Here is a 57,671-nt window from a genome sequence, read left to right as displayed (position 1 = left end):
CAGAAATTGGTCGTTATATTTCGGCCTTACACTATTGGGGCTTATCGCGTGGGTAATTCTTGTATTTCCCCACTAATCTTCAAATTTCCACTGCACAATCAAAACTCCGGTTGGTCCCCACCTGCCGGAGTTTTGTTTGCCGTGCCTGATTTCCCGCCCTGCGGCGCTACCGGACAAAGTCCGAGTAGCCGGCAACGATGGTCAGTACCGTAAGTACCACCAGCGCTATAACGCACACAATTTCCGCCCTGCGAATCCTGTGCTGCGTCTGCCGCCATTCAGCGTCGTCCTGGATATCAGCCATATTTAGAGGCTACGGGGAAGCCCCGGACGCCACTAGAGTAGTCACTACTTGTCTTTTTCCCCATTGCCGTGCGCTCTTCACATCAAGCTCACCATGCCATAAAGTAGCGGTAAGATCGGCGATCGGCTCAGCGACGTTTATCTCAGGATTCAAGTACGTCCTCAGGATTGAACTACGTCCCAGGAGAGCTGAGCACAGTGGCCGCTGAAGGTTTTTCCAATACCCGTTTCCTCACAGTTTCCGAGGTCGCAGAAGTCATGCGCCTTTCCCGGATGACCGTGTACCGGCTCGTCAAGGCGCATGATCTGCCGGCGGTCCGGTTCGGCCGGTCCTACCGGGTCCCCGAGCATGCCATCGAGGACTACGTCCAGCACCACTCCACGCTCGCGGATGACGAGCACCCGGAGGCCGGGAAGACCTAGCGGCTGGTGGATACGGCCTGCCGCAAGGCGTCCTCGGCAGCCACCCACGCCAGCATGGCGCACTTGACCCTGGCCGGATATTTCGCCACGCCCGCCAGGGCCGCCGCATCACCCAGGATTGCCTCGTCCGGCTCCAACCGGCCGCGTGAGCGCATGAGCTCCCTGAAATGACCGATCATTTCGTCCAGTTCCGCCGGCGACGCGCCTTCGGATAATTCGCTCAGTATTGAGGCCGAGGCCATTGAGATGGCACAGCCGTCTCCGTGCCAGTGGATGCCTTTCACCGTCGGCTGCGCTCCGGCCGCCTCCAGCTCAAGGCGCAGCGTTATTTCATCGCCGCAGACCGGATTGAGCTGATGGCATTGCCCCACCCCCGCCTGCTCAGGTATGGCCGCGGCTTCGTCAGCCGTCAGGTCTGACCCGCTGCGGGTCTTTGCGTGCTCCAGGATCAGTTGCTGGTACATCGCGTCCAATGCGCTCATTTGGACTCCCCCGCGCTTCCTGCACCGAAGTAGGGCCGGACCTGTGCCACGGCCTCGAGCAGGAGGTCCACTTCATCGGCGGTGTTGTACAGGTACGTGCTCGCCCGGGTGGTGGCGGTCAGGCCCAGCCGGCGGTGGAGCGGCTGCGCGCAGTGGTGCCCCACACGGACGGCGATGCCCATGCTGTCCAGGTACTGTCCGACGTCGTGCGCGTGCACGCCGGCAACGTCAAAGGCCGCCAGGCCGAGCCGTTCCACGCCTGGCCCCGGCCCCACGACGCGGACTCCGTCGATGGCGCTCAGCCCGCGGACCAGCCGCTGGCCCAGCGAGGCTTCCCAGCCCGCGATACGTTCCATGCCGGTTTCACGCAGGTAGTTCGCGGCGGCGGCGAGCGCCACAGCCTGCGAAATGGGCTGCGTGCCGGCCTCGAACCGCTGCGGCGCAGGGAGGTATTCTGCTTTTTCCATCGTCACAGTCGTGATCATGGAGCCTCCGGTGAGGAACGGAGGCATGGCGTTCAGCAGTTCCCGCCTGCCGTAGACACCGCCGATGCCCGTGGGGGCCAGCATCTTGTGGCCGGAGAAAACGGCGAAATCGACGTCCAGGGCCTTGAAGTCCAAGGGCAGGTGCGGCGCGGACTGGCAGGCGTCCAGCACCACCAGGGCGCCGACTTCCCGGGCCAGCCGTACCAGCTCGGATACCGGGTTGATGGTTCCGAGGACATTCGACGCATGCGTGAAGGCAAGGATCCTGGTGCGTCCGGTAACAAGCCGGGACGCCTCGTCAAGCCGCAACGCGCCGTCGTCGTCGATGGGGATGAACTTCAGCGTGGCTCCGGTGCGCCGGCAGAGCTCCTGCCACGGAATCAGGTTGGCGTGGTGTTCCATTTCCGTCACCACCACCTCGTCCCCCGGGCCGAGGGCGAAACGGCGGGCGTCGGCCCCAACGGTGCCGATGCTGGCATTGGAGAAGGCGTACGCGAGGAGATTGAGCCCGGCAGTGGCATTGGCAGTCCAGACAAGCTCGTCCTCCGCGGCCCCCACAAAGCCGGCCACTGTGGCCCGGGCGTCCTCGAACGCGTCGGTGGCTTGGACGGCCAGATGGTGGGCTCCGCGGTGCACCGCGGCATTCCTCAGTTCGTAGAACTCCTGCTCGGCTTCGAGCACGCTGCGGGGGTTCTGTGAGGTGGCGCCGGAATCCAGGTAAACGAGGGGCCTGCCGTTGACTTCCTGATCCAGGACCGGGAAGTCGTTGCGGATGCGCAGGACCTCGACTTCACTTAACGCGACGTGGGTGTCTGCGGTAGCGGGAGTGGAAACCATGACCAAACTGGAGCTCCTTGATAGGCAAGACCTGCCGACAGCTCACTGCAACGGCGAGGCACACCGCTTGGGTCCGCGGTGCTACTCCTCAATTGTCCCACTATTGACCGGCACGGATTCCGGGCCCGGCATCACCGCCCTGCCCCGTCCAGGCTCTTCCACAATTCAGCGAGCTCCTGGCGGCGGGAAACCCCAAGCTTGCCGTAGATCCTCTGCAGGTGCGCGTTTACCGTGTTCACGGCTATCCCGAGTTCCGCCGCGACCCGTGCGCTGCCCAAGCCCGAGACAACAAGTACAGCCACTTCACGCTCCCGCTGTGAAAGCTTGGCCGGATCGGCCACGGCCAGCCGGTTCTTCGCGGATCCGCCGGACCGCGTTGCGCCGGGCACGGATTGGCCGGACAGTGTTTCGCCGGAGACCGGCCCACTGTTCCCGTCACTCGACCACCGCCATTCGGCAGCCCCGTCGCCGGGTTGTTCACTTCCCTGCTTCTCAGGCCGTGCCGTTACGCCGAGATTCAGGAGTTCAAAAGCCCTGCGGCCCCTGCCACCGCCGCCCGGCGCCTTGGCCGGTTTCCGGAGCGTCCTCGGGGGCGGACCTGCGGCGCCGGTAACGGCCGGCCGTGCCACGGACGCGTAGGTTTCAGCGAGCTTGGCCGCGACGTCGCCGTCGGCGGACCGGCCGCCCACCGGCGAAGCCGCGGGGCCCGGCGCCTGCGCCAGATCCCAGGCCAGCCACTCGGCGGTGGCCTGCGCGCCAAGCGTGAGGGCCAGCAGGTCATCCGGGTCACCGGATATTCCGCCACCTGCCCCCTGCGCGCGTACGGCTGCACGGCTGGCGGTTGCATTCCGGCAAAACATCATGGCCCGGAAAAGTTGCAGCGGCCCTCCGGGGTAGCTCATCCATTTGGTGCCGGCACGTTCGTCCGCAGCCCCGGCGCCGGGAGCCTGCCCCAGACTCGTGAGATTGGAGGCGTGGATGGTGAGCACCGTCGAGTGGAAATCAACGCTGCACCGCGGCAGCCGCTCCACCGCGTTGAGCGCCCGGGTGGAAAGCGCGACGGCGTCAGCGGACTTTCCCCGCACGGACAGTCCCTGGGAGGCCAGCGCCAGCAGCAGGATACCGGCGTGGGTTCCCGGTGCATCGTCATGACCTGCGTGCCCGCTTTCGCAGAAACCGTCGGGACAGAGGCGGTGGAACAGCTCGCCGCCCGGACTTGGCCAGTTCCCCTCCCGTGACTCCAGGAACAGCTGCAGGACGTCCAGCTCATCCTGGACGGCGTTCTGGTAGGTATCGGCGGCCGAATCACCAACCGACGCGGCGGCCGCAAGGCTCAGGCGCCGCCTTGCCCCGTCCAGCACGGCGTTGAGCGCATCGCGGCCAGGATTCATCGGCATCAACGCCTGCAGGAGCAGTGACACCGCGCGGGCGAACTCTATGCTGAGCACGGCCGGCGTCGTTTCCACGAGGCTCCTCAGCAACTCCGCGCTCTTGCCGTACTGTCGGGAATGGAACAGGGCCCGGGCAGCCTCCGTCTGTGCCATCAGCTGGAGCTCGGGCGCTTTGACGGTTTCGGCCGCCCGCAGCGCCCGCTCACTGTCATAAAGGTTGTTCGCAGTGGTGGCCACGGCCAGGAGATCCAGGTCTGGAACAGCCCACCCGGCATCCAGTGCCGCCTCCACCCGGCGCAGGAGATCCCATAGCGGTTCCTCCCCCGGGCGACCGGAATGTGCGGAGGCTGTGTCCTGCATCTCCAACGGCTTCGTCTTACCGGGAAAATGCCGGGCCGCGCTGGCCTCAGCCTCGTGGTTGAGGGTGACGTCCGCTCCGCCGTTGCTCCTGATCTGAAGACGGATCACATGGCGCTGCTCCAAGGCGGCCAGGGCTTCCGCCGGCACCACCCGGGCAAGGACGGATAGAGGAGCCGGATCAGCAGCCGCCAGGAATTCGACCACCTGGCGCTGGACCGGCGGAAGGGCCTCAATCCGCCGTCGGGCCAGGTCAAATTGACGTGCTTCCCCGGGCCCCAGCGGACGGACCATGGCGCAGCTGCCGTCCTGCTCCACTATCTGGCCGCCCGCCAAGGCTTCCTCGACAAGCCAGCTGGCCGTTAACGCGTTGGCGCCGGAGGCGGCGTGGATGTCGCGCACCAGGCCGCGGTCGGGCCGGGCCGGCAAGCGGTGCTCAAGGAAGGTCCGGAGCTGCTCCAGCGTCAGTTCCTCCAGGGTCACGACGGACAACTGCCGGGCCACCACAGATTCCATCAGTTCCATCTGGAGTTGCCGGTCTGAACGGTGGCTTGCCAGCATCTTGATGTCCGGTTCCGAGAGAAGCTGGTTCAGGACCCACAGCGAGGAACCGTCCAGGTGGTCCACGTTGTCCAGGACCATCAGGATGCCGGTTGCTCCGGGATCCTGGCTCCGCAGTGCATCGCGGCAGGCCCCGGTAATGGTCAGCGGCGACACCTTGGCCCCTGCCGGCAGGCCCGGCACCAACACACTGCCGATGCCGAACTTCATCCGGCGGCAGGATTCGGGAATGTTGTGGGCAACAACGGTTAGCTGTCCGGAGAGCGCCTCGGCGGCGGCCGCAAGGAACCTGGTCCGGCCCGAGCCGGCAGCCCCTGTAACGATGACTCCTGAACTCACGGAGCCGGAGAGCGCGCCGATTGCCGCCCGCAGTTCGGCCTCCCGAATGACCCGGGGGAAAGATGAATTTCCTGCCCAAACGTCCATGGTGCGTCGATTCCTTTGCCGCGGAGCGTGAAGTTCCGGACCGCCCCCAACCCACCTGCCGGCATTAGCAAGTCCTACGCTACCTAGCTACTGTTTGCGCTGGCGTGAGTAGTGACTACTCGAATATCCCGGACCGCCTCGCGCAGGCCCGTTCAGGCTACTCACGGGCATCCGTGTAAAGTGGGGCGGGTGTTAACGGTCTCCACGGGTCTCCTGACGGTCCTGCTGGCTGCTTCTGGGGAGTAAGCGGCGCAGCTGGTTTTCACACCAGCAATGATTCTTAGGCGCGGCCACGGCTGCGCCAATCTGGCGGTCATGACCCGTACTTGGCGTGCCCTTTAGCGGCACCTGCCAGCCTTGTTAATGTCCCCAAACAGATATGTATCCCAATAAAAATGAAACACATGACCACCCCCATCATGGCTGTGTTGATCCTCCTTGTCGGAGTATTGACCTCCGGCTGCGCCGCCGAATCGGCGCCCAGCCCGTCGGCCTCCACCAGTCCTTCATCGGCCAGCGCAGAGGCAGCGCCGGCAACACCGAAGGCCTCACCGTCACCTAGTTCGGCCCCGGCTGCAGCCCAGGTCGAGGAACCTGCACCCGCTGCGGTTCCCGCCCCGGAAGCAGCTCCTGCCACCGTGGCAGTGGCAGCCGCCGAACCCGCGGCCGCACCGGCCGCCAGCAAATACCCGCTGCACACGAATATCGTGAGCACCACTTTCTGGGTGGGCGAAATCTTCAACGCGAACCTTGCCGACGGTTCCCAGGTCTGCTCGACGTACAACGGCCAGTGGGCCTTCCAGCACACCGGGATCAACGCCGGCACCACGCCCGGTTCGGCCTCCGGCTGCCCCGGCAGCATTTACGGCGGTTGCGACGGCGTGAGCTCCGGTTCCGGTAGCTCATTCGCCTGCGCCACGGAAGCCCGCGACGCCTCCAACGGGTACTTCCCCAAGAACCAGCCCACGCCGCTGGAGAACCCGTTCTACCTCGACCTGCCCTACGACGACATCAATGACAGCGTCGCGTTCCAGCAGCGCTGCCAGGTCATTCCGTGGGCTGCCGCGGACAATGCGGCCACCGGTGTTGACCACTGTGCGGACGGCAACTACTCCTACATGAAGAACCACTGGGTGCAGATGACCGGGCCCAACGGCAACGTCTGCTACGGACAGATCGAAGATGCCGGTCCTTCCAGCGGTTCCGAATACCATGATGCCAACTACGTCTTCGGCGCAGCCGAGGCCCGCCCGGCCAACACCGACTTCTCCGCCGACGGCACTCAAGGCGCGGGAATGGATGTTTCTCCCGCCCTGAACGGCTGCCTCGGCTTTGCCGAGCTGGACGGCAGCGGCGATCACGTCTCGTGGCGGTTTGTTGACCGCGCCGCTGTCCCGGCCGGTCCGTGGCTGAACGTGGAAACCACCTCCGGAGTGAGCTGATAACCGCAACATCGCGCTGGACCCTGAGGCGCCCCTCCCGCTGGACCACAGTGTCCTGCGGGAGGGGCGCTTTTCGTTTCCGCGCCCGGGGTCCGGTGACGGCGCTAGTGGGTGATTCCCGCGCCCGCCGTGGCTTCCTCCAGCTCGAGGGCCTCCCCCTGGACACGCCTCAACGGGCTGACCCACACGCCCGATGAGGCCCCCGAGAACGCCCGCGGCAGCACCATCAGGCAGATGACCGAGTCGAGGATCCGCATGAACGGAAAGAACGGCGCCATCAGCAGGATCCCCGGCCGGCGGAGTGCCAGTGCCGCGATGACAGTCAGCAGGAAATCCGGGAGGAAGACCCCCAGGATGACGTCCTGCGGACGCATGAGTCCGGACAGGTACAGGAAGGATTCGCCGTTCTCGCCGAATGCCTGTACCTGCATGGCCGCCACGAGCGACAGCAGGAAGACCGGAATCAGCAACACAAAGAACATGCAGCTAATGACGAGTTCGATGATGTAGAACACCAGCACGAACCAGAATTTTCCGGCCTGCAGCCGGTGCCGGCGCACCGTCTGCCAGAAGCCGAGGATCCAACGCCGGACCTGCCTGGTGTAGTCCTGCAGGTTGTCCGGATCCTGCGTATAGGCCACGGCAGCTGAGGGGTGGAAAGCGATCCGGCCCAGCTTCTTGGCATGGATCTCAAACGTCATGTTGAAGTCCTCGATGACCAGCCCGGGTGCCAGCACCTTGATTTTCGCGAGTGCATTTGTCCGGTACATGCTGGCGAAGCCGGGCACGATCGAAACGACGTTTGCTCCCCTGGCCGCCTGGCCGTATTTGAGCAGCAGCTGCACCACAATGTAGAGCCGTTCCCGATAGGCCACCAGGAAACGGCCGAGCACCGTAGGTGCCGGCGGGGTCATGATGGATTTGGCGCGGCCGGCCACGGCAACCACGTCCCGGTCAATGAACAGCGGCAACCCGGTTTCGAGGTAGTCAGGGTTGGGCCTGGTGTCTGCGTCAAGTAGCATCACCACTTTGAACTTCCGGCACAGTTCGAAGTGGGCGATCCCGGCGGCAAGCGCACCGGCCTTGCCCCTGTTCGGTTCGAGTTCCAGCACTTTGACTCCGGCCGCTCGGGCAATGGCAGCAGTGTCGTCCGTGGACATATCCGAGATCACATGGATGTTCCTGAGCGGCACCAGCACCGAGGCGGCCCGGATGGTCTCCCTGATGACCAGGGCTTCGTTGTGGGCGGCAATCAGCACCGCAACATTCGCCGGCAGGATCCTTGGGTCCCTGGCACGGTGGCGGCCATGCTCCCGTTGCAGCTCCCCGCGGTGCGTCCTTGGCGCCGGCAACGCGTGGACGCCGTGAATGCCGGACCCAATCCGGTTGGCCAGCTGCCATCGCTGCAGGAGCCCGAGGACGCGCCCGCTCAGTGGGGGTCCCAGCGTCACCCGTCGGATGTACTGCTCGTTGGCCAGCCGCAGCAGCCCAACGAGTGACCAGAAGATGGTGCTGATTCCCAGGACAAGGACAACGTAGACGGCTATCACAGTGACGGCGCTCCAATCGTGTCGTACATGGCATAGTCATCCGTAGTCAGGGTGCCGTTCCTGAAAAGGCTCAGCCCGAAGCTGATCGCGGTTGCGCCGGCGGGCAACGCCGGGGTGGTGAAGCTCGCCTGGGTGTAGGAGCCGGCCGCGGCGAACCATGGACTGGACGTCCAGTAGGTCCAGGTTCCAGCAGAGTTCCGGTAGTACACGGCGAACTGCGTCACCGCCGTGGAGGTATACCAGGCGCGCAGCGAATACGTATGGCCGGCGACGGCGGCCGGCGCGCACGATCCGGAGTCCAGGGTCGGCAGGAGTTTAGCGTCACCGTCCACGTAGTTGCTCACCGCGAGGCGTTCCGCCTTTGTCCCGGTCCTGGCCGTGGCGACGGTGCTGAAGGACGCGGTGTTCGAACCGTACCCGGCGGTTTGCCAGCACTGTGGCGTCGAACCGGCGCCCGCCGTTTCAAGGCTGGCGTTCTGCACCAGGTTCGTACCGGCCGGCGCTGGCGGCGGCGGTGGCGGGGACGACGCAACGTCGTTCATTTCGTAGTCGTCGGTGGTGAGGGTTCCGTTGCTGAACAGGTTGAGTCCGAAGCTGATGCCGCTCGCTCCCGAAGGCAGCGCGGGCGTGGTCCAGCTGGCCTTTTGGTACGTAGTGGCGGGCCCGAACCACGGACTCGAGGTCCAATAGACCCAGTATCCAAGGCCGGTCCGGTAGTAGAGGGCGAACTGGGTGTTGGTAGTGGACTTGTACCAGGCGCCCAGCGTATACGTGTGCCCGGACGTTGCTGTCGGCGAGCATCCGCCGAGGTCCAGGGACGGCAGCCACTTCGCGTCGCCGTCGACGTAGCCGGTCACCACCAGGCGCTCTGCCCGTGACCCCGTCCGTCCGGGGCTCACCGTGGTGAACGTGTGGGAATTCGTCCCATAGCTTCCTGCCTGCCAGCATTGGGGCACGCCGTTGACCATGGTCTCAAGGCTCGGATTCTTCACGAGATTACCGCTCGATGGTGTCGGGGGCAATGCCGGGCCGGAGACGGCCGCCTTCACGGTTCCGCCGATGACCTGGTCCACCGTCTTGACAGTTGTTGTGGCCGGCCGGGTTTTTAGCCAGGAAGCGAGCTGAGTGAAGAGCGCGGGACTAATGCTGAGCGGGCCGGGTGTGGACGATATGTGGTGAAAAGTAAATTGGACCCACCCACCCACACTTTCAGCTCTGGTAACGCTGTTTTGAAAATCAGCCAATGTCCACGGGCTATCCACTTGATCCAATGCCGCGGTCCGGAATGGATTTTGGGGAGGAACGGTTTCCGCAAAAGCACACCCCGAACATCCAAAGCGGGATTGAATGTCTCCGAGCGCACGTGCGCTGTTATAGCCACAGTTTTTCACTGTGGTCTGCACGGCAGGAGTAACCGCGCTGAAAGGATAGGCGAAACTCGTCACCCTGAATCCCCAGTTGGTCAGATTTACCCTGTCGTTGCAGACCTGACGCGTGACCTCGTCTGCAGGCAGGGTGGTGAGATCTGCGTGGGTCACAGTGTGGCCGCCGATTTCGTGGCCGCTGGCCGCGAGGCCCTGGAGATCCGCAAGCGTCATGTAGCCGGCATTGTTGACATTTCCTGAAGGAACGAAGAACGTCCCGTCGATGCCGTAGTTGTTCATTATCTGGGCAGCGCTCAGCTGATCCGCATTGCCGTCGTCGAACGTCAACGACACTACGGTGGGCGCCGCCGCCTGGGCCGGGACGGCCAGCACGGCCAGGCCGGAGACGGCCAGGGCCACGATGCCCATGGCCGTCACGGCCGTTCGCGCCCATATTCGCAATCTGTGCCGCACGACATCCACGTCAGTCTGGCCTACTATTCGCCCGGAAGTCTTTAACCTCATGGGAATCGACTCGATTCTATTTTTCGAGCCCGTGGAAGCCTCTGCGCTGGCAACGGGCGGGGCATTACGGGGCGACCGGCGTCCCCGTGTCTAACATCTCGTAGTCATCTGTAGCCAGCTCCCCGTCGCTGAACAGATTCAGTCCAAAGCTGATGCCGACGGCGTCTGCCGGCACCGGTGGTGCGGTCCACTCAGCCTGCCGGTAGGCAGAGCTGGCAGGAAACCATGGGCTGGCTGTCCAATAGGTCCAGGTGCCAACCTTGTTGCGGTAATACAACTCGAACTGCGTGGATGCCGTGGACGTGTACCACGCCCGCAGGGTGTAGCTGTGGCCGGGAACGGCGCTCGGCGCGCAGGCCCCCAGGTCAAGGACAGGCAGCAGTTTCGCGTCACCGGATGCGTAGCCGGTGACATCCAGCCGGCGTGCGATGCCCCCACTGTGTCCGGGGGTCAATGTACTCAGGACGTGTGAATTCTCGCCATATGAGGACACCTGCCAGCACTCCGGCAGTCCGTATTTCCCTGCTGTCTCCAGCCCGGGGTTCCGCAGCGCGTTGACGCCCGGCGGTGCAGGCGGAGCAGCGGGCCCGGCGACGGCGGGCTTTGCCCCTCCTCCGATAACGTCGTGGACGGTGCGGATGGCGGTGGTGCCCTCGTCGGTGCGGGTAGCCAGCCAGGAAACGAAGTCGCTGAACAGCGCCGGACTGACGGACCGCGGGCTGCCGCTGTCATCGATGTCGAAAAAGCTCAGCTGCAGCCAGCCTCCCGCCGTTTCCGCTTGCATGACTGCCTGCTGCAGGTCATTGATGGTCCAGGCAGAACCGACTTCCGGCGTCGACCTGGTGCTGAAGACGTCGGCCGGCCGCACCGTTTCGGACACGGCGCAATCCGCGCAGCCCAGGCTGCTACGGACATCACCCTGGCTGCGCGCACTGTTGTATCCGCATCCTGCCACCGTTGCCTCGGCCTCCGGTGACTTTGCGGCAAAAGGATAGGCGAACGAGGTCACTTTAAAACCCCAGTCGGTCAGGTTCGTACGGTCATTGCAGACCTGCCGCTTGGCCTCGTCAGGATCCAGCGCCGTCAGGTCAGCAAGGGTTGCGGTGTGGCCGCCGATCTCGTTTCCGTCGGCAGCCAGGGCGTGGAGATCCTCCACTGTCATGTAGTCCTTTGCCCCCACGAAGCCTGAGTTGACGAAGAACGTCGCCCGCAATCCGTTGCTTTTCAGGACCTGGGCGGCGGCCAACTGGCTGGCCCTCCCGCCGTCGAAAGTCAGAGTGACGGTGGTCAGCGCAAGGCTGGTGTCCACGGGTGCCGAAAAATTCTTCAGTGGCCCCGGTGCATTGCCGGCCGGAGCCGGGCCGTTGTTCGGCGCCAGGGCGGCGGACCCCGTGAAGAGGGCAAGCGCCGCCAGCGACGAAACTGCCCAGAGCGTTGCCCGCTTTCGCTGCCTCGTCAACCCGGACCGGAGCGGATCGCCCTGACCCCCCAATGGTTCCAGCCGTTGCCTCATGACAGATATCCCCTCTTACATCCGTGTTGCCCGGCCGCAAGAGGATCCCCCCAGGCCGCAGTGATTCATCGATTGACACCCCGAAGGGGTCGGTGACGACTGGGGGGAAGCCTTGGTCTCAAAGGCTTGTTCGCCACCGACCCCCGATCATGGGCCCCGGGCCTGTGCGCCAGGGCTGGCTGCCTCACGGCAGCGGTGTCGGCAAGAGCGGGAGAGAAAGTCATAGCCAGTACCGATGGCCGGGGCAATCCTGCCGCCTTGACCACGAACTGCCGTTCAGGGGCACGGTTGCGGGCTTCCGCCCGCAATTGTGCGTCCATTCCCATTTTGAGACCCGATTCTCCCCCGGAACTCTGTATCTATCCGACATCCAAAGCCTATTAAGGAGAGTGTTCGGCGGCACGAGTGGTGCCTACCCGTCTTTCCGTCCGGCAGGTGCCGGGCAGGCACAGTGCCACTCGTCCGCTACCCGGATTGATACTCGATGTACGCCTGACAACACCCGTGTTGGCTGGCGGTCAGACAGCGTCGGTAGGCAGGCCGTGGTGAAATGGTGTCTAAGCACACCAAAGGGGGGCGTGGGATCCATATGACAGCACTTAGCCGCGGCTCGGATCCGGCCGCCAACGCGCAGGCGGAGCCCGCACCGCCGCCAGGTTCGGGCGGCCCGCGCTCCCGCCAACGGCTGCGGCCACGGCTTCGCCGGCCGTCAACCCCCCTGACGGCGGCGGTTGCCGTAACCACCATCCTGGCCTGCGTCATCTTCTTTTGGACCTGGCGGTCCGGCTTGGCCACAGGCGCCGCACAGCCGACGTGGTTCGCCGGGTATGTGGACGTCACCGTGTCGCCTCCCTACGCTTTTGAAGAGCCCTCCGGGCCGGCCAGCACGGACGTGGTACTGGCGTTCCTTGTAGCGTCCCCCCAGGACTCCTGCGTGGCCAGCTGGGGCGCCGGCTACGGCCTCGAAGAGGCAGGTACGGCCCTGCGCCTGGACAAACGGATTTCCGTGCTTCGGTCCCGGGGAGGGTCTGTCTCGGTGTCGTTTGGCGGTTCCCTGAACCGTGAACTGGCCACCGCGTGCCAGGACGAGGCCAAGCTCCGCACTGCCTACCGGGACGTTGTTGAACGCTACGAGCCTTCGTTCATCGACTTCGACCTGGAAGGCGCCGATCTCCTTGACCAGGCCGCCAGCGAGCGCCGCGCCAAGGCGGTGGCCTCCCTGCAAGGGGACCGCAATGCGTCGGGACAAAGGCTCGCCGTCTGGCTGACGCTGCCGGCTTCCCCGCGTGGACTTACCGATGCCGGCATAGGCGCCGTGGAGCAGATGCTCCAGGCAGGCGTCCAGCTGTCCGGGGTCAACATCATGACCATGAACTACGGTGCCAGCCGCAGCAGTTCCCAGGGGATGTTGGAGGCCGCCACAGCAGCGGCAGCCGCCACCCACGACCAGTTGGGCATCGTCTACCAGCGCGCGGGCGTCAACCTTAGCCGCGAACAGGTCTGGAAAAAGATCGGGCTCACCCCCATGATCGGGCGCAATGACCTGCCCGGCGAGATCTTCGAATTGGACGCGGCCCGGGGCCTAAAAGACTATGGGGTGGGGCTGGGTGTGCAGCGACTGTCGATGTGGTCGCTCAACCGCGATGCTCCCTGCCCTTCCAATGATCAGGGGCAGGACGCGTCCTTCACCTGCAGCGGCGTGGACCAGGGCACGACGCGCTTCGCCGATCTCCTGGGATCCGGGCTCCCTGGCAGGATGGGCTGAGCGTGTGCCGCTACTTCACCTGGCTGGTGGTGACCACGTCCAGCCAGGGGCCCGGCGGAACGTCCTGTAAATCCACGAATTGCCAGTCGACCTTGTCCGCTTCGCCGTCCAGGTCGCTGAAGCCGAGGCAGCCGTTGAGTGCCGGTGAAACGTCCATGCCGGCACCGTTGAATTTCTCATTGGCGGGCCGCGCGTCGTTTGGGCCGAAGACGTACTCCTTGTCCTGGTACTGCCCTGGGCCGGCGTCCTGAATCTGGCCGTAGCACTCCTTGCCGTCCTTGCGGATCTTGACCCAGCGGTTCTTCATGTAGCTGAAGGAGCGGTTGGTGGCTTGGCCTTTGTACCCTTCGTCGTTGGCCCAGGGAATAACGCTGGCCCGCTCGCGGAAGGCTGCCGCGTTGTTGATGTCGTCATAGGGAAGGTCCAGGTAAAAAGGGTTCTCCCTGGGCTTGAAGCTGCTGGGCGCGTAACCGTTTGAACCCGATCGCGCTTCGGTCTCGCATCCGCCGGACGTGACCTGGCCATCACAGCCGCCGTAGCTCTCCATCCACTGCGAGTCATAGGTGGAGAAGACCTGGCTGCCGTCCGCTGCGTTAGGGTCAAAGACCTCCCCCACCCAAAAGGTGGTGACCACAATATTCGTATGCCAGGGGTATTTACCCTGTTGCTCCGGCTTCGGAGGCGTGCAGGCCGTGGCGACCATTGCCAGCAGCAGGACTGCTGACACAATTCCGCACAGGCGGCGGTTGCGCACGGAGCCTCGATGTTTCACTTCTGATCCCCCGAATTAATGGACCTGCAATGTTGCGGACTCGACAGCGGCGAGGGCGGCCGTGCATCCGATGACTTCTTCCGGATGCACGGCCGCCCGTGCCATTGCTGGAAACTGGGTTGCCGTGAACTTGCCTGCCGGGCGGCCCTACATGCCCTTGGGGAAGTTCAGGTTGTAGCGATAGATGAACGCAGCCACCTGGTCACGGTTGATGGATGCTCCCGGTTTGAAGGTGCCATCAGCGTAGCCGAGCGTGATCTTCATGTCCGCCAGCCAACGCACTTCGTTGTAGAAGCCATTACCGGGCCCGACGTCGGGGAAGACGGGTGCCGTTGCGCTCACCGCCGGCTTTCCGTTCATGCGGTACAAGAACGCCGCCATTTGGTCACGATTGACCTGCTCGTAGGGGTGATAGCCGCCGTCCGCGAAACCCTGCGTGATGCCCTGGGATGCAAGCCACTGGATTTCCTTGTAGAAATCATGGGTGGTGGGAACGTCCGGGAACCTTTGCGCGCCGGCCGGTACAGCGGGGCTGCCGGCAAAGCGGTAGAGGAAGGCCGCCATCATGCCGCGGTCCAAGGTGAGGCCAGGCTTGAAGGTGCCATCGGCGTATCCGGTGGTGATCAGGTTGTTGGCCATCCAGCTGATCTCGTTGTAGAAGAGGAACGTCGAGGGAATGTCCGTGAACGTCTTGACGCCTGCGGTGTCGTACAGCTCATAGTCATCGGTGATCAGGGTTCCGTTGTTGATAATGTTCAAGCCCAGGCTGATGGCGGTTGCACCAGCCGGTACAGCCGGCGTGGTGTAGGTGACCTGCGTCCAAACATTATTCGTGGGCAGATACAGCGGGCCAGACGTCCAGTACACCCACGTTCCGGTCGAAGTCCGGTAGTGCAGATCGAATTGGGTATTCCCGCCGGTCGACTTATACCAGGCTTTGGCAAGGTAGGTGTGGCCCGGGGTGGCGCTGGGGGCGCACTCCCCTGTGTCCAGCGTGGGCAACAGCTTGCCGTCACCGTTTGTGTACCCCGACACCACCAGTTGCTCGGCGGCTGTGGCAGTTCCTGCATGGCCAGGCGTAACGATGCTGAACGTTCTGGTGTTCGTTCCGTAACCGCCACCCTGCCAGCACCGTGGGACTATCGCACCGGCGAGGCCAGGCGTTTCAAGGCTGGGATTCTTGATGAGGTTTCCGGTGGTCTGCGGCGCGGGAGGCGGAGGGGCGGCCACGAGTGGCTTGGTGGTTCCGCCTATGACTTCCTTGACCGTCTTGACCTGGACTGGATTCGTGGTGTTCGTGGCTGCCTGGTTGGCCAGCCAGGTGGCGAACTGATTAAACGTGTCCGTGCTGACGGTCAGCGGATCCTTCACGCCGGAGGAAGGATCGATGCCCGTCCCGACGTGGTGGAAGGTCAGCTGTACCCAGCCGCCGCCGTTGGCCTGGGCCTGGGTGACGAGGGTCTGGATATCCGCGAGGGTCCAGGTCTCATCCAGCTGGTCGGGTGCTCCGGTGTAGTAAAGGTTCCCCGGCGGCAGTGTCTCGGCAAACGGGAATGTCTCCGAACCCACAACCTTGCTCCGGATGTCGCCAAGGCCACGTGCGCTGTTGTAGCCGCAGGCCGCTGCCTCCGCCTCCGTAGTCGCATTGGACGCAGCAAACGGATAGGCGAAGTTCTGGATGTCCAAGCCATACCCTGCCAGTGTGACACGGTCGCCACAGATCTGCCGTGCGAGCTCATCGGTACCCACACCCGTCAGGTCCGCGTGGGTGACGCTGTGCCCGCCGATCTCATTGCCGGCTGCCTGCAGGGCCTGGGCATCAGTCGTGGTCATGTAGTTCGGCCTGTTCATGAAGCCGGACGGCAGGAAGAACGTTCCATGCATGCCCAGCGAATTGATCGTTGCAGCGGCGGCAACCTGGTCTACGTTGGCGTCGTCGAACGTCAGCGTCACGACAGTCTCGCCGACCGCATTGGCGGCGGGGGCGGTGAGCCCCATCAGGGAGGCAGCCAGGGCCACCGTTGTGGAAGCGGCCAGCCAGCGGGACTTCCGCCGGCCGGGTGGACGTTCAGCCCTGTGCCGGGGCTCTGAGACCGCAGTGTAGCGTTGCAGTAGCGTCATGGGACTCAACTCTTTCGTCGAAGGTGCACATAACTTTTGACGGTTGCCGCCCCCCGTCCGGCGCGGCACCTCACGGACGGCTAGTTGGCCGCCATCGTGACTTTCCACCCGAGCGGATCGGGTGCTTTCACCGGGCGGTGGTCTGCCGCCACGTTCTGGATGATCTGGTCGAGCGTGGTCTTGGGATCGAAGCCCACCAGATCCTTCGCTTTGCTGTTGTTGGGTACACGGCGACGCATGTCCTCATACCCCTCGGCGTAGGCCGTCTCGTAGGGCACCAGCGTGATGGGGCTATCGCTGCCCAGCAGTTCGACGATCCTCCGGGCGAGGGTAAGGATCGAAATCTCGTAGCTGCCGCCCAGGTTGTAGGCATTGCCGTAGGCGGACTTCTCCTCAGAGATCCTGGTGATGGCGGGGACGATATCGCCCACGTAGGAGAAGCACCGTGTCTGATTGCCGTCGCCGTAAACGGTCAGCGGCTCGCCGGCCATCGCCTGCTTGACCAGGCGCGGCACCACCATTCCGTACCGGCCGGTTTGCCTCGGACCCACCGTGTTGAACAGCCGCACAATCGCCACCGGAAGCCCAAACTGCCGCCAGTAGGCGTGTGCGAACGCCTCGTCGATTCCTTTGGCAGCCGCGTACGTCCACCGCGACTTGAGGGCCGAGCCAAGGATCCGGTCCGATTCCTCCGACAGGCTGTCTGAAGTGTTCTTGCCGTAAATCTCACTCGTGGATGCCAGCAGCAGCGACGCTCCGGATTCCAGCACGGCATCCAGCACCACTTCAGTGCCGTGGATATTAGTCCGCAGGCTCTCCAGAGGGTGCTCCACGATCAGGTTTACGCCGACGGCGGCAGCCAGGTGGAAGACCCGGTCAGCGCCGGCCACCACCCGATCCACTGCGGCGCGGTCGAGGATGCTGCCCTCGACGAAATGAAAATCCCGGTGGCCGATCACGGTCCTGAGGTTTTCCAGGCGGCCGGTAGAGAGGTCATCCAACACCGTGACTTTGTCGCCGGCCGCGAGGAGGTGCTCCACGAGATGGCTCCCGATAAAGCCGGCTCCGCCGGTGATTGCTGTTTTCACTTCTCCTACTTTCTTCTGAAGGCCAACGAGGCCGCTGGAATCACAACCGGGTGACGTTTGTGCCGGCGGGCAGCCGGTAGGTGGTGTCAAGGACGGCGGGCGCTTCACGCAGCCAGTCGATATCCATGGCGGCGTGCCTCGTGTGAAGGATCACCAGGTCTGCGTCCCAAACCGACGGATCCTCCAAGGACTCCAGCGCACCGCCCTGGCCGTCCGGAGCGGTGGGGCACCACGGATCGTGATACGCCACGTCTGCGCCGTCGGCGATCATTGCGGCGATGATTTCCAGTGCCGGAGATTCGCGCAGGTCCTCGACATCGGGCTTGTAGGCCACGCCAAGCACCAGGACGCGGGCGCCGGAGATTCCGTGGTTCCGATCCGACAGGATGCGGCGCGCCTTTTCCACCACCTGGTGGGGCCTTCCGGCGATGCCGGCCATGGCGTGCTCGATGACGGGAGCCGTGACCCTGGCTTTCCGCAGCTGCCAGAGCAGGTAGTGCGGGTCGCACGGGATACAGTGGCCGCCGACGCCCGGGCCGGGGGTGAACGGCATAAAGCCGTAGGGCTTGGTCGAGGCCGCATCAATCACGTCCATGACCTCCATGCCCAGCCCGTGGCAAATGTCCGCGAACTCGTTGGCCAAGGCGATGTTCACTGCCCGGAAGGTGTTTTCGACGAGCTTGGTCATCTCTGCCACATCTGCTGACGGCACCACGTGCACCAGCTTGGTGCTCGCCTGGAGCAGCGCCTCCGCGGCTTCACCGCAGGCCGGCGTGACTCCGCCCACCACCCGCGGCACGTCTTCGTGTGAGAAAGCGTCCACGCCGGGATTGATGCGCTCCGGCGAGAAGGCCACAAACACATCCCTGCCGGGGATAAGGCCCTTGGCAGCCAGCGGAACGGCCAGAAGGTCCCTCGTTGAGCCCACGTAGGTGGTGGACGTCAGCATCAGCAGCTGGCCCGCAACCGCGAATTCGACCACCGAAGCACACGCCGCCCGGAGAATCCCGAGATCCGGCACCAAGTAGGGATCCACCGGGGTGGGAACACAAACAACAACTGCTGCTGCCCGGGCCAGCAGGGACAGGTCCGTGCTGATCATGAAGGACGGATCCTCGAGGGCGCTGTTGAGGCGGACCTTGTCCGAGTCGAGCAGGTCTGCCTGCTGGGACCGGATCACCGCCAGCCTGTTCTCGGACACATCCAGTCCCAGGACACGCCGTCCTGAAGCGTTGATGGCGAGGGCGGTCGGCAGGCCGACGTAGCCCAGCCCGACAATCGCGACGTCGAACGTGAACGTGAGATCCTGGGCAGCGGTTTCGCTCTCCGGGGCCTGTGACTCAACGGCGTCCGCCGCCGGTTCAGGCGCTCCGGCTCCGTTTTCCGGCCATTCCCGGGAATCCTCAAGCAGTGGAGGAAGTGCTGCCCGGGTCAGCGGTGCCTTATGGGTTTTTAGCTTGGTGTTCGGTGTCATGCTAAACCGACCTCCCGGTATTCGATTTGTCCCGTTTGTAAGAAAGCCGGCGACGAAGACTGGCAGATCCCGGTCTCAGAAGACGCTGCCCGGATCGTCGCCGGCTCGAATGGGGTACCCGCCGTTAGCGGGATGCTGGTCGCCCTGGAGGATCGTTCCAGGTGGATTGCCACATGAAATTCCGAAAGCCAAGTGTCAGCTGATTGATGCATTTAGAGACCCACTTCTTTCCCCAATATTTGCCTGCGGCCCAACAAGCTACAGCGTATTAACCAACCACCTGCCGGGGCGCGAGTGGGCTCTACCCGTCTTTGCGGGTGCATCACTGACCGGAACAGGGTGGTACGCGCCCGGCCCGCCCCCACTACTCGCATCAGTACTCGTTTGCGGGCAGCACGAAATGAGTGGAAGCTCCGTTTTCGGCGCACAGGCGGATTTCAACGGGTAGCCGGCGGCTCGACTACGGCCCCGGGCAGCCGCTCTGGTGCTGGCCCGGCAGCCGGAAGCCGATGTCGGAGCGCACCCGGTCCGGGCCGCTGCCGTGTGGCTTGGAGATGGCGTAACTACGCGGTGCCGGGCAATCCGGCGTGGCGGGCACCGTAGGCAACCATCGCCAGGTCTTCCCGATGGCTGATGCCGAGTTTCGCGAACATCCGGTACAGATGCCCTTCCACCGTCCGGAGTGAAAGCCCGAGCTGCAGCGCGATCTCACGGTTGCTCGCACCGGCCTGGACCAGGGCTGCGATTTCCTGCTCGCGCCGCGTCAGCTTGTGCAGGTCCGGCGGAATCTCAGCGGCCGATGACCCGGTCTTGTTGAGTGCCGCATTGCGCTGCTTGACGAGCTTCTGGGCCTCGAACTGCCGGGGCTTGTCACCCCTGGTCTCCAGGATCCGCAGGGCGTGGGCAGCGCATTCCGCAGCGGCCAGGTCCAGCCCGTCCCGTGCGGCGGCGTCGCTCATTTCCACAAGCCGGTTGACGTCCTTGGCGGCGAGAGCACGGCAGTACGCCGCCATAAATTCCGCACTGCGGCCTTCGCAGCCCTCCGCTGCGGCGGCGAGGCGCGGCACCACGGACAAATCACCCAGCCGGAGCACCAGGGAGAGGATCTCCACCTCATAACTGAGGAAACCGGAGGCTTCGGCGGCATCGGCGAGGACCATCAGCTTTGATGCGGCAGCCTGGACTCCGACGCGTTCGGCCCGTGCCGCCACGGCGTAGGCCCGCCCCAGCAGCGAGGCATGGCGGTGGTCCGAAAGCAGCGCGTCGTAGGCGTCGGCATGGGCTTTGGCGGTGTCCGTCCGGTTGAGGATGGATGCTGCATAGGCGGTGGCCGCAAGGGCATCGGGCAAGTCGCCGCCGGCATCGGAAAGGCGCAGCACTTCTGCGGCCTGGCTCAGTTTTGGCAGGGCCGCCCCGATGGTGCCCCGCCGCAGGTCTGCGTTCCCGGCCGCCAGGTGCAACATCCCGCCAAAGTAGATCAGCGAGTTGGAGGCCTGGGCGATGTGGTTCTGCAGGTAGTCATCCAGGACGTCGAGTTCCCCGGCATGGAGCAGCGCCAGCAGGTAGCGCCGCATCACGAACTCGGCGTACTCAAGGCGCCGGTCACCGCTGGCGGCAAGGATGTCCTCGACCACCATCACCACCTGGAGTGCCGAAACGGCACGTCCCGTGAGTGCCAGCGACTCTGCCAGCAGCGTTCCGGCCAGCAGCCGGGACTCGTCGTCGTCCGTGGACTCCCAGATATCCTGCAGTTCCGGCTCTGCTTCCACGTGGCGTCCAGCCGCCTGGTAGCCCTCCAGGGCCAGCAGCCGGCTGCCCAGCCGCGCCGTCTCAAGCTCCTTCGCGTCGAACTCCGGATGGGCCTCTTCCAGCCTCGAGACGGCTTCCGCCCACGCATCGGCGGCGCGGAGCACAGCCTCCGGTCCGTTGCGCTGGCCCGCGGCCAGCTGGGCCGCCAGCATGGAAGCCTGCCGGACCGTCCGCAGATCGGTAGCTTGTTCCACTACGCCTTCGAGGCACAGGCTGGCTCCCAGCGGATCCCGGCCGTACAGCTTGGCGCGGGCAAGTTCCACTTGCGCTGCGAGCTTCACGGACGGCTCCCTGATGGCGCCCACCACCCGTTCCACGTACTCGGGGATGAAAAGGCGGTTCGCCAACTGCGCGGCCTCCAGGATGTCGGCGTCGGGAACGGTTGCTCCGGACTCCAGGGCCCAGGTGACGTGCCTCAGCCTGCCGTCCAGTGTCTCCGGCCGCGAGTCCAGAAGGTCTACGATCCGCCGTCGGATGGTCACGCTGCGGGCAGTCGGTACCAGCTGCCTGATCACCTCGCCGATCAGCGGTTGCGCCAGGCGGACGTGCCTGGCGGGGTCCGCGGAAATCGCGATGAACTGGAGCTCCTTGAGTTCATCGACGGCCCGGCTGTCGCTGGCGCGCTGCAGGACGCTCAAGGGGATCGCTTCGGCAAGTGCCACTGATTCCAGGGCCTGGCGCTGGTCGGGGTTCAACTGCATGATCTGGTTCCTGACCAGGTCCATCAGCCGGACGGTGGCTGCTCCGGGCTCGCCCAGGAGCACCCAGGTGTCATTGCGCCGCAACAGATTGCCGCGGCTCCTGGCGTGGGCTAGCAGTTCCAGCAGGAACATCGGGTTCCCGCCGGACGACCTGAAAAGGACCGCGCTTGCACTGGGCACCAGCGGCGAACCCAGTGCCCGGGTGCAGAGCTCGTCGACCTCATCTTTGGTCAGCGGCTGCAGTTCAAAGCGGTCAACCAGGCCTTCCGACCACATCGACAGCACTTCCGGCGGGGGCGACGGGTGCGGCCGGCACAACAGAACCACCCTGGCGGCTTCCGCCGCAGCCAGTTGCGCTATGACGGCAGCGCTGCTGTCATCCAGGTGGTGCGCGTCCTCGACCACCAGCACGGCCTGCGATTGATCCCTCAGACCGTCCGGATTGAGTTCCGTTACGAGCGCCTTAAGCACGGCGCGGGGCTGGTCCGTCTGGCCGGGTGTCAGCGCGGTCAGCAAGGGGGCAAGGGCTGCGTAGGGAACTTCGGAGAGCGACGGCCCCGCATAGACGTAGAAGGGACGGACACGGCTGCCCAGTTCAAAGAGCACCTCGTTGGTGAGCGCCGTCTTGCCGATGCCGGCGTCGCCGAGGATGAGGGCGCCCGGTCCGTTGGCGTCCAGCAGGCAATCAACAACCGAGGCAACCATGCCGAAGCGCCCGATCAGCCGCTCTGCCGTAAGGGTGGTTTCAGTCATGGCTAGTCATCTCCTGTACTGCCAAGGGCTACCGGAAGCTCCAAGCGCTCTTCGATTTTTAGCTTGCCGTAGATCTGGTAGAGGTGGCCCTCTACCGTCCTTACCGAAACGTGCAGCTGGGCCGCGATGCTCTTATTGCTCGCTCCGGCGGCAGCCAGCTGTGCTATTTGGAGTTCGCGTGGGGTCAGTGTGAGCCTGTCGTGGTTGCCGTCCTGGGGCGTCCGCAACCTCCTGCGGCAGGTTTCCGCCAGGTGCTTGGCCTGCCGGATCAGGCTCCTCTCGAGCCGTGCCTGGTCGAGGTTCAGGACCGACTCGGCGATGTCCAGGGCAAACCTGTCATTGTGCAGCCGGGCTGCGAGGTTGGCGGCCGCCATGAGTTCGTCGGCTCCGCCGGACATGACCCCCCGCGCGTACTGCGCGCACAGTTCCGCAAAGGGCCCCTGGCTGTTTGATGCAGCATCCAGCAGCCGCGGTGCCGCAGCGGTTTCTCCCAGCCGGACGGCCGAGCTCAGGCACAGCAGCTCATGCCCCACCGTGCCCGTGGCGCGGTCCTCGTCTGCCAGGCGCAGCAGCTGCGCAATTCCCGTCCGCGGGCCGTCCAGCTCCGCCCGCGCCAGCGCCGTGAAATACCCCTCCGCCCTGGATACCTTCCATGTTTTCCGCCTGGCGCCGGAGGCTGTCTCTGCCAGGAAGCCAAGTGCCTGTTCACGCTCACCCTGCAGCGCCGAGGCGTAGGCCGCCGCCGCACAGGCGAGCGTGAGGATGCCGTCGGTGTCCTGGATCCGCAGCTGGCTGATGCCGGGAACGAGCAGGTCCAGTCCGTCGCGTCCGCGGCCCTGCATGCAGGCACAGATCGCCTCCGGCACTTCGGTAGCGCTGAACCGCCGGTAGACCACGGACGACGGGAGCCAATCCTCGGTGGGCAGCGTCTCCGTCGCCTCGTCCCATCGGCCGGCCACCAGGTAGGCGAACCGCAGCCGGGAGATCACCGACTGCGCGATGGCAACCGGGATTTCCGGCCGCAGGCACTGCAGCTTCAGCTGTTCGGCGAGCTCGGCGGCATCGGACTGGCGCCCCGTCACAGCCCAGGCTTCACACAGCCAGCTGCCTGCCTGGAGCCGGAATTCCGCGCTGTGGAATTCAACGTTGTCGAGGGCCTCGGCAAGGCTGGCAGCCATTTCCCGGTAGGTTCCGGCGTAGCTGGCTGCTTCGGCTTCGGCCAGCGTCAGCTGTTCCCGGATACGCCTGAGGTCCGGTGCCGACATCTCGGCGACCGGACCTGTTGAGTCCTCGTAAAGTACCTTCCGTGCCCGGGCCAAGGAATCAGGTGCTTCCTGCCAGGCATCCCGGGTGGCGAGGAACACCGAGCTCTCTGCCAGGAGAAGCCCGATCCATTCCGCGAGCGCGGGGTTCCCCCGGGACACCTCGCGATGTCGGCGGACCACGGCCAGGGCCTCCTCCACCTCGCCGAGCGTCATCAGCGCCGTGACCTCCTCGGTGACCGCTCCGGCCAGCTCCTCGTGTCCCTTGATAGTGCGGACAAACCGAAGCGCCAAGGGCGCATCCAGGCGTCTGTTGGCCAGGCGTGCCGCAGAGAGGGACTCGTCCGTCGACAACACTGCGCCGCAATCAAGGGCCCAGACCGCGAACGGCAGTTCCGTGGCGGGCGTCCGAAGGGAAGGCGCCGCAGCCGAGAGGACCATTTCGCGGAGATCGTTACTCCGGCCCGGCGGGACATTTTCCCGCACCACATCGGCGACCAGTTGGCTCTGTATCCTGACGCGGCGGGGCAGGGAGTCCTCGACCGCCAGGACCCCGCGCTCCTCGAGGGCGTCCACATCATCGGCATCGACAAGTGTGAGCAAGGTGTCCAGGGGCAGCGTCTCCGCCAGCGACAGGATTTCCAGGATTCGCCGGTCAGCCTCGCCCATGCGCCCCAGCCGGGTGGCGATCAGGTCAGTGATCGCCCGTCCGTGAACGTGGTGTTCCGCTGTCAGGACCCAGACGCCGTCCCGCACAACCAGTGAGCCCGAATCGGCGAGCTCCATCGCAAGCATCTTCAGGTAGTGCGGGTTGCCGTCGCTGGCCGCCCACAGCGATTGGACGGCGGAGTGCGAGACCTTGGCGCTGAGGCCTTCTTCCAGCCAGCTGACAGCCTCGCGGAAGGACAGCGGTTCGAGGTTTATGCGCGTAAGGAACCCGCCGTCGCAGAGTCCTGAGATCTCCGCCGAGAGCCGCAGCGGGTCTGAACACGTCAGGACCAGGCGAACGGCGCGGTTTCGTGCCAGCTGGGCGATTGTCACGGCCGTCAGTTCGTCAGCTTCGCCGGCATTGTCGACAAAGAGGTAGACGGTCTTCCCGTTGGCGCGCTCCCGCAGGAGCCGCATGAGCCCGGACAGGACCAGCACGGGGTGGTTCAGATACCCGGGCTCGAGGTCGCTCAACAGCATGTTGAGCGCGCCGTAGGGTGAGCGGGAGAGGGCCGCGCTGCACCGGAGCGTCACTACCAGGGAATCGTCGCGGAACTGTTTGAGGGCGTGGGTGGTGAGGAAGGTCTTCCCGGTGCCCGAGGATCCGGTCACCAGGACTCCCCCGGTGGACTCGGCCAAGGCACTGGTAATGTCGCTGATAGCCTGCTTCCGACCGATCAAAGGCCATGCGGCGCCCCGTGTCATTCCGGCGGATCTGGTGGCGTGTGTCCTGGCCACATTATCGGCTATCAGCATGAGTGAGACCTCTGTATTTATGAGCGATTTCTGGTACCCCAAATTAACCAGCTGGGACGCCCGCGGGCACCAGTAGTGAGTACTCGATTTTGCCCGTTACTCATACCTGTACTTGCAAGGCAAGTACCCCCGATTGCCCTGTCCGGTTACGCAGGGCGGCAGCAAGCCGCTACAACGCGGCCAAATCAGCGCCTTCGCGGCGTCGGAATAGTTAACAAGTCGCTGAGGCGGTGCCGGCCCGGCACCACCGCCGAGTAGTGCCCGGCGGTCCAGGTACTCATTTCCCGGGTGATCGGTTGGCCCGAATCTCTGCATCGTCAGCGAGCCCGGCGGCCGCGGCCAACTCGTCACGTCCGGCGATGCCGAGCTTCAGGTAGCACCGGTACAGGTGGCCCTCCACCGTGCGAACGGAGATCTGCAGCTTGTCCGCGATCATGCGGTCGCTGAGTCCGGTGGCTGCCAGTCCCACAATGTTCCGCTCACGCTTGGTCAGGATAGGTACCACGGTGTCCGGCTGGGCCTCGCTGCCCGCATGGCCCAGCTCTTCGTTGCACCGGGCAATGCCGGCGCGTGCCATGGCCGCCAGTTCCCGGTTCCGACTGCGGTCCAACGACGCCAGGGCGGCCGAGTAGGCGTCGGACGCGAGTTGGAAGACAGAAGCAGCATAAAGGGCGTCCCCCGCTCGGAGGTGCTGTTCCGCGCTGCCGTCCGAAAGTGCGGAACAGTAGTCGGCCAGGGCGCCTGCCCAGGGGCCCTCCACTGCGCCGGCGACGACAGCCAGCCGTTCCAGCCTGGTGGTGTCGCCCAGCGCCAGCGCCATGGCCAGGGCATTCAGTTCCAGGTAACGGGCGTCCTGTTGCGCAGCCTCCTCCGCACTCCTGTGCAGGGCCTCGATTCCACTGCCGTCGCCGCGCAGCTGTTCGTCCCCGGCAGCCAGGAAATCACGGGCAAATGCCGTCACCAGGTGCATGCCGCGCTCGCCCCAGGCCTCGTAGTCCTGCCTCAGCCTGTCGGCCTCCGCGTTGCCGCCCTGGGTGGCCGCGACGTAGTAGGCCATGGCGGCGCAAAGGCGGAACATCTGCTGGGGATCGCTGTCACGAAGGGCCTCGAGTCCCGTGGTCAGCAGCTCCAGGGCGTCGGCAAGTTTTCCCTGCCGGACAGCTATGTATCCCATCACGACATAGGCGGCACCACTGAAGGAAACCATGGCGGAACCGAACGACGTATCCGCATAGCCCGCCAGGAGCTCCTGCGCCTCCGCCCAGTCCCCGGCGGCGAGGTCGCAGGCGACGAGCCGGACCACGATGAACTCGGGGAGGAAGAAGATGTCGTTATCGGGAGGCTGGGCCTGGCCGAAAGCATCCATGGCGAGCTGGCGCCCCTGCAGCGGGTACCCCAGCGCGCACAGCCGCTCGGCCTGCAGGGCCAGCGCCATCGACCTGGTGAGGGCGCCGTCGGGTTCGGCCGCCGAAACGCCGGATTCCAGGAGTTCCTCCAGCATGGGGCCCATCTGCCGGTAGTCGCCCAACAGTGAATACGCCATCAGTTCCACCAAGGTTGCCCGGCGCGCCGTAGCCGCGAGAATCCCGGGTGCGTCCGCGGGGTTGGCCGCGGCCTCTTCGTCGCCCCATTGACGGAGCCTGCGGGCATCGTCCGCAATTTCCGAGGCAGGGTGCCCGAGCGCGGTCCGAGTGGCCGACCTCAGGAGGCTGTTGACGACCATGTGCGTGAGCCCGCTGCCGGCGTCCACATTGACGTTCAACAGGGCCGCGGCTTCGTCGTAGTGCCCGAGGTTGTAATGCGACCGGGCCATCACGGCCCGGGCAGTCTGCTGCAGTTCGGGGTCCCGGACGGCCCAGGCGATGCGAAGGGCCGTCTCGCTTTGGAAGAGCTTGCAGGCAAGGACAGCGGCGCGGATGAGGAGCCGGCCGGGCACTTCGGCGCCGCAGTCCAGGGACCAGGACACCATGCGGAGCAGTGACTCCGGTTTGTCCGCGGAGACCTCCATGCGGGACACGAGCTCCCGGTGCAGCTGGAGGCTGCGGGCCGCGGGAACGATCCTGCGCAGCACTTCGCCGTAGACCGGGCTGACCAGCCGAAGCGTTGGTTCGCTGTCCACGGACTGGACCACCAGCCGCTGGTCCAGCAGTTCTTTGACGGCCGGTTCACCCGCGATTTCGCCGACAAGGGTCCTGTCCACCGGTTCCGCGAGGGCGATGAGGTTCAGGGCCTCCCGGCCGTCGGCCGAGATGCGCATGAGCTGGACCTTGACGACGGCGGTGAGTTCCAGGGTGCGGACACGCGAGGAACCGGCGTTGAGCCAGACCCCGTTCCGCTGGATCAGGTCGCCGGAACGCTGGGCTTCACGGACCAGGGTCTTGAGCAGCAGCGTGTTCCCGCCGGCTTCCTGCCAGAATTCACGCGACGTGGTGTTGAGGACTTTGCCGCCGAGCAGCGCCTCGCAGAGCTGGTGCCCCTGGTCCAGGGTCAGGGGGGCAATATCGAACCGCTCGGCAGTGCCGTCGTGCCAGAGCCGCAGCAAGGGCTGGGGTATGCCGGGCTTCGGAATGCAGGTGGCCACGAGCTTGGCCCAACCTGCCTGGACCAGTTCGGAGATCATCTCGGCCGTGGCGGTATCGAGATCGTGGGCATCATCAACCAGCAGCAAGGCGGGTCCGGGATTCTTCCTGGCACCTTCGAGGTACGCCCACAGTGCCCGCAGCACGGCCACCTTTGACGTGACATCCTCAACGGAGAGATCAGACAGGTACGGGGACAGCGCCCCGTAGGGAACGGGTGCCAGTGAGGGGCTCCCGTGGACGGTCATGATTGCTGTCCGGCCGTTTCCTCCGTTGTTCAATTGCCCCAGCAGCGAGGACGCTCCCAGCCCGGCGTCGCCAACGACGAAAACAGCCCAGCAGTCATCCGTGGCAAGGGCGTCCTGCACTGATGACAGCATGTCCCCCCGGTCTATCCACGGCTCACCAGCATTCTGACGCTGGGTCCCTGCGCGCGGCCGTGCCGAAGCCTTCCCATCAGACTTGAGCGGATCCTTCAAGCTCACTCCTCGATGAAATCCCCATTTTCGTGAAGATTTGGTAGAGATGGCCTTCCACAGTTCGTATGGAAAGCTGCAGCCGGTTGGCAACCTCCTTGTTGCTCAACCCCTGACTGGCCATCCTGGCAACCTGCCGTTCCCTTTCGGTCAATTCCGGTCCTACTGTATGCGGCATCAGCGGCAGCACCGGCAGGGTCTCCACGAGCCGATCCAGACGATGCTGGGCCGCCCGGGCGGACTGGGAATCTCCCTTTTCCCTGGCAATGTCCAGCGCCAGCACCACGCACCGCGACTCCACAACATCGAGGTGGAGCTCCTGGGCCAGGGACGCCGCCTGAAGCAGTACCTTGGAGTCCTTCTTTCTGCTCCCCTCCCCGACCAGACGGTTGACGCTGGCCATTTTTCCTTGCCGGCGGGAGGAAATTTCGATCAACAGGGCCAGTTCTTCCTCCGTTCCATGCACGGTAGCACCGAACAGGCTGATGGAGGCAGTGGTTGTCCGCCCTTTGGAAATGTCTTCGTGGGCCGACTCGATCAGCTTCTGCTTGGCTCCCGGATCCTTGAGCCACCGCCTGGCCATCCGGACGCAGAAGTCGGTCATCCACGAAGTAAACCAGGCGACGTGCTGCTCCTCCTGCGCGGCCAGGTCCAGGAAATTGCGCGACTCCTGGACGTCACCGGCCTGGGCATAGGCGAAGGCGAGTGCCGAGCAGGCCAGGGACGGCCCGTAGTAGCTCCGCCTGATTTCCAGCTGCGCCTGGGCACCCAGCAGCGTGTCAATGGCGAGGTCGGCCCTTCCGGCGTAGGTGTAGGCCACACCGAGTGCGAGTTCGGCGGCTCCGCCGAGGTACTGCATGATTTTCGGCTTCTGGTCCAGGGCCTCGGTGAGTATCCTGACGCAGTCCTCCCATTGGCCGCTGCAAAGGAGGGCGGCGAACAGGCCTTCCGCCCGCCAGCTCAGCATGCCGGGCACTACGTTGGACTGCTCCATCCTTTGCTGGATCTCGGCAGCCAGGGCCATTGCGTCCGCTTCCCTGCCCAGGACCGCCCAGGCCATGGTCAGCAGGCAGGCGCAGTTCAGGACATACAGCGGGTCGCCGTCTTCTTTGTAGGCCCGCTCCAGGTCTTCGGCAACAGCCTCGTAGTCCCCCTGGTGGACCAACTGTTCGAATTCGGCGAGCCTGATCAGCTCATAGGATCGTGCAAAGTCGGCTGCTGTTTCATTGCCGATTGATGCCCGCTCCCGACGGGCCAGTTCGTGTCGTGCCGTGGACAGGATGCCGCCGATCCGGCTGTATCCGCCGTGGACCCAGAGCAGCGAACTGCAGAAATCCAGGATGTAGTTGGCGTAGGCGGCGGCCGGAAGCTCGGAAAGCTGTTCGGGGGTGACTTCCTCCAGGACGGTCACGGCGGATTCGTGCTCTGCCAGTGTCATATAGGCGGCCGCCCGCTGCTGGGCTGCCTCGGCCCAGTGCGGGTCTTCAACGCGGATCTGGGCCAGGGCCTCCAAGGCGAACATTGGGTCGAAAAGCCGGTTTGCCGCCACAGCCGCGGCCAGCGCAAAGGCCGGCTCCACGGGTTCGCCGCAATCGAGCGTCCAGGCCACGTAGCCTAGGAGTTCTTCGACGTCCATCTCCGCCGGGGTGGCTCCCACAACCCTCGCCACCAGCTGGTGCAGTTCCTTGCGCCGCGGAAGGTCCATCCAGCCCCGGATGACTTCGCCGACGTAGTCGTCCTTCAGGCTGACCCAGCGCCGCCCTGTCTCGCCGACCTGCAGGTAGCCGGCCTTCTCCAGATCCGCGACGACGGCGGGATCCAGGACATCCAGGAGGACAAACAACGGCACGCGGCGGATCAGGGCAAGCCATTCCAGCCCCTCCCTGACCTTTGGCGACTCCCTTGCCAGCCTCGACCTGACGAGATCCACCAGGGCGTCGGCTTCCGCAAGGTTGATTTCCCCCCTGAGCGCCCAGACTTTTCCGGCCAGGTGGAGGTTGCCCGAACGCAATTGTTCAATAACGATGGCCTGCAGCACCAGTGGGTTTCCGCCGCTCGCCGCATAGAGCGAGCTGGCGGCTGTGGCGGTTACAGGGCGCCCCAAAACTCCGGCAAGCAATTTGCTCACTTCCGGACGGGAGAAAACCTCGAGCCGCACTTCCTCCAGTGAATTGTTGCGGAGGAGCCGGATCAGGTCTTCGGGCATGTCCGTGACATTCCGGACGGTGACGATGAGCTTTGCGGCGCCGCTCAGGATGAGGTGCATAAGGACGGCAGTGCTCATGCTGTCGATCGCCGGCAGGTCCTCCAGCACGACGAGGACGGGTCGTCCGGCGGCGTCCTCGCGGATTAGCCTGGAAATGCCGTGGACAATTCCACCCGGTGAATCGAGCGCGTGGCCGGGCAGCCGGGCCACCAGAAACGCCAACTGGCCGAAAGGAATGGCAGGATCAGTCGACGTCCCGTGCAGGTGGATGACGTGTGTCTTTCCCGCCAGTTTGGCTTCGACAGCCCGTGTGAAGGTGGATTTTCCGACGCCCTGGGCGCCGACCACGACGACGCCGTGAAGGTCGCTTTCCTCGAGGATGGAAACAACGGTTGCCTGGACATCCTGCCGCACCAGGGACGACCACTTACGACGCTCTGAGGCGCCCATGCCCCGGCGTTCAGTCTCCAGTAGCCCCCCATGTTCAGAGCCGTGTGATGCAAGCACGATCGATCACGCTACCTTCGTGGCTCCAGCTGATGCGACTTGGCTGAGCCGTCGGGTTTTTAGCTTTCCGATGCCGCCAAACCAGGCAACAAGACCTTCAATGTGAAAATTACCATAGCAGATATGACTAAACAATTAGGCGACTTAATTGACTTGGTTAACCAATTGCCAGGTACTAACCGGAGCGTGTCCCCCACCCGCACATTACCGCCATTAGGTCCGGGTGCATGGGAAAGTTACTGAACTGCAGTGTGATATTTCTGCTGTGCGGCCGGCAGCCCGTCCTTGACCACGGTCTCCACCGCATCCGCGGCGTCATCCAGGAGGAACGGGAGCTCCTTTTTCTCGGCGGTGGCGAAGTCCTTGAGGACGTAGTCCGCAGTGTCCATCCTGCCCGGCGGGCGTCCCACCCCGACGCGGACCCGCAGGTAGTCCTTGGTGGCCAGGGCCTTCGAAATGTCGCGCAGGCCGTTGTGTCCGCCTTCGCCCCCGCCGACTTTCAGCTTGACAGTATTAAAGGGAATGTCGATCTCGTCGTGGACCGCCACCACGCGCTCCGGATCGATGTCGTAAAACTTCGCCAGCGCGGACACGGGACCGCCGGAGACATTCATGTAGCTCATCGGCTTGGCCAGCACCACGCGGGGTCCGCCGATGCCGAGCCGGCCCTCCAGCACGTGGGCGCGCGCCTTGTGCACTTTGAAGCTGCCCCCTACCCGCCGCGCCAGTTCGTCCAGCACCATCTGGCCGACGTTGTGCCGGTTGTTGCTGTATTCGGTGCCGGGGTTGCCAAGGCCTACGATCAGCCAGGTGTCAGTCATGCGTCAATCCTAGAGTGGTCCGGGTCCGGCCGCTAAGGCAGTGCGCCGGTTGTGCCGGGCGTGCCCCATTGCGGCTGAGGGTTTGGTGCTGGAGGGCTTTTAAGACGGCAGTGGCCGGGCCCCGCCAGGGACCCGGCCACCGGAGAATTCCTCGGAACTACTCGGCGGCCGAGGATCCTTCCGTGGTGTCGGCCGAAGCCTCTTCCTCAGAAACCTCAGTGGCCTCGGAGATGTGAACGACGAGAGCCTCGGCGTCGGCCAGCAGGACGGAGCCCTTCGGCAGGACCAGGTCGGACGCGTGGATGTGCTCGCCGGCGGCGCGGCCTTCGATGCTGACCTCGACGGCGGTGGGCAGGTGCGTTGCCTCGGCTTCGAGGGAGACGACCGTCATTTCCTGGTTGTAGACGTTGCCCGGGGCAAGCTCGCCGGTCAGGTGGACGGGAACGTCCACGGTGACCTTCTCGCCGGTGCGGACGGTCAGGAGGTCAATGTGCTCGATGATCTGCTTGATCGGGTTGCGCTGGATGTCCTTGACCAGCGCGAGGTGCTGTTCGCCGTTGATGTCCAGGGTGAGCAGGGCGTTGGCAGCGCGGACGGCCAGCGTGGTGGCCTTGGCCGGCAGGGTGATGTGGATCGGCTCTGCGCCGTGGCCGTAGATGACGGCCGGGATGAGGTTGGACATCCGTGCGCGGCGGGCGAAGCCCTTGCCAAATTCGGTGCGTACTTCTGCTGCGAGCTTCTGCTCAGACATGTAAATCTCCTTGAAATCTAAACGGTGTTCAGCAAGGGCGGAGGTCTGTTTGCGACCTTCAACGCCGGGCGGCCCGTGGCCGGCCCTTCAAGAAGGGAGATTCAGACCCAGTCGATAACGGAGAACGCTCTCCCTCGCCAAGGTATCGTGGACCAGCCTACCAGCGTCGGTCCCGGTTACTGAAAACGGGCCCGACGCCGGATGGGCCCGGGTACTGCGGTCAGGCGTTGCCGTCGAAAAGGCTGGTGACGGATCCGTCGTCGAACACTTCACGGATGGCGCGTGCAATCAGCGGAGCGATGGACAGCACAGTCAGCTGCGGGAAGCGCTTGTCGGCCGGGATGGGCAGCGTGTCGGTGACCACCACTTCGCGGGCGCCCGACTCGGACAGCCGGCGGGCCGCCGGATCGGAGAAGACGGCGTGGGTCGCCGCGATGATGACATCCTTGGCGCCGGCGTTCTTGAGCACCTGGACGGCCCCGGAAATGGTGCCGCCGGTATCGATCATGTCGTCGATCAGGACGCAGGTGCGGCCTTCGATCTGGCCCACGACGGTCTTGGACACGGCCTGGTTCGGAACCGTGAGGTCGCGGCTCTTGTGGACGAACGCCAGCGGGGCACCGCCGAGGCGCTCAGCCCACTGTTCGGCCACACGGACGCGGCCGGTGTCCGGTGAGACAACGGTGATGTTGTCCGCTGCGACGCGCGTGCGGATGTAGTCAGCCAGCAGCGGGATGGCCATCAGGTGGTCCACCGGGCCGTCGAAGAATCCCTGGATCTGCGAGGTGTGCAGGTCAACGCTCATGATGCGGTCGGCGCCGGCAGTCTTGTACAGGTCGGCCACCAGGCGGGCGGAAATCGGCTCGCGGCCGCGGCCCTTTTTGTCCTGGCGGGAGTAAGGGTAGAAGGGCGAGACCACGGTGATGCGCTTGGCGGATGCCCGCTTCAGCGAATCAATCATGATCAGCTGCTCCATGAGGTGGTTGTTCAGCGGTGCCGGGTGTGCCTGGATGACGAAGGCGTCGGTGCCGCGGACGCTCTCCCCGGCACGCACGTAGATTTCCCCGTTGGCAAAATCGTAGGCATCCACCGGCAGCAGTTCCGTGCCCAGCTCCTTGGCGATCTCCCGTGCAAGCTCGGGGTGTGCCCGCCCAGCGGCGAGAACCAGTTTCTTCTCGCCGCGTGCCGTAATTTCGGTCATGATTGCTTGCCCTCTTCTGTAGGTGCCGGGGTGCTTGAGGAATCCAGGGGCGGCTGTGCCGCGGCTGTTTCGCTGACCGGCGCCGTTGCCCCCGCGGCTTCGGCCAGTACTGCTGAGATGGAGCCGGGCCGGTGCGAGATGACCCATCCTTCGGCGTTCCGCTGCTTGGCCACCGAGATGGCCAGTGCGCCTGCGGGAACGTCCTGGCGAATCACTGCGCCGGCGCCGCTGTACGCGCCGTCGCCCACCTGGACCGGAGCGACGAAGACGGTGTTGGAACCCGTGCGCACGCCCGAGCCGATCACGGTGCGGTGCTTGTTCTCGCCGTCGTAATTGGCAGTGATGTTGCCGCAGCCGATGTTGGTGTCCTCGCCGATCTCGGCGTCACCGGCGTATCCGAGGTGCGACAGCTTGGAGCCGCGGCCGATCGTGACGTTTTTCGTCTCGTAGAAGGCGCCGATCTTGCCCGTCTCCCCCAGCACCGTGCCGGGGCGGAGGTAGGTAAACGGCCCGACGCTGGCGTTCGCGCCGATCGTGGAACCGGAACCGTGCGTCCGGGTCACTTTGGCGCCTTCGCCGACGGTGACGTCCGTCAGCGTCGTATCAGGGCCGACGACGGCGTCCTTCGCCACTGTCGTGGCGCCGTGCAGCTGGGTGTTGGGCAGGATGCGGACGTCCTCTGCCAACGTCACCGTGGCGTCGATCCAGGTGGTGGCGGGGTCCACGACCGTGACGCCGGCCCGCATCCAGGCTTCGACGGTGCGGCGGTTGTGTTCGGCGCCCAGCGCCGAAAGCTGCACGCGGTCGTTTGCGCCCTCGACCTGCCAGCGGTCGTTGGTGACAACCGCGGCAACCCGTCCGCCGGCCGAGCGTGCCAGCCCAAGAACGTCCGTGAGGTACATCTCGCCCTGCGCGTTATCCGTGGTGACCTGCACCAGGGCGTCGCGGAGCACGGCGGCGTCAAAAGCGTAGATCCCCGAATTGATCTCGCGGATTCCACGTTCCTCGTCGGACGCGTCCTTGTGCTCCCGGATGCCCGTGACGGTACCGTCTGCCGCGCGCAGGATCCGGCCGTAGCCGGCGGCGTTGTCCAGGACCGCGGTCAGGACGGTGACTGCGTTGCGTTCGTGTTCGTGGATCAGCACCAGCTCGGCGAGCAGCTCCGCCGAAAGCAAAGGCACGTCGCCGTACGTGACCACAACGGTGCCGTCGAGCGGACCCCGGGCGTCGAGGGCTTCGAGCGCCGCCTGCACGGCGCGGCCGGTGCCGGGGACTTCATCCTGGTCGACGATCAGCGCTGCGGGGTCGAGCCCGGACACGTGCGCGGCCACAAGGTCACGCTCGTGCCGGACCACAAGGGCAAGCTGCCGGGGGTCGATGGTGCGGGCGGCACGCAGGGCGTGTCCAACCAGCGACAGGCCGCCGATTTCGTGAAGGATCTTGGGGGTCCGGGACTTCATCCGGGTACCCGCACCTGCAGCTAGGACGATGACGGCGGCCGGGCCGGTTGTCTCGGGGCTCACGTACAGGCTCTCCTTGCTTGGTGGATCTCAGTTGCGCGCACTTTCACACCCTGCCAGCCTGTTCCGGAAATAACACCCGGTCAACAGCGGCAGTTCCGCCCATAGGATTCGAACCTATACTCCACGGCTCCAAAGGCCGGGGTGCTGCCATTACACCAGGGCGGACCGTGCCCGGACCCGAAGCCCCGTGGCACGAGAACCAATTCTGCCACGAAGGTCGGCGCTCTTGCGACTCGGGGCCCGGTTGCCGTTAAGGCATGATTGGACGGTGAGCAAGATCAACGGTGCACCCGACGGTGCCGGAAACCATCCAGGCAGGCCGGTCAGGGCTCCCGGGTACGTGCCCCGGCCGCGCATGACCGGGGCGCAGCGCCGCTCACAGCTGATCGACATTGGACGCGGCCTCTTCGCCATCCGCGGCCTGGACAGCACCACAATCGAAGACATTGCGGCCGCTGCCGGCGTGTCCAAGCCCGTGATCTACGAACACTTCGGGTCCAAAGAGGGCCTCTACACCCAGGTTGTGGAATTCGAGTTCCGGATCCTGCTGGCAGCCATCAACGACGCCCTCACGGATGAAGCGAAGCCACGGGTCCAGGTGGAGCGGGCTGCACTGGCACTGCTGACGTACATCGAGGACCGCACGGACGGTTTCCGGATCCTGATGCGCGACGCCCCGCCGTCGCAGCCCGAAGGCGCCTTCTCCACCCTGCTCTCCCATGTCACTGCACGGGTGGAACACATCCTGTCGGACGAGTTCGCCCGCCGCGGCTTCAGCGCGGCCGACGGCGCCATGTACGCGCAGATGCTGGTGGGGATGGTCGCCATGACCGGGCAGTGGTGGCAGGACAGCCGGACCCCGGACAAGCGCGCCGTGGCCGCCCACCTGGTGAACCTCGCCTGGAACGGCCTCACCGGCCTGCAAAAGGAACCCGAGCTCCGCAGCGACGGCTAGGCTGCGGCCCTTCGCCACGGTCCCGCGGTCACCCCCGCGGCGCAGCGGCCCTTCGCCGTCGCTTAGACACAGCGCATAGGGGCACCTGCGGTCGCTGAGCGACCTCCGGAGCCCGATGCGCCGCGATGCGCGACTACGCGAAGGCCCCCCGCACCGCTACTGAAGAAGGTTCCGTTCGGGGATCTTCTACCACCGTAATTGCCGAAGGTTCGGGGATGCCTACCGTTCCACAGCGGCAAGGTGACTCTCCTCGCCGGAGGCGGTCCTTCGAAGAGGAGCGCATCGCGGCGCGTCAGGGCATGGAGGTCGCCCAGCGACCGGAATGCCCTCTACGCGTCGTGTTTAAGCGACGTCGAAGGGCCGGCTCCGGCACCTCAGCCAGACCCGGTACGCGCTGAGGTTACTCGCCGAGGACTTCCAGTGCCTCAAGCCATTCGAGTTCCAGGGCTTCGCGTTCTTCGGCCAGGGTCTTGAGCTTCTTGTTGAGATCGGCCATGGTGTCGAAGTCGTTGTCGGCTGTGCTCTTGACCATCTGGGCGTGGATCTTGTCTTCCTGCTGCTTGAGTTTGCCCAGCTGGCGGTCAATCCTGTTTTTCGCCTTGCGGGCGTCGCGCTTTTCTGCTTCGGACGGGCCGGCGGCGGCGGGTTCCGAACTGCCGCTGGCGGCGGTGACAGGGTTGCCGCCGCCGGTGATGGTGGAGCCGGCCAGGGCGCCTTCGCGCAGTTCGAGGTACTGGTCAACGCCGCGCGGCAGGGCGCGGATCTTGCCGTCGCCCAGCAACGCCATCTGGTGGTCCGTGACGCGCTCCAGCAGGTAGCGGTCGTGGCTGACCACAACGAGCGTGCCAGGCCAGCCGTCCAGGACGTCTTCGACGGCGGCCAGAGTGTCCGTGTCTAGGTCGTTGGTGGGCTCGTCGAGCATCAGGACGTTCGGCTCGCCCACGAGGAGGCGCAGGAGCTGGAGCCGGCGGCGTTCGCCACCGGAGAGGTCCTTGACCGGGGTCCACTGCTTCTCGTTGGTGAAGCCAAGTTGTTCCACGAGCTGGCCGGCGCTGAATTCCTTGCCGCCAACGTTGAAGGACCGCTTTTCGCGCTCGATGACTTCGATGACGCGCAGGTCCTTGACGTCGTCGAGCTCCTTGACCTCCTGGGTGAGGACGGCGGTGACAACTGTCTTGCCGCGCTTGACCTTGCCGGAGGTGGGCTGGATTTCGCCGTTGAGGAGCTTCAGCAGGGTGGTCTTGCCGGCGCCGTTGACGCCCACCAGCCCCAGCCGCTCACCCGGCGCGAGGCGGAGGGTGATGTTGTCGAACAGCTTCTGCCCGGGGTCGCCACCGAGGAAGTCCAGCGAAACGTGCTCAAGGTCCAGCACGTCCTTGCCCAGGCGTGCCGTGGCCATCTTGCTCAGCGCCATCGAGTCGCGCGGCTCCGGGACGTCGGCGATCAGGGCGTTGGCTGCCTCGATGCGGAACTTGGGCTTGGCGGTGCGTGCCGGGGCGCCTCGGCGCAGCCAGGCCAGTTCCTTCTTGACGAGCTGCTGGCGTTTGCCCTCCATCACCGAAGCCGAGCGATCACGTTCGGCGCGGGCCAGGACGTAGGCCGCGTAGCCGCCTTCGAACGGGTCCATGATCCCGTCGTGGATTTCCCAGGTCTTGTTGCAGACCTCATCGAGGAACCAGCGGTCGTGGGTGACCACCAGGAACGCGCCCTGGTTGGCCCGCCAGCGGGTCTTCAGGTGCCGAGACAGCCAGGCGACGCCTTCGACGTCGAGGTGGTTGGTGGGCTCATCAAGCATGATCACGTCGTGGTCTTCGATCAGGAGCTTGGCCAGGGCGACGCGGCGCTTCTGGCCGCCGGAGAGCGCGTGCACATTGGCGTGCCAGTCCACGTCGGACACGAGTCCGCCCATGACCTCGCGGATCTGCGGGTTGCGGGCCCACTCGTAGTCAGCCTGGTCGCCGACGATCGCGGCGCCGACCGTCAGGTCGCCGTCGAGCACGTCGCTCTGGTCCAGGTACCCGATGTTGACCTCGCTGCGCTTGGTGACCCGCCCCGAATCAGGGGTGGAGCGCATCGACAGGAGCCGCATCAGGGTGGACTTGCCGTCACCGTTGCGGCCCACCATGCCGATCCGGTCACCCTCTTCAAGGCCGAGGGTAACGCCGTCGAGGACGGTGCGGGTTGCATACGAGACCGTAAGGTTCTCGCCGCCGAGCAGGTGAGCCACTGGGAACTGCTTTCTTCGGTGGAAATTTGTAAGGAAGTACTGGTCAAAAGGTACTAAAGGAGCGTATCGGAGATGATGCGCGCCCCGTGCACCGGGCCGTGGACGGCCAGGGCATTCAGGCCGTGATGGCCCAGGTCTTCGGCGAGCCCGGCCGCTGCAGCGGGGCTGTGTGTGAGCAGGGCGACCGTGGGGCCGGAGCCTGAAATCAGTCCGGCGATGGCTCCGCACGATTCACCAAGGCCTAGCGTATCGCGCAGCCCCGGCGCCAGTTCAATGGATGCGCGCTGGAGGTCATTGACCAGGACCCGGCTCAGGGCGTCCGCGTCGCCGCTGCGCAGCGCCTGCAGGATCTTCGGATCCACCGCGGTGGGCTCTTCGGCGGCCACGCCTTCGGCAAGGCGGAGCCTATCCAGGGTACGGAAGACGTCCGGCGTCGAGAGCCCGTAGTCGGCGGTGACCAGTACCCAGTCCATTTGCGCTTTGGCCAGCGCCGGCGACAGTTCATCGCCCACCCCAAGCCCGACCGCGGTGCCGCCCAGTAGCGAAAACGGGACGTCGGCCCCGAGTTCTGCGGCCAGGTGGGCCAGCTCGTCGCGGGACAGCCCGCTGTTCCACAGGGCGTCGCAGGCGAGCAGCGTGGCAGCTGCGTCTGCTGAACCGCCGCCCATGCCGCCGGCCACCGGGACACGCTTGGTGATCTCCAGGTGCACGCCGGTGGAGTGCTCGGACACATCGGCCATGATGGTGGCCGCCTTGTACGCGAGGTTCCGTTCGTCGAGCGGAATGTCCACGTCCTCGAGGTCCAGCGTGCTGAACGGACTCATGCTGACCGTGATTCCGTCGGCGGCGGTGCTGGTGGCGGCCACTTCCTCGTAGAGGGACACCGCCAGGTAGACACTGGCAACGGAATGGTAGCCGTCCTCACGCAGCGGGCCCACATCCAGCGAGACGTTGATTTTGCCGGGAGCCTTAACCCGGACCGTCCTCGCGGCAAAGCGCCCTCTCACTGCGTTCATGAGTCCAAGCTATGGCATGGCAGCGTCAGGCTCCAAGCATGCATGCTGGCAGCTACGCACAATGCGGGAGCGGCGTCCGGCCTCAACCCTGCTGGGCCTGGCGGGCTTCGGCGATCCGTGCGAACGCTGCGATATCGATCACTTCGCCCCGGGCGGTGGGATCCACGCCCGCCGCCAGCAGGCATTGTTCGGCAACAGCTGCGCTTCCGGCCCATCCGGCCAGGGCGGCCCGCAGGGTTTTCCGGCGCTGGGCGAAAGCGGCGTCGATCACGGCGAAGACCTGTTCGCGGGTCGCCGACGTCACCGGCGGTTCACGGCGCGTGAAAGCCACAAGCCCCGAGTGGATCTTGGGCGCCGGCCAAAAGACGTTCATTCCGATGACGCCGGCCTTGCGCATGCTGCTGTACCAGGCGGCCTTAACTGAGGGCACGCCGTACGTTTTGGATCCGGGGCCGGCAGCAAGCCGGTCTGCCACCTCGTCCTGGACCATGACCAGGCCGTGCCGGAGGCTCGGGAAGTGCTGCAGGAGGTGCAGGACCACCGGCACCGCCACGTTGTACGGGAGGTTCGCCACAAGCGCTGTCGGCTCAACGGGCAGTTCGGTCACCCTCATGGCGTCCGCCAGGACAAGGTGGAAATCCTTGACGGCGTCCGGCCGCCACTGCTTCACGGTGTCCGGAAGCTTGGCCGCCAGGACAGGGTCAATTTCGACGGCGACAACAGACTTGGCGGCGTCCAGCAGTCCCAGGGTGAGTGATCCCAGTCCGGGACCGACCTCCAGGACGGTCTCATCGGCGTGGATGTCCGCTGTGGCCACGATCCGGCGGATGGTGTTGCCGTCGATGACGAAGTTCTGGCCCAGGGTTTTCGTGGGGCGGACTCCGATCTCCTCGGCAAGCCGGCGGACATCGGAAGCGCCCAGCAGTGGTGCGGGCGCGGTGCCGGAGGCGGCGGGAGTCGGTTCAGTCACCTAGGTATCCTATCCCGTTGGCCCGCGGCGGCCGCGCCGGTGAAGGGTCTCCGGGGACGGCGAAGGCCGGATCCGGTTCAATTCCGGACCCGGACTTCGATTCCCCCGTGGCGGTGGTCGAAGGCCGGATCCGGTTCAATTCCGGACCCGGACTTCGATTCCCCCGTGGCGGTGGTCAGCTGCCGCGGCGGAGTGTTGGACTGCGGGACGGCTGCTAGCTGCTCGCTGCCCAGCCGCAGCCCCAGGGCGAGAGGCCGCGCTGCGCGTAGACGCGGTTGGCGATATCGATCTGCTGGGCCTTGGTGGCGAGGCTGGCGTTGGGTGCGTATGCGCCGCCGCCGGCACCGATCCAGGTCTGGATGTCGAACTGCAGTCCGCCGTAGTAGCCGTTGCCGGAGTTGATGGACCAGTTACCGGTCGATTCGCACTGCGCGATCTTGTCCCACATGGCTTCGTTCATCATGGTGGGGGCTGCTGCACCGGTGTTCGCACCGGCGGCTTCGGCCGTGGGCTTTTCCTTGGTCCCGACCGCCACTTTTTCGGTCACGGGCTGCACGGAAACGGTCTCGGAGACCAGGGTCCGAGAGGCTTCGCGGCCGTCCACCAGCACCAGCTTGAAGTTCTTGTCCACCTTGCCGGGGACACCGGCTTGGGTGACCTTCTTCTCGCCCACGAACAGTTCGGCGCTTTCGGAACTGAGCGTCTCGAAAGGAACCTCTTCCGTGGTGGCGGCGGTCTTCGAGGAATCAACCCGGGAAACCTTGATCGCCATGTCATTGACCACATGGGCGTTGCGGGGCTGGGAGAGCCGGTCGCCGGCACCGACGGTGACTCCGGCGTCCTTGAGGACATCGGCCACGGTGGCTGCAGTGGTGGTGGTCTTGGAAGCCTTGCCGTCCGCCAGGATACTGACGGTCTTCGGCGTGGAAATGGACACGAAGGATCCGGAGACGGCCAGCTGAGCGTCCTTGGGCACGGACACTTCCGAGGCGCTTGCGACGCCCAGTTCGGTGACGAGTCCTTCGACGTCGGCCGAGGTGGTGTTGATCGTCTTCTCAGCGCCGTCGAGGCTGATCTTCACGGCCTTGGCGAGGTTGACGTTGATGACCGAGCCGTTCTCCACGCGGGCGTCCGCCGACGGGGATACCCGGTCTGCGCCCTGCAGCTCCACCTTGGCACTCTTGACCACTTCGCCCACGGTCCCGCCGAAGGTCTGGACGGAACTGACTTTTCCGTCCACGTTCAGGGTGACTGTCTTGTTGTTGCCTACGAAGGCCACGAGACCCAGTACGAGTGCAGAGAGCACAACCAGCTGGGCGCCGACCTTGACGAAACTGAATTTACCGTCCGAAGTGAAGAAGTTGACCACGATTGCCCGTAACTCTAGGACCATCCGGGCACGGGGAAAAACGCACATCACCCACCGACGCAAACACCCTCAGGGCAACTCCGGACATGGTCCGGATGTTTGCAGCAGACGTGTGCGCCGCCATACTCAGCACTGCATGGGCCCGCCGCTTGCGCAGGCCCGGAACTGAGTGAAATTATCCGAAGGCCTTCCCCGACCCCGGCTAATAGTTATCCACTGTAACCGAAGCGTTATAAAGCAACCAAGAATTTGTACATACCTGGTATTCCTGACTGTTGCCTGAGCGGAGCCGCGGTTAGTCCCAGGATCCGTATGCCCGCACCGAATTTTCGGCGATTTGGGCGCAAAAGCCGGACAGCTCCGTGCTTGTCAATTCCGCCATGGTCCGGACCGTGTGAGGGATCAGGTAACTGGCATTGGGGCGGCCGCGGAACGGATGCGGGGTCAGGAAAGGCGCATCCGTCTCCACCAGGACCCGGGCGGGGTCGGCAATTGCTAGCGCAGCGCGCAGGTTGGCCGCGTTCTTGAACGTCACAGTGCCCGCGAAGGACATGTACCAGCCTTCGCTGTTGCACGTCCGGGCCAGCTCCTCGTCGCCGGAGAAGCAGTGGAACACCACCCGTTCCGGGGCGCCTTCTTCGCGCAGGACCTGGACGACGTCGTCATGGGCGTCGCGGTCGTGGATCTGCAGCGTCAGGTCCAGCCGCTTGGCGATGTCGATGTGGCGGCGGAACGAGTAGCGCTGATGTTTCAGCCCCTCCCCCTCCGTACGGAAGAAATCGAGGCCCGTCTCGCCAATGGCGCGGATCCTGGGATGCGAGGCCAGCTCTTCGATCTCGGCGAGCGCATCTTCCAGTTCACCGCGCTTCGCATAGTCCGGAGCGTCGTTGGGGTGGATCGCCACCGCGCCGAGCAGCCGCGAATCCAGGTCAACGGCCTGCACCGTGAACCTGGAGGATTCAAGGTCGCAGCCCACCTGCACGGCACCCTGGACGCCCACCGACGCGGCGATGTCCAATGCCGCGGACACGTCCACGGTCACGTCGGCATTGGGAAAGTCCAGATGCGTGTGGTTGTCCATGACCGGGACGGGCAGCGGCTCCGGCGCCGGCGGATAGCCGTGCCGGCCGGAGCCGTCGCTTCCGGGCGCACGAAACGGGACTGGCGTCAACGGGGTGTTCATCCTTCTACCCTAGCCGTCCAGGGCCCTCCGGCTCCCGCCGGGAAATACCGGAACTCTCTGTCAGGTCCGGCAGTTGTGTTAGTAGTCTGGTAGGCATACGGGCGAACGCCCGGCGGCGGGCGCCAGCAGTTACTTTGCCAACCCGTCCAGGCTTCCCCAGTGCTGAAAGGCAGTCGATGGATTCCCACAGACGCACCACAGTAGACGAAGCACTCCCGGAAGGGCAGAGCTTCCCTGGCGGTGCGGGAATTGTCGGAAACCAACTGAACGGCCTCAAGCCGCCGGCCATGGAGGCCGAGGCCTTCCACAACGCCAGCGAGCGCATCCTGTCCGCCATCAACACCGTGATCGATGGCAAGGCGGAGGCCGCAAAGCTTGCCCTCACAGTCCTCCTGGCTCAGGGGCACCTGCTGCTGGAGGATGTTCCCGGTGTGGGAAAGACCCTGCTGGCAAAAACACTCGCCCGCACCATCGACTGTTCGGTCAGCAGGATCCAGTTCACTCCGGACCTCCTGCCGTCCGATGTCACCGGCGTCTCCATCTACAACCAGGCGTCGCGGCTGTTCGAGTTCAGGCCCGGCGCCGTGTTCGCCAACATCGTCATCGGTGACGAGATCAACCGCGCCTCGGCAAAAACCCAGTCGGCGCTCTTGGAATGCATGGAGGAACACCAGGTCACCGTGGACGGGGACTCGTACAAGCTGGATGAGCCCTTTATGGTGGTGGCCACGCAGAACCCCATCGAGATGGAGGGGACGTACCCGCTGCCTGAGGCGCAGCGGGACCGGTTCATGGCCAGGATCTCCATGGGGTACCCGGACAAGGACTCGGAAATCGAAATGCTGGAGACGCACCAGGCGACGTCGCCGCTGACCAGGGTGACCGCCGTTGTCACCTCAGCCGATGTGGCGGCCATGATCGCCACCGTCCAGCGGGTCTACGTTTCGCAGGCGATCAAGGAATACACCGTGTCCATCGGCCGCGCCACGCGCGAAAGTGCCATGCTCCGCCTCGGCGCCAGCCCGCGGTCCATGCTCCAACTCCTGCGGGCGGCGAAGGCCACCGCCGCCTTGGAGGGCCGGGACTTCGTCCTCCCCGACGACGTCGTCAGCGTTGCCGAATCCGTGCTTGCCCACAGGATCATCCTTGACCGCAAGGCCGCCAGCACGGGGGAAACCCCCCACAGCGTTGTCCGCAGCATCCTGGCCAAGCTTCCGGTGCCGCAGGATATGTCCACGCAGTCGCGGGGTGGCGGCCAGCGCAGCGGCCCGGAACTGCGGCACACCCGTTAGCCAAAGGCGCCACGATGGCCCTGACGGACAGGCTTCCGGCACACCTCTTCAGCACTCGCGGCTGGGGGCTGCTGGGCGCGGGCGTGGTGTCGCTCCTGGCAGCCCAGGTGATGGGCCGCCGGGACCTGCTCACGCTCGGCATCCTCCTGATCATCCTGCCGCTGGTTTCCCTCGCGGGGATCCGCGTCCTCAAACCCAGGTTCAAGGTTTACCGCGAGTTCAACCCCGCCAGCGTGGAAACATCCTCCACCACCACCGTGCGGCTTGCCGTGGCGCGGACCGGGATAGCCACCGGCCAGGTGATCATGGAGGAACACCTTCCGCCGCGGTTCGGCGACTCGCCGGCCTTCCGGTTCCCGGCCCGCTCCGCCGTCGGCGGGACCAGCCGTTATGAATACCACCTCCGTTCCGGCAAACGGGGCCAGTTCGTTATCGGCCCGGTGACGGCCGAGTTCACGGACCCCTTCGGGCTCTCGCTGCACCGCCACGCGATCGACGACGGCGACACGCTGACCGTGACGCCCGCCGCCGTCGAGCTCCCTGCGACCGGACTCGCCGGCGCGCGAGGCAACGACGGCGTCACGGCCACGCGGATCCGTGCGAATCCGAGCGACGACGACGTCATGACCCGCGAATACCGCCATGGAGATCCGATGCGCCGGGTGCACTGGGCTGCGACGGCCAGGCACGGCGCCCTGATGGTGCGGCAGGAGGAGTCGGTCACCACTCCGGAGGCCACCATCATCCTCGACCAGCGGTGGGCTGCGTTTGCGCGCGGACCCGGCGCCGCCTTTTCCGCCACCTCCGGCGAGGACGGCCACGACCTGGTGACCAGCGACACGTTCGAATGGGCCGTTACGGCGGCCATGTCTGTCAGCGCCCACCTGGCGGAACGCAATTATGCCTTGCGGTTCCTCGATCCCGCGGGAGAACCGGCATTCCTGCACTCGCCTTCGGCGCCCGAACCCGAAGCGGAGGAATACTCCGGGTCGGGCGGCCTGCAGTCCATTGCGGAGAGCCTGGCCGCTATCCAGCTGACCGGCGCCCACCACGGTCCGGCGCCTGAGTCAGCCCTGCACCCCTTCGACGACAGGCTCATCGACAAGCTCTCCGCCCACCGGCAGCGGGGCCCCATCCTGGCCATCCTCGGACATCTGCAGGCCGCAGAGGCACGCTCCCTGTCCGCCGGCGCGGGGTTCGGGGCCAACGCGTTCGCGATTGTCGTCACCGACCATCCGGGCGACTGCCAGGCCGCCCTGGAATCGCTGAGGTCCGGCGGCTGGCGGGCTGTGGCCGTTGCCCCCGGCACGTCGGTGCCGGCGGCGTGGTCCTATTTCGACCAGCGCGATGCGGCAGCCGCCACGGCCGCCGCGGATGTCCGCCGCGGCACGGGAGTCAGTCGATGACCCTGACTCCCCAGCGGCACTCCGGTCCGGACACTGGCCGTACGCCTGAAGTCCTGGCTCCGTCACCGGCCCCGTCCGCACAGTCGCGCCGGGTTGGCGCGCAGCCGTGGGTGATGGCGGCCGCCGTCGCCGTATCTGTGGCCGGCGCCGCACTCACCCTCAACGGGGTACTCCGGGGCTGGGCCTGGTACGTGCCGGTGCTGACCACCGTCTGCGTTGTGGCCCTGGCCATGGCGGTCCTGCGGTCGCTGCGCGCCCAGCCCTTCCTGGTGGCACTGGGAGGCTTTGCCTCCCTCGTCTTCATCCTGACGTTCACGTTCTTCCGCAGGGACAGCATTGCCGGCTTCATCCCCTCCGGGGACACCATGGCGCAGCTGGGCCGGTACCTGCGGCGGGCAAGCGAGACCGTCCTGGCTGAAAGCTCCCCGGTCGCGCCCAACGCGGGCATCGTGCTGGTCACGTGCGCGGTCCTGGGGCTGGTGGTCATCCTGGTGGATGCCCTCGCCGTGCCGCTGGCCCTGCCGGCAACCAGCGGACTGGGTCTCCTTGCCATCCTGGTGGTGCCGGCCATGGTCAAGCCGCAGAGCGTCGGCCCGTGGGGGTTCGCCGCTGCCGCAGCCGGGTACCTGATGATCCTGGCCTGCAGCCAGTGGTTCGCCCCGGACAACCGGACCACGGCGGACACTGCCCGCAACCCCGGACAGTTCCGCCGGGCGGCACTCACCGGCGGCATGGCGCTGGTCATCACCCTCCTCCTCCCCCTCGCCGTTCCCGGCTTCGACCAGGGCACCTTCCCGCAGGGTTCCCGGCTGAATCCGTGGGGTTCCTCCACCGGGCTGAACCCGATGATCAGCCTGGGCAACAGCCTGCGGAGTCCCTCCGGCGACGGGCGCATCACCTACGCCTCCAACGCCAGCCGCCCGCAGTACCTCCGCTCGGTCACCGTGGACCGGTTCGACGGCGATTCCTGGTCACCGGACGACCGTGACGCTTCCCGCCGGGTGGGGGTTGGCCGGATGGACGTCGGCTACGAGGTTCTCGCTGACGAGCAGGTCCGCACGGTCACGGCGATCGACACCGGACGTTTCACCAGCCCGTACCTGCCGGTGCCATACGCTCCGGACTCGGTCAATGGCCTTGACGGACGATGGAGCTGGGATCCGGCCACCTTGAGCATCAAGGGCGTGGACACCAACGCGCGCAATCAGCAGTACGTGGTGCAGTCAACTTCCCCCCGGCTCACGCCGGAGCTGCTGGCCGAGTCATCCGCGCCCGTGCGCGGGATCTCGGAGGAGTTCATCCGCCCGCCCAACAACGTGCCGGACATCGTGCGCACCACGGCGGACACCGTGACGGAGGGAAGCCGGACTGCGTACGCCAAGGCCATGGCCATCCAGAACTACCTGCGCTCCGTGGAGTTCACCTACTCCCTGCAGTCCCCCGTCCAGGGCGGCTACGACGGCAACGGCCTCTCTGTCCTGGCGGACTTCCTGACTCAAAAGAGCGGCTACTGCATCCATTTCGCCTCGGCCATGGCTGTCATGGCCAGGCTGGAAGGAATTCCGAGCCGCATTGCCGTGGGCTACGCCCCCGGCAGGTCCACCGGTGCCACGGTTTCGGTTCCCGGGCAAGGCGCCCTGACTGAATACGAAGTTGATTCCAGGGACGCCCACGCCTGGCCCGAACTCTACTTCCAGGGCCTCGGCTGGGTTGCGTTCGAGCCCACCCCGTCGCGTGGAGTGGTGCCGGACTACGCCTCTCAGGCCTCCACCCCCGGCGGTGCCAGCACCAACGAAAACAACGACGACCTCATCCCGTCCAGCGCCGCCACCCCCGGCGCTACACCTGGCGCCACGCCCGTGCCGCTGCCCGGACTCGACTCCTCCGGCGAAGCCGGACACGCGCTGAGGCTGCCGCTCTACCTGGCCGCCGGCATCCTGCTCCTTGCCCTGCTCGCCGCCTCGCCCCGGATGGTGCGGGCCGGGATTCGCTCCCGACGGCTCAGGGGTTCACCCTCCCCCGGCGGCAGCACGGCCACCTCGGCCTGGGCTGAACTGCGGGACCTGGCCACCGACTACGGCCTGGCTCCCGGCGTCAGCGAAACTCCCCGGCATTTCTCCGGCAGGCTTCGCGAATCGGGTGCGCTGGGCGGGCCGGATGGAGCGGACGACGCCGGTGCGCGGGCGGTTGCCTCGCTCACCGCTGACTTTGAACGCCAGCAGTACGGCCGGCCTGCCGGTATTCCCGAAAGCGCCGCATTGGCCGGCGAACCTGCCGCCGCGGTTTCGGCTGCCGACAGGATAGCCCGGACCCAGGCATCCCTGCGGCGGCACTCACGGCTGCCCCAACGGCTCCGGGCGGAGTGGCTGCCGCCCTCGGTCATGAATCGCTGGGGACTCATAGCATCGGCGCCCTTCCGGGCAATCTCGCGTCCCGCCGCCAAACTGGGGCAGGCCGCCGCGCGGTCCTGGCGGACGGTGCGCGACGGCCTGCGACGCCTGCGGCAGGGCTAGCCTGCGCCGGAGAACTGCTTAGCCAGCGAACTGCTTAGCTGGCGTAGGGGTCGGCGATGCCGATGTACTGGGTGTAGAGGTATTCCTCGATGCCCTCGAGGCCGCCTTCGCGGCCCAGGCCGGACTGCTTGACGCCGCCGAACGGCGCGGCCGCGTTGGACACGACGCCGGCGTTCAGGCCGAGCATGCCGGTCTCGAGGCGTTCGCCCATCCGGATGCCGCGGTTCAGGTCCTTGGTGAAGACGTACGCGACCAGGCCGTATTCGGTGTTGTTCGCCAGCCGGATCGCGTCGTCCTCGGTGGTGAAGGTGATGATCGGCGCGACGGGTCCGAAGATTTCCTCGGACAGGATCCGGGTGCCCTCGGTGACGCCGGTGAGGATGGTGGGCTGGTAGAAGTAGCCCGGCCCGTCCACCGGTCCGCCGCCGGCCACGGCCACGGCCCCGGAGGCCACAGCGTCGGTGACGAGCTCGTGGACCTTGTCCCGGCTCTTGGCATCGATCAGCGGCCCGACCTTGGAGTGCGCTTCGGTGCCGCGGGCGGTGGTCATGTCCGCCATCTTCGCGGCGAACTTCTCCGCGAACTCCGCCGCGACGGACTCGTGCACGATGAACCGGTTCGCCGCGGTACAGGCCTCGCCCATGTTCCGCAGCTTCGCCAGCATCGCCCCGGCGACCGCGGCGTCAATATCGGCGTCCTCGAAGACCACGAACGGGGCGTTCCCGCCGAGCTCCATCGAGGTCCTCAGCACCGTTTCGGAGGCGTCCGAGAGCAGCCGGCGGCCGACCTCGGTGGACCCGGTGAAGGAGAGCTTCCGCAGCCGCTGATCCTTGATCAAAGGCCCGGTGGTGGCACCGGCCGTCGAGGTCGGGATGACGTTCAGGACACCGGCGGGCAGGCCGGCCTCCATCATCACGGCAGCGAACAGCTGCGAGGTCAGCGGGGTCAGGTTCGCGGACTTGAGCACCATGGTGCAGCCGGCGGCCACGGCCGGGGCGATCTTCCGGGTGGCCATGGCGAGCGGGAAGTTCCACGGCGTGATCAGCAGGCACGGGCCCACCGGCTTTTTGGTCACCAGCAGCCGGGACTTCCCGTCCGGGGAGACCGAGTAGCGGCCGAACGCGCGGACGGCTTCCTCGGAGAACCAGCGCAGGAACTCGGCGCCGTAGGTGACCTCGCCGCGGGCTTCGGCCAGCGGCTTGCCCATCTCCAGGGTCATCAGCAGCGCGAAGTCCTCGGCGCGGGCGGTGACCATTTCGAAGGCGCGGCGCAGGATCTCACCGCGTTCACGGGCCGGGACCTGCGCCCAGGAATCCTGCGCGGCAGCGGCCGCGTCCAGGGCGGCCCTGCCGTCCTCCGGACCGGCGTCAGCGATGCTCAGCAGCACCTTCCCGGTGGCGGGATCCTCGACGTCGAACGTCTTACCGGACGCCGCCGGGCGCCACTCGCCGTTGATCAGCAGTCCGGTCGGAACAGAAGCGAGCAGCTCGCTCTCGCGCTCCGCAGTAACGGTGGGCTGTGCAGTTACAGTCACGATGACTCCCTCGTCAGCAATTGGTGTTGGGGATGGGTTCAGCTCTCGGCTGCTTTAAAGCCACGGTACTGCCGCGCGCTCCGGAGCGTCTATGCATGCGCGCACTATGCAGTTCGGGCTTTGCTGTGCAGCTGCACAAGCTCCTGCCCCGGATTCTAGCGGGCGGCCAGGACCGCGGAGTAGAGCTCCCTCTTGCTGACTTTGGCGTCCTCGGCCACTGCAGCCACGGCCTCCTTCAGCCGGATTCCCTGCGCAATCAGGCCGTTGACGGCGGCCACATGGTCCTCGGGTTTGCCGGGTTCCCGCTCCGGCGCGCCGCCCACCACGACGGCTATTTCACCGCGCACCTCGTTGGTCTCTGCCCACAGGAGAAGTTCACGCAGCGAGCCGCGGATTACCTCTTCGTACGTCTTGGTCAGCTCACGGCACACGGCAACCGGGCGGTCCGGTCCGAAGCGCTCCCGCAGCGCGCGCAGCATCGGTTCAAGCCGGTGGGGCGCCTCGAAGAACACCATGGTCCGCCGTTCGGCGTCGAGGTCCGACAGGCGGGAGGCGCGTTCGCCCGCCTTGCGGGGAAGGAACCCTTCAAAACAGAACCGGTCCGTGGGCAGGCCGGACAGCGCGAGGGCCGTCAGGACCGCGGACGGTCCCGGCACCGCGGTGACCGTCAGTCCGGCCGCCACCGCACCTTCAACGAGCCGGAAACCCGGATCCGAGACGGCGGGCATACCGGCGTCGGTCACCATCACGATGGTTTTCCCGGCGCGCACCTGGTCCAGGAGTTCGGCGGTCTTCACCGCTTCGTTGTGCTCGTGGTAGCTGATCACGCGCCCGCCCACAGTGACCCCCAGGTTCTGCACGAGGCGGTGCAGGCGCCGGGTGTCCTCGGCGGCAACAATGTCCGCCGTGGTGAGGAGTTCAACCAGGCGCGGGGACGCATCGCCGACGTTGCCGATGGGGGTCGCCGCAAGCACGATCCTGCCGGGCTGCCCTGACGTGGAGCGGTCCGCCGGTTCCCCGGCCGGCGCCGCAGCCGCAGCCGAATCACTGCTCCAGTCCTCGTCCGTGGCATCGGCCGCGACGTCGGGCGCCCAGTCGGCATCGTCGGTAGTGACGATGTCGTCGGTGCTGCTGGCACCATCGGAGCCGTCCGGGCGGGAAGAGCTTAGTTTTTGGTCCACACGACCAGCCTACTGCTGGCAGGCTCTTCCAGCGCCAAAAGGTAGCATGGGCACGTGACGCAGACCTCCGTACCTCCTGTCGAGGCCGACTCAGCCAGCCCGGCACAGCCGGCGTCCGGGACGTTGGGACGAAACCTTGAGGGGCAGCGGTGGATCCGCCGGCCGCGGGAGGCCTTCACGGAAAGCGCCCTCCAGGAACGGCTGCTCGGAACCATCCGCAGTTGGCGGGACTATCCGCCGTCGCTGCGGCTATGGTTCTGGCTGATTCCGGCCATCACGGCGGCGATCGGCGGCGTCCTTCGTTTTGTCCGCCTGGAGGTTCCCCGGAGCCTGGTGTTTGACGAGACGTACTACGTCAAGGACGGCTATTCGCTCCTGATCAGCGGCTACGAGCGGAGCTGGCCCGACAAGGCCAACGAATCCTTCGTGGCAGGGAATCCTGAAGTCATCCTGTCCTCCCCGGAGTACGTGGTGCACCCGCCGGTGGGCAAATGGATGATCGCGGCAGGAATGTGGCTGTTCGGCGCGGATAACCCCCTGGGCTGGCGGTTCAGCGCGGCGCTGACCGGGACCCTGTCCATCCTCCTGATCGCCCTGATCGCGCAGAAACTTTTCCATTCGCTGACCCTGGGGGCCGTGGCCGGCCTCCTGCTGGCAGTGGACGGCCACCACCTGGTGATGTCCAGGACCTCCCTGCTGGACATCTTCCTGATGTTCTGGATCCTCGCCGCTTTCGGTGCGCTCCTGATGGACCGCGACGACGGCCGGCGGCGGCTGGCCGCGAAGCTGGGCCGCGATTCCGCCGCAGCCGCGGACGGCAGGCCGTCGGTGCTTCAGCTGGTTTCCGGACCGTGGCTGGGTGTCCGCTGGTGGCGCGTGGCGGCCGGGGTCTGCCTGGGCCTGGCCGTGGGCACCAAGTGGTCCGCACTGTTCTTCATGGCTGCCTTCGGGCTGCTGACCGTCTTCTGGGACCTGAGCGCGCGCCGGATCGCGGGGATCCGCGGCTGGATTAGCGGCGGCATCATCAAGGACGGAATTCCCGCTTTCCTGAGCATCGTCCCGGTTGCCGCCCTGGTGTACGTTTCCACGTGGGCCGGCTGGTTCCAGTCGAAGGATGCGTACTTCCGCCACTGGGCCGACACCAACCCCTCGGCCCAGTGGGGCTGGATCCCGGGGCCGCTGCGGTCCCTGGCCCACTACCACCTGGAAGCCTACAAGTTCCATCAGGGGCTCAGCTCCGACCACCCGTACGAGGCCAGCGCCTGGAGCTGGCTGGTGATGGGGCGCCCCACGTCGTTCTTCTACGAGTCCCCCAAGCAGGGAAGCCCGGGCTGCGACGTTGCCAGCTGCACGTCGGCCATTCTCTCGGTGGGCAATCCCCTGATCTGGTGGAGCGCCACGGTTTCGCTGGTGATCTTGCTCTTCTGGTGGGCAGGCCGCCGCGACTGGCGGGCCGGTGCCATCCTGGCGGGGGTCGGCGCGGGCTACCTCCCCTGGTTCCTGTATCCGGAACGGACCATGTTCACTTTCTACGCCGTGTCCTTTGAACCGTTCCTCGTGCTTGCCCTGACATATTGCCTGGGCCTGGTTCTCGGACGGCGGGAGGACCCGTTGTGGCGCCGACGCTCCGGGCTGTACCTGGTGGCGCTGTTTGTGGCCGGCGCCGTGCTGCTCTCGGCGTTCTTCTACCCCATCTGGACCGCGGAAATCATTCCGTACCAGGACTGGCGGTTCCGGATGTGGATGCCGTCCTGGATCTAGGGCAGTATTGCAGAGGTGCCGCGTGCGGTGGAATCACGAACGGGGGAACGCGGTACTGGGACATCGAACCACGGATCCGGAACGGAGACTGGCTGTGAGAGAAGCAAGCACTGAACTGCTCGTGGAGCTGGATCAGGACAGCAACGTCACTGACCTGCTGCTCGGGCAGCACGCCAAGGACCCTTCCCACGCCGTGTACTCCCGCAAGGGCCCCAACGGCTGGGTTGACGTACCCGCCGGGAAGTTCCTGGACAAGGCCAGGGCACTTGCCAAAGGACTGATCGCCGGGGGCCTGGCGCCGGGCGACACCGTGGCCGTGATGTCCGGAACACGGTACGAGTGGACACTCGTGGACTTCGCCATCTGGTTTGCCGGCGGCGTGACCGTTCCGGTTTATGAGACCTCCTCGGCTAGCCAGGTCGAGTGGATCCTGCACGACTCCGGCGCCCGCAGGGTGTTCGTCGAGGACCGGGCCAAGGAGGAACTGGTGGCCGGCGTCCTGGCGGACTCCAAGCTGCTCGGCAACGCTGTGCTGACGGTTGTGCGGATGGACGACGACGGCGGCGCGCCCAACCTGGCGAGCCTCGCCGGGGCAGGCACCGGGGTCACCGACGCGGAGCTGGAGCGGCACCGCAGCACAGCGGTCCTGGCCGACGTCGCCTCGCTGGTTTACACCTCCGGGACCACGGGCAAGCCCAAGGGCTGCGAGATAACGCACGGCAACTTCGCCCTCGTGGCCGCCAACATTGTGGAATTCCTGCCTGAGCTCCTGCGGCAGGAGGGTGCCCGGACGCTGATGTTCCTCCCGCTCGCCCATGTCCTGGCCCGCGCCGTCCAGGTGGTGTGCCTCAGCGCCGGAGTAACGCTGGGCCACACTTCCGGTGCCGCCCAGCTGTTGGAGGATCTGGCCACCTTCAAACCCACCTTCCTGCTGGTAGTGCCCAGGATTTTTGAAAAGGTCCATGCGGGTGCCAGCCATAAGGCGGACCTCGCCGGAAAGACGCGGCTGTTCGCCGCCGCTTCCGCAGTGGCCATCGATTACTCCAAGGCCCTCGACGCTGCGGCCCGCGGAACGGGCACCGGGCCCGGCCTCGTGCTCCGCACCAAGCACGCCGTCTTTGACCGGCTGCTCTACCCCAGGCTGCGCCAGGCGTTCGGCGGCCAGGTCAGGTACACCGTCTCCGGCGCCAGCCCGCTGAACTCCAACGACGCGCACTTCTTCCGCGGCGCAGGAATCCCCGTGCTCGAGGGCTACGGTCTCACCGAGACCACGGCCCCGTGCACCGCCAACACCCCGTCGCGGACCAGGGTGGGCACGGTGGGCATCCCCGTGGCCGGAACCACCATCCGGGTCGCAGAGGACGGCGAGATCCTGGTCAAGGGCATCGGCGTCTTCAAGGGCTACCACGCCAACGAGGCCGCCAACGCGGAAGCGTTTGTGGACGGGTTCCTCCGCACCGGGGACCTCGGTTCGCTGGATGAGGACGGATTCCTCACCATCACGGGCCGCAAGAAGGATCTCCTCGTGACCGCCGGTGGCAAGAACGTGGCACCCGGACCGCTGGAAGAAAAGATCCGGGAGCATCAGCTCGTGGCGCAGGCCGTGGTGGTGGGCGACGGGCGGCCGTTCGTTTCGGCGCTGGTCAACCTCGATCCGGAAGGCCTGGAAAACTGGTGCTCAGCCAGGAAGATTCCGGTCATGGGTGTTGCCGAAGCCACGTCCGATGACCAGGTCCGCGAGGCTGTCCAGGGCGCGATCGACCAGGCCAACCAGCTGGTGTCCAAGGCGGAATCCATCCGCAGCTTCGCCCTGCTGGATACTGAATTCACGGTTGAGTCAGGCCACCTGACGCCGTCGCTGAAACTCAAACGGGCCGCCGTCGTCAGCGACTTCGAGGAGCACATCGACAGGCTGTACCGCTAGCACCGGGGCGGCCGCCGCACCCGGCACGGCGGGGCGCACGACGAGACGGGGCACAAGACAACTGAAGGCGACCGGCACGGGTGCCGGTCGCCTTCACATTTGTGTTCTGCGCCGTTTCACACAGCGCGGCTGCTACACCGCGGCTGCTTCGTCCTCGGCTGTCCCGTCCTTTGCAGCGCCGTCCTTGGCGTTACCGTCCTTGGCAATGCCACGGCGCTTCCTGGTGGGCCAGGTAAGGACCAGCGTCACCACGGAGGCGATCAGCACGAGGGCTCCGATCACGATCCCGGCATCAACCCAGAACTGTCCCGGGAAGAGCCGGATGAGGGTGTCTTCCAAGGCGAACGTCCAGGTCCCGCTGGCGAAGAAGATCCGGTGGAATTCCGTAAAGAACTGCTGCCAGCCCAGCGCTGCCAGTGTGCCCAGCCCAAGGATGATCACGAGGGTCACAATGGAGCCGGCGAACAGGCCGCGCCGGATTCCCCCGGTGCTGCGGCGCCGCAGGTAGATCATGGCAACGATGGCCAGCAGGATCAGCAGCGTGCCCCCGGCAAAAGCGGACAGGATGACCAGTTTGACGTCGGCCATGTGGCTGACTTCGCCTTCCTGGAACAGCGGATCGCCGCTGCGGTTCACGAGCTCGCCGAGATACCGCGGGCCGGACCAGTTGCTGAGGTAGTCCACCGCGTAGGACCCGTACGTCATGCGGTCATCCGTGCTGAAGCCGTAACCGTCGCCGGGGAAACCGGGACGGTTATATTCCACCCACAGGAACAACGGGCTGGTGACAGCGCGCACGGCAAGGACCAACAGGATCACCGGATAGAAGGCAGCCAGCAGGACCTGCATCACGCGGGGCAGGACGGGCTTGGTGTTGGCAGCGTGCTCGCGCTCGGCGTTCCGGCGCTCCACCTCATCCTGCGGCGGGCGCACCTGGAGCGCCGAGGTGGGTAGTGGTTCCCGGAAGTGCGTCCCCCTCCCCTGCGGCTCGGAGGCTGCGGGCTCGACGGCGGCCTCCGCGGCTTTGCGGTCCGCGCGGCTTCCGGCCTGGGTCGGCGCGGAAGCCTGCGGCGTTCCGGTCCGGGATGTAGCGGCCTGGCTTGTAGCGTTCGGGGATGCAGCGGTCTGGGCAGTCCCGCCCTGGGAAGGCTCGCCCTGGCGTGCAGAGGTACCGGCGGACGCTGCCGGCTGGTCCTTGGCTGCGTCAGGGGCCGCCTTTCCTGCCGGAGCTGCTCCCTTAGCCGTTGCCGCTGAGCCTGCTCCCGCAGCGGCGGGCTTCATCCAGTCGAACGCGGGTTCGTCAGTGTCATCGGCGGGATCCAGATGCGGATCCTGCCGATTCGGCGGGGTGGGAGTTTTCTCAGTCACTGCAGCTTCACTTCCGTAGGCGTCCGCGCTGCCCTGACACCGCCAGGCAACGCTACTTATCTCCAGATGAGCCTACCGTCAGGCACACCATGGCGGGAGGTGCCACCCCGTTCCGCACCGGATTCAGGCAGCGGGATTCAGGAGGGGGAATCAGGCAGCCAAGGCCGTGTACCCGGCATCCGCGCTGTCCAGGTCGCCGCTGGCCCCCGAACGGTAGGCGCGCCGGCCCCATACAAGGACGTAGGTCCAGTACGCAGCGAGTACCGCGGCGCCGATTCCGATCTTGGCCCACACGGGAAGGCCGCTTGGTGTGACGAACCCTTCCACGAGGCCGGAGACGAACAGCACCAGGACAAGTCCCAGTGCCACAGTGATCAGGGAACGTCCTTCCGCCGCCACGGCCTGGCCCCTGGTCCGGGGCCCCGGCGAAACCAGCGCCCAGAAGATCTTCAGGCCGGCCGCGCAGGCAATGAACACCGCGGTGAGCTCCATCAGCCCGTGGGGAAGGATGTAGCTGAAGAACACATCCGACTTGCCGACTGCGGCGAAGACGCCTGCCGCGACACCCACGCCCTGGGCATTGCCAAACAGAATCATGGGAACCCAGAAGCCGGTGATGCCGAGGGCCACTGCCTGGGCTGAGATCCACGCATTGTTGGTCCAGACGGCACCGGCAAATGAAGCGGCGGGATTCTCCGAGTAGTAGTCGATGAAGTCTTTTTCGACGTACTGCTTGATGGTGGAGTCCGACCCGAGGGCACGGAGCGCATCCGGTGACGTGGCGATCCACAGCGCGTACGCGCCCGCGATCAGGCAGAACGCCAGACCGCACCAGACGGTAAGCCAGCGGAGCCGGTAGAACGCCGCCGGCAGCGCGATAACGAAGAACCGGGCGAGGTCGTCCATGAAGTTGGACCGTGCCCCGGTGAAGCGGGTGCGTGCCTGCGCAAGCGTGGCCGACAGCGTGGCGGAGAGCCCGCTCTCCGGCGCCACGGAGCGCAGCAGGGACAGATGCGATGACGTGCCCTGATAGAGGCGCAGCAGTTCGTCGGCCTCGCTCCCGTTGAGCCGCCGTTTGTACGCCAGCACGTAGAGCCGCGCCCATTTGTCCCCGTTGACCGCGGAGAACGCATCGATGTCCACGGCACTACCCTAGCGCGCCCGGATTAGACTGTGAGCGTTCGTAGGTAGCGTGTAGGGACGGGGACCCGACTTGAGCTCAATCATCACAGGTGAAGCAGTTGTACTGGAGCTTCGCCCGGCGTCGTTCGCGGCACGGGCTCTGGGCGTGATTCTGGACGTCATAGCCAACATAGTCCTCCTCATTGGAATGATGGCAGTGATTGCGTCCGCCTACAGCGACCTGGACGGAGCGGCGGCGCGCACTTTGGTACTGGTCAGCGTGGTTTTCTGCTTCGTGATCCTCCCCGTGGCGGTGGAGACCCTCACCCGCGGCCTGTCGCTTGGCAAGCTGGCCGCCGGGCTCCGGATCGTGCGGGACGACGGCGGCGCCATCCGGTTCCGCCACGCGCTGATCCGTGGCCTCATTGGATTCCTGGAGATCTACATGACGTTCGGCGGGCTGGCCATCGCCGTCGCGCTGTTCAACGACAAGTCCAAGCGGCTCGGCGATGTTGTCGCAGGAACCTACTCGCTCCGGCGCCGTGTGCCCGCGGAACCGCCGTTCGTCCCGTTCGTTCCTCCGCATCTGAGGTCCTGGGCAGCGCTGGCTGACATCGGCCGGATACCGGATGCCGTAGCCCGCCGGGCCGCGCAGTTCATCCGCCAGGCGGGCCGGATGTCGCCGTCGTCCCGCGCTTCAATGGCGGTGTCGCTGGCCAACGAGGTTTCAGCCTGTGTGGCCCCGCCGCCACCTGCCGGCACAGGCCCGGAAGAATACCTGGCGGCAGTCCTGGTGGAGCGTCGCGAGCGTGAACTGACCAGGCTGAGCCGGGCGCGGGCACGCAGCACCGGTGTGGGGGAACGGCTGAACCGCATCCCCTATGGCAGGGACACGCTCTAGGAGACTGCTGAAATAAT

The 57,671-nt window shown here is 65.8% G+C and carries 38 protein-coding genes and 1 tRNA gene; 10 read left to right on the top strand and 29 right to left on the bottom strand.

The window, feature by feature from the left end:
* Window positions 1–166: 166 nt before the first annotated feature.
* On the bottom strand, window positions 167–304 hold the full coding sequence (locus J7I79_RS09425; protein ID WP_214952588.1) for a hypothetical protein: 138 nt from the start codon (window positions 302–304) through the stop codon (window positions 167–169).
* 197 nt (window positions 305–501) lie between these two features.
* Here J7I79_RS09425 and J7I79_RS09420 point away from each other — a divergent pair, with 197 nt between their 5' ends.
* Window positions 502–726, top strand: coding sequence for a helix-turn-helix domain-containing protein (locus J7I79_RS09420; RefSeq protein WP_011691098.1), 225 nt, complete (start codon window positions 502–504; stop codon window positions 724–726).
* Here the strand turns inward: J7I79_RS09420 and sufU are convergent.
* The 3 genes from sufU to J7I79_RS09405 all read right to left on the bottom strand — a co-directional run bounded on the left by sufU (window position 723) and on the right by J7I79_RS09405 (window position 5,265).
* Window positions 723–1,208, bottom strand: a complete 486-nt coding sequence (gene sufU / locus J7I79_RS09415) for a Fe-S cluster assembly sulfur transfer protein SufU (RefSeq protein WP_214952586.1) — start codon at window positions 1,206–1,208, stop codon at window positions 723–725. The two genes, J7I79_RS09420 and sufU, sit on opposite strands and share 4 nt — an antisense overlap.
* Window positions 1,205–2,536: a SufS family cysteine desulfurase gene (locus tag J7I79_RS09410; protein WP_214952584.1), complete on the bottom strand. Its 1,332-nt coding sequence runs from the start codon at window positions 2,534–2,536 to the stop codon at window positions 1,205–1,207. The genes sufU and J7I79_RS09410 overlap by 4 nt, the downstream gene beginning before the upstream one ends.
* A gap of 125 nt (window positions 2,537–2,661) precedes the next feature.
* Window positions 2,662–5,265 carry a helix-turn-helix transcriptional regulator gene (locus J7I79_RS09405; protein WP_214952582.1) on the bottom strand — a complete coding sequence of 868 codons (2,604 nt, stop codon included), beginning with the start codon at window positions 5,263–5,265 and terminating at the stop codon, window positions 2,662–2,664.
* A 404-nt stretch (window positions 5,266–5,669) separates the two neighbouring features.
* On the opposite strand from J7I79_RS09405, the gene J7I79_RS09400 reads away from it, so the two are divergent.
* Complete coding sequence (locus J7I79_RS09400) at window positions 5,670–6,707, top strand: hypothetical protein (RefSeq protein ID WP_251042600.1); 1,038 nt, start codon at window positions 5,670–5,672, stop codon at window positions 6,705–6,707.
* A 104-nt stretch (window positions 6,708–6,811) separates the two neighbouring features.
* On the opposite strand, the gene J7I79_RS09395 is transcribed toward J7I79_RS09400, so the two are convergent.
* The 3 genes from J7I79_RS09395 to J7I79_RS09385 form a co-directional block, all read right to left on the bottom strand.
* Window positions 6,812–8,257, bottom strand: coding sequence for a glycosyltransferase family 2 protein (locus J7I79_RS09395; protein ID WP_214952579.1), 1,446 nt, complete (start codon window positions 8,255–8,257; stop codon window positions 6,812–6,814).
* Window positions 8,254–10,050, bottom strand: coding sequence for a polysaccharide deacetylase family protein (locus tag J7I79_RS09390; protein WP_251042618.1), 1,797 nt, complete (start codon window positions 10,048–10,050; stop codon window positions 8,254–8,256). Before J7I79_RS09390 ends, J7I79_RS09395 begins: the two co-directional genes overlap by 4 nt.
* 160 nt (window positions 10,051–10,210) lie before the next feature.
* The gene (locus J7I79_RS09385; protein WP_214952574.1) at window positions 10,211–11,659 is read right to left on the bottom strand and encodes a polysaccharide deacetylase family protein; all 1,449 of its coding nucleotides are present in this window, start codon (window positions 11,657–11,659) and stop codon (window positions 10,211–10,213) included.
* 589 nt (window positions 11,660–12,248) lie between these two features.
* On the opposite strand from J7I79_RS09385, the gene J7I79_RS09380 reads away from it, so the two are divergent.
* On the top strand, window positions 12,249–13,424 hold the full coding sequence (locus J7I79_RS09380; protein ID WP_214952572.1) for a chitinase: 1,176 nt from the start codon (window positions 12,249–12,251) through the stop codon (window positions 13,422–13,424).
* A gap of 10 nt (window positions 13,425–13,434) precedes the next feature.
* Here J7I79_RS09380 and J7I79_RS09375 read toward each other — a convergent pair whose 3' ends face one another.
* The 13 genes from J7I79_RS09375 to J7I79_RS09315 all read right to left on the bottom strand — a co-directional run bounded on the left by J7I79_RS09375 (window position 13,435) and on the right by J7I79_RS09315 (window position 35,097).
* Complete coding sequence (locus J7I79_RS09375; protein WP_214952570.1) at window positions 13,435–14,196, bottom strand: hypothetical protein; 762 nt, start codon at window positions 14,194–14,196, stop codon at window positions 13,435–13,437.
* 147 nt (window positions 14,197–14,343) lie between these two features.
* Window positions 14,344–16,317 carry an S-layer homology domain-containing protein gene (locus J7I79_RS09370; protein ID WP_214952569.1) on the bottom strand — a complete coding sequence of 658 codons (1,974 nt, stop codon included), beginning with the start codon at window positions 16,315–16,317 and terminating at the stop codon, window positions 14,344–14,346.
* A gap of 80 nt (window positions 16,318–16,397) precedes the next feature.
* Window positions 16,398–17,405 (bottom strand): GDP-mannose 4,6-dehydratase, encoded by a 1,008-nt coding sequence (locus J7I79_RS09365; RefSeq protein ID WP_214952567.1) that lies wholly within the window; start codon window positions 17,403–17,405, stop codon window positions 16,398–16,400.
* A gap of 40 nt (window positions 17,406–17,445) precedes the next feature.
* Complete coding sequence (locus tag J7I79_RS09360; RefSeq protein WP_214952565.1) at window positions 17,446–18,879, bottom strand: nucleotide sugar dehydrogenase; 1,434 nt, start codon at window positions 18,877–18,879, stop codon at window positions 17,446–17,448.
* A gap of 563 nt (window positions 18,880–19,442) precedes the next feature.
* On the bottom strand, window positions 19,443–22,142 hold the full coding sequence (locus J7I79_RS09355) for a LuxR family transcriptional regulator (protein WP_214952563.1): 2,700 nt from the start codon (window positions 22,140–22,142) through the stop codon (window positions 19,443–19,445).
* A gap of 2 nt (window positions 22,143–22,144) precedes the next feature.
* Window positions 22,145–24,817, bottom strand: coding sequence for a LuxR C-terminal-related transcriptional regulator (locus tag J7I79_RS24765; RefSeq protein ID WP_396020185.1), 2,673 nt, complete (start codon window positions 24,815–24,817; stop codon window positions 22,145–22,147).
* Window positions 24,818–25,145: 328 nt separating this feature from the next.
* On the bottom strand, window positions 25,146–27,827 hold the full coding sequence (locus tag J7I79_RS09345; RefSeq protein WP_214952559.1) for a LuxR family transcriptional regulator: 2,682 nt from the start codon (window positions 27,825–27,827) through the stop codon (window positions 25,146–25,148).
* Between the two features lie 76 nt (window positions 27,828–27,903).
* Complete coding sequence (locus J7I79_RS09340; protein ID WP_214952557.1) at window positions 27,904–30,579, bottom strand: LuxR family transcriptional regulator; 2,676 nt, start codon at window positions 30,577–30,579, stop codon at window positions 27,904–27,906.
* Between the two features lie 293 nt (window positions 30,580–30,872).
* A complete protein-coding gene (gene pth / locus J7I79_RS09335; protein WP_214952556.1) occupies window positions 30,873–31,457 on the bottom strand; it encodes an aminoacyl-tRNA hydrolase in 585 nt (194 codons plus the stop codon).
* Between the two features lie 157 nt (window positions 31,458–31,614).
* Window positions 31,615–32,208 carry a 50S ribosomal protein L25/general stress protein Ctc gene (locus J7I79_RS09330; protein ID WP_214952555.1) on the bottom strand — a complete coding sequence of 198 codons (594 nt, stop codon included), beginning with the start codon at window positions 32,206–32,208 and terminating at the stop codon, window positions 31,615–31,617.
* A 220-nt stretch (window positions 32,209–32,428) separates the two neighbouring features.
* Window positions 32,429–33,409 (bottom strand): ribose-phosphate diphosphokinase, encoded by a 981-nt coding sequence (locus tag J7I79_RS09325; RefSeq protein ID WP_011691079.1) that lies wholly within the window; start codon window positions 33,407–33,409, stop codon window positions 32,429–32,431.
* Window positions 33,406–34,932 carry a bifunctional UDP-N-acetylglucosamine diphosphorylase/glucosamine-1-phosphate N-acetyltransferase GlmU gene (gene glmU / locus J7I79_RS09320; protein WP_214952553.1) on the bottom strand — a complete coding sequence of 509 codons (1,527 nt, stop codon included), beginning with the start codon at window positions 34,930–34,932 and terminating at the stop codon, window positions 33,406–33,408. The genes J7I79_RS09325 and glmU overlap by 4 nt, the downstream gene beginning before the upstream one ends.
* A gap of 93 nt (window positions 34,933–35,025) precedes the next feature.
* Window positions 35,026–35,097, bottom strand: a tRNA-Gln gene (locus J7I79_RS09315).
* A 190-nt stretch (window positions 35,098–35,287) separates the two neighbouring features.
* On the opposite strand from J7I79_RS09315, the gene J7I79_RS09310 reads away from it, so the two are divergent.
* Window positions 35,288–35,887: a TetR/AcrR family transcriptional regulator gene (locus J7I79_RS09310; protein WP_214952668.1), complete on the top strand. Its 600-nt coding sequence runs from the start codon at window positions 35,288–35,290 to the stop codon at window positions 35,885–35,887.
* 400 nt (window positions 35,888–36,287) lie between these two features.
* On the opposite strand, the gene J7I79_RS09305 is transcribed toward J7I79_RS09310, so the two are convergent.
* From J7I79_RS09305 to J7I79_RS09285, 5 genes are all read right to left on the bottom strand, one after another.
* Window positions 36,288–38,114 carry an ABC-F family ATP-binding cassette domain-containing protein gene (locus J7I79_RS09305; protein WP_214952551.1) on the bottom strand — a complete coding sequence of 609 codons (1,827 nt, stop codon included), beginning with the start codon at window positions 38,112–38,114 and terminating at the stop codon, window positions 36,288–36,290.
* A 53-nt stretch (window positions 38,115–38,167) separates the two neighbouring features.
* Window positions 38,168–39,130, bottom strand: a complete 963-nt coding sequence (locus J7I79_RS09300) for a 4-(cytidine 5'-diphospho)-2-C-methyl-D-erythritol kinase (RefSeq protein ID WP_214952549.1) — start codon at window positions 39,128–39,130, stop codon at window positions 38,168–38,170.
* Between the two features lie 82 nt (window positions 39,131–39,212).
* Window positions 39,213–40,100: a 16S rRNA (adenine(1518)-N(6)/adenine(1519)-N(6))-dimethyltransferase RsmA gene (gene rsmA / locus J7I79_RS09295; protein WP_214952547.1), complete on the bottom strand. Its 888-nt coding sequence runs from the start codon at window positions 40,098–40,100 to the stop codon at window positions 39,213–39,215.
* Between the two features lie 214 nt (window positions 40,101–40,314).
* Window positions 40,315–41,493, bottom strand: a complete 1,179-nt coding sequence (locus tag J7I79_RS09290; protein WP_251042598.1) for a resuscitation-promoting factor — start codon at window positions 41,491–41,493, stop codon at window positions 40,315–40,317.
* A 271-nt stretch (window positions 41,494–41,764) separates the two neighbouring features.
* Window positions 41,765–42,652 (bottom strand): TatD family hydrolase, encoded by an 888-nt coding sequence (locus J7I79_RS09285; RefSeq protein WP_214952545.1) that lies wholly within the window; start codon window positions 42,650–42,652, stop codon window positions 41,765–41,767.
* 176 nt (window positions 42,653–42,828) lie between these two features.
* Between J7I79_RS09285 and J7I79_RS09280 the strand changes: the two genes are divergently transcribed.
* The 3 genes from J7I79_RS09280 to J7I79_RS09270 are packed head-to-tail and all read left to right on the top strand — an operon-like array spanning window position 42,829 to window position 47,863.
* Complete coding sequence (locus J7I79_RS09280; RefSeq protein WP_214952543.1) at window positions 42,829–43,944, top strand: MoxR family ATPase; 1,116 nt, start codon at window positions 42,829–42,831, stop codon at window positions 43,942–43,944.
* 14 nt (window positions 43,945–43,958) lie between these two features.
* Complete coding sequence (locus J7I79_RS09275) at window positions 43,959–45,350, top strand: DUF58 domain-containing protein (RefSeq protein WP_214952542.1); 1,392 nt, start codon at window positions 43,959–43,961, stop codon at window positions 45,348–45,350.
* Window positions 45,347–47,863 carry a DUF3488 and transglutaminase-like domain-containing protein gene (locus J7I79_RS09270; RefSeq protein WP_214952541.1) on the top strand — a complete coding sequence of 839 codons (2,517 nt, stop codon included), beginning with the start codon at window positions 45,347–45,349 and terminating at the stop codon, window positions 47,861–47,863. The genes J7I79_RS09275 and J7I79_RS09270 overlap by 4 nt, the downstream gene beginning before the upstream one ends.
* A 34-nt stretch (window positions 47,864–47,897) precedes the next feature.
* On the opposite strand, the gene J7I79_RS09265 is transcribed toward J7I79_RS09270, so the two are convergent.
* Together J7I79_RS09265 and rsmI are read right to left on the bottom strand one after the other, a co-directional pair.
* Entirely contained in the window at window positions 47,898–49,397 is a 1,500-nt protein-coding gene (locus J7I79_RS09265) for an NAD-dependent succinate-semialdehyde dehydrogenase (RefSeq protein ID WP_214952540.1), read from the bottom strand.
* A 155-nt stretch (window positions 49,398–49,552) separates the two neighbouring features.
* Window positions 49,553–50,374: a 16S rRNA (cytidine(1402)-2'-O)-methyltransferase gene (gene rsmI / locus J7I79_RS09260; protein ID WP_311380555.1), complete on the bottom strand. Its 822-nt coding sequence runs from the start codon at window positions 50,372–50,374 to the stop codon at window positions 49,553–49,555.
* A gap of 258 nt (window positions 50,375–50,632) precedes the next feature.
* Here rsmI and J7I79_RS09255 point away from each other — a divergent pair, with 258 nt between their 5' ends.
* A complete protein-coding gene (locus J7I79_RS09255; RefSeq protein ID WP_214952539.1) occupies window positions 50,633–52,339 on the top strand; it encodes a phospholipid carrier-dependent glycosyltransferase in 1,707 nt (568 codons plus the stop codon).
* Window positions 52,340–52,433: 94 nt separating this feature from the next.
* Window positions 52,434–54,263, top strand: a complete 1,830-nt coding sequence (locus tag J7I79_RS09250; protein WP_214952538.1) for a long-chain fatty acid--CoA ligase — start codon at window positions 52,434–52,436, stop codon at window positions 54,261–54,263.
* A 132-nt stretch (window positions 54,264–54,395) separates the two neighbouring features.
* Here the strand turns inward: J7I79_RS09250 and J7I79_RS09245 are convergent, their stop codons facing one another.
* Together J7I79_RS09245 and J7I79_RS09240 are read right to left on the bottom strand one after the other, a co-directional pair.
* On the bottom strand, window positions 54,396–55,631 hold the full coding sequence (locus J7I79_RS09245; protein WP_214952536.1) for a TIGR01906 family membrane protein: 1,236 nt from the start codon (window positions 55,629–55,631) through the stop codon (window positions 54,396–54,398).
* 150 nt (window positions 55,632–55,781) lie between these two features.
* Window positions 55,782–56,774, bottom strand: a complete 993-nt coding sequence (locus J7I79_RS09240) for a stage II sporulation protein M (RefSeq protein WP_214952534.1) — start codon at window positions 56,772–56,774, stop codon at window positions 55,782–55,784.
* Window positions 56,775–56,844: 70 nt separating this feature from the next.
* Here J7I79_RS09240 and J7I79_RS09235 point away from each other — a divergent pair, with 70 nt between their 5' ends.
* Window positions 56,845–57,654, top strand: a complete 810-nt coding sequence (locus J7I79_RS09235) for an RDD family protein (RefSeq protein ID WP_214952532.1) — start codon at window positions 56,845–56,847, stop codon at window positions 57,652–57,654.
* Window positions 57,655–57,671 lie beyond the last annotated feature (17 nt).

Source organism: Arthrobacter sp. ISL-69, assembly GCF_018613775.1.
In the GTDB taxonomy this organism is placed as follows: Bacteria; Actinomycetota; Actinomycetes; order Actinomycetales; family Micrococcaceae; genus Arthrobacter.
This window is presented reverse-complemented; position numbering and strand designations above follow the sequence as displayed.

Excerpts from the sequence above, each read along its gene's own strand:
- J7I79_RS09425 (WP_214952588.1), bottom strand. The coding sequence starts at position 304 with ATGGCTGATATCCAGGACGACGCTGAATGGCGGCAGACGCAGCACAGG.
- sufU (WP_214952586.1), bottom strand. The coding sequence starts at position 1,208 with ATGAGCGCATTGGACGCGATGTACCAGCAACTGATCCTGGAGCACGCA.
- J7I79_RS09405 (WP_214952582.1), bottom strand. The coding sequence starts at position 5,265 with ATGGACGTTTGGGCAGGAAATTCATCTTTCCCCCGGGTCATTCGGGAG.
- J7I79_RS09400 (WP_251042600.1), top strand. The coding sequence starts at position 5,670 with ATGACCACCCCCATCATGGCTGTGTTGATCCTCCTTGTCGGAGTATTG.
- J7I79_RS09390 (WP_251042618.1), bottom strand. The coding sequence starts at position 10,050 with ATGGGCATCGTGGCCCTGGCCGTCTCCGGCCTGGCCGTGCTGGCCGTC.
- J7I79_RS09385 (WP_214952574.1), bottom strand. The coding sequence starts at position 11,659 with ATGAGGCAACGGCTGGAACCATTGGGGGGTCAGGGCGATCCGCTCCGG.
- J7I79_RS09380 (WP_214952572.1), top strand. The coding sequence starts at position 12,249 with ATGACAGCACTTAGCCGCGGCTCGGATCCGGCCGCCAACGCGCAGGCG.
- J7I79_RS09370 (WP_214952569.1), bottom strand. The coding sequence starts at position 16,317 with ATGACGCTACTGCAACGCTACACTGCGGTCTCAGAGCCCCGGCACAGG.
- J7I79_RS09360 (WP_214952565.1), bottom strand. The coding sequence starts at position 18,879 with ATGACACCGAACACCAAGCTAAAAACCCATAAGGCACCGCTGACCCGG.
- J7I79_RS09355 (WP_214952563.1), bottom strand. The coding sequence starts at position 22,142 with ATGACTGAAACCACCCTTACGGCAGAGCGGCTGATCGGGCGCTTCGGC.
- J7I79_RS24765 (WP_396020185.1), bottom strand. The coding sequence starts at position 24,817 with ATGACACGGGGCGCCGCATGGCCTTTGATCGGTCGGAAGCAGGCTATC.
- J7I79_RS09345 (WP_214952559.1), bottom strand. The coding sequence starts at position 27,827 with ATGCTGTCATCAGTGCAGGACGCCCTTGCCACGGATGACTGCTGGGCT.
- J7I79_RS09340 (WP_214952557.1), bottom strand. The coding sequence starts at position 30,579 with ATGGGCGCCTCAGAGCGTCGTAAGTGGTCGTCCCTGGTGCGGCAGGAT.
- pth (WP_214952556.1), bottom strand. The coding sequence starts at position 31,457 with ATGACTGACACCTGGCTGATCGTAGGCCTTGGCAACCCCGGCACCGAA.
- J7I79_RS09330 (WP_214952555.1), bottom strand. The coding sequence starts at position 32,208 with ATGTCTGAGCAGAAGCTCGCAGCAGAAGTACGCACCGAATTTGGCAAG.
- J7I79_RS09325 (WP_011691079.1), bottom strand. The coding sequence starts at position 33,409 with ATGACCGAAATTACGGCACGCGGCGAGAAGAAACTGGTTCTCGCCGCT.
- J7I79_RS09310 (WP_214952668.1), top strand. The coding sequence starts at position 35,288 with ATGACCGGGGCGCAGCGCCGCTCACAGCTGATCGACATTGGACGCGGC.
- J7I79_RS09300 (WP_214952549.1), bottom strand. The coding sequence starts at position 39,130 with ATGAACGCAGTGAGAGGGCGCTTTGCCGCGAGGACGGTCCGGGTTAAG.
- J7I79_RS09290 (WP_251042598.1), bottom strand. The coding sequence starts at position 41,493 with ATGGTCCTAGAGTTACGGGCAATCGTGGTCAACTTCTTCACTTCGGAC.
- J7I79_RS09285 (WP_214952545.1), bottom strand. The coding sequence starts at position 42,652 with ATGAACACCCCGTTGACGCCAGTCCCGTTTCGTGCGCCCGGAAGCGAC.
- J7I79_RS09280 (WP_214952543.1), top strand. The coding sequence starts at position 42,829 with ATGGATTCCCACAGACGCACCACAGTAGACGAAGCACTCCCGGAAGGG.
- J7I79_RS09275 (WP_214952542.1), top strand. The coding sequence starts at position 43,959 with ATGGCCCTGACGGACAGGCTTCCGGCACACCTCTTCAGCACTCGCGGC.
- J7I79_RS09270 (WP_214952541.1), top strand. The coding sequence starts at position 45,347 with ATGACCCTGACTCCCCAGCGGCACTCCGGTCCGGACACTGGCCGTACG.